Origin of the sequence: Gilliamella sp. Nev3-1, from assembly GCF_001690435.1 — a bacterium.
GTDB lineage: Bacteria > Pseudomonadota > Gammaproteobacteria > Enterobacterales > Orbaceae > Gilliamella > Gilliamella apicola_C.
In genome coordinates, this window is sequence record NZ_LZHN01000063.1 from 115343 (window position 1) to 173002 (window position 57660).

48 protein-coding genes and 1 pseudogene (1 of these 49 running past the window's edge) are annotated in these 57660 nt (G+C 35.0%); 19 read left to right on the forward strand and 30 right to left on the reverse strand.

Features of this window, described 5'->3' with window-relative positions; translation table 11 throughout:
- The 9 genes from lpxK to prfC form a co-directional block, all read right to left on the reverse strand.
- A protein-coding gene (lpxK, locus tag A9G40_RS09850) for a tetraacyldisaccharide 4'-kinase (protein ID WP_065582896.1) crosses the window boundary here: on the reverse strand, nucleotides 1-995 show its 5' portion. Its footprint begins 13 nt before the window's first position; only the first 995 of its 1008 coding nucleotides appear in the window; it begins with the start codon at nucleotides 993-995; the stop codon falls past the left edge of the window.
- A gap of 101 nt (nucleotides 996-1096) precedes the next feature.
- The gene (locus tag A9G40_RS09855) at nucleotides 1097-3376 is read right to left on the reverse strand and encodes a DNA internalization-related competence protein ComEC/Rec2 (protein WP_218058007.1); all 2280 of its coding nucleotides are present in this window, start codon (nucleotides 3374-3376) and stop codon (nucleotides 1097-1099) included.
- Nucleotides 3377-3736: 360 nt separating this feature from the next.
- On the reverse strand, nucleotides 3737-4027 hold the full coding sequence (gene ihfB / locus A9G40_RS09860; protein ID WP_065568085.1) for an integration host factor subunit beta: 291 nt from the start codon (nucleotides 4025-4027) through the stop codon (nucleotides 3737-3739).
- A 97-nt stretch (nucleotides 4028-4124) separates the two neighbouring features.
- The gene (rpsA, locus tag A9G40_RS09865; protein WP_065568086.1) at nucleotides 4125-5807 is read right to left on the reverse strand and encodes a 30S ribosomal protein S1; all 1683 of its coding nucleotides are present in this window, start codon (nucleotides 5805-5807) and stop codon (nucleotides 4125-4127) included.
- A gap of 111 nt (nucleotides 5808-5918) precedes the next feature.
- Nucleotides 5919-6599, reverse strand: a complete 681-nt coding sequence (gene cmk, locus A9G40_RS09870; RefSeq protein ID WP_065568087.1) for a (d)CMP kinase — start codon at nucleotides 6597-6599, stop codon at nucleotides 5919-5921.
- 4 nt (nucleotides 6600-6603) lie between these two features.
- Entirely contained in the window at nucleotides 6604-7881 is a 1278-nt protein-coding gene (gene aroA / locus A9G40_RS09875) for a 3-phosphoshikimate 1-carboxyvinyltransferase (protein WP_176700482.1), read from the reverse strand.
- A 21-nt stretch (nucleotides 7882-7902) separates the two neighbouring features.
- Nucleotides 7903-8775, reverse strand: coding sequence for a helix-turn-helix domain-containing protein (locus A9G40_RS09880; protein WP_065582899.1), 873 nt, complete (start codon nucleotides 8773-8775; stop codon nucleotides 7903-7905).
- A 100-nt stretch (nucleotides 8776-8875) separates the two neighbouring features.
- On the reverse strand, nucleotides 8876-11773 hold the full coding sequence (gene ptrA, locus A9G40_RS09885) for a pitrilysin (RefSeq protein WP_065582900.1): 2898 nt from the start codon (nucleotides 11771-11773) through the stop codon (nucleotides 8876-8878).
- A gap of 113 nt (nucleotides 11774-11886) precedes the next feature.
- Nucleotides 11887-13479, reverse strand: coding sequence for a peptide chain release factor 3 (gene prfC, locus A9G40_RS09890; RefSeq protein WP_065582901.1), 1593 nt, complete (start codon nucleotides 13477-13479; stop codon nucleotides 11887-11889).
- 206 nt (nucleotides 13480-13685) lie between these two features.
- On the opposite strand from prfC, the gene ilvY reads away from it, so the two are divergent.
- Nucleotides 13686-14588 carry an HTH-type transcriptional activator IlvY gene (gene ilvY, locus A9G40_RS09895; protein WP_065568092.1) on the forward strand — a complete coding sequence of 301 codons (903 nt, stop codon included), beginning with the start codon at nucleotides 13686-13688 and terminating at the stop codon, nucleotides 14586-14588.
- Nucleotides 14589-14725: 137 nt separating this feature from the next.
- On the forward strand, nucleotides 14726-16960 hold the full coding sequence (locus A9G40_RS09905; RefSeq protein WP_065580361.1) for a 3-hydroxybutyrate oligomer hydrolase family protein: 2235 nt from the start codon (nucleotides 14726-14728) through the stop codon (nucleotides 16958-16960).
- Between the two features lie 71 nt (nucleotides 16961-17031).
- Here A9G40_RS09905 and A9G40_RS09910 read toward each other — a convergent pair whose 3' ends face one another.
- The 3 genes from A9G40_RS09910 to fsa form a co-directional block, all read right to left on the reverse strand.
- Complete coding sequence (locus A9G40_RS09910) at nucleotides 17032-17613, reverse strand: acyl carrier protein phosphodiesterase (RefSeq protein WP_065582902.1); 582 nt, start codon at nucleotides 17611-17613, stop codon at nucleotides 17032-17034.
- Nucleotides 17614-17630: 17 nt separating this feature from the next.
- On the reverse strand, nucleotides 17631-18437 hold the full coding sequence (locus tag A9G40_RS09915) for a siderophore-interacting protein (RefSeq protein ID WP_065582903.1): 807 nt from the start codon (nucleotides 18435-18437) through the stop codon (nucleotides 17631-17633).
- Nucleotides 18438-18600: 163 nt separating this feature from the next.
- On the reverse strand, nucleotides 18601-19263 hold the full coding sequence (gene fsa / locus A9G40_RS09920) for a fructose-6-phosphate aldolase (RefSeq protein ID WP_065582904.1): 663 nt from the start codon (nucleotides 19261-19263) through the stop codon (nucleotides 18601-18603).
- Between the two features lie 265 nt (nucleotides 19264-19528).
- Here fsa and A9G40_RS09925 point away from each other — a divergent pair, with 265 nt between their 5' ends.
- Entirely contained in the window at nucleotides 19529-20395 is an 867-nt protein-coding gene (locus tag A9G40_RS09925) for a helix-turn-helix domain-containing protein (protein WP_065582905.1), read from the forward strand.
- A 386-nt stretch (nucleotides 20396-20781) separates the two neighbouring features.
- Here the strand turns inward: A9G40_RS09925 and proP are convergent, their stop codons facing one another.
- Both proP and A9G40_RS09935 read right to left on the reverse strand, forming a co-directional pair.
- Nucleotides 20782-22287: a glycine betaine/L-proline transporter ProP gene (gene proP / locus A9G40_RS09930; protein ID WP_065582906.1), complete on the reverse strand. Its 1506-nt coding sequence runs from the start codon at nucleotides 22285-22287 to the stop codon at nucleotides 20782-20784.
- 353 nt (nucleotides 22288-22640) lie between these two features.
- Nucleotides 22641-23522, reverse strand: a complete 882-nt coding sequence (locus A9G40_RS09935) for a DMT family transporter (RefSeq protein WP_065582907.1) — start codon at nucleotides 23520-23522, stop codon at nucleotides 22641-22643.
- Nucleotides 23523-23735: 213 nt separating this feature from the next.
- Here A9G40_RS09935 and ypfJ point away from each other — a divergent pair, with 213 nt between their 5' ends.
- Complete coding sequence (gene ypfJ / locus A9G40_RS09940; RefSeq protein WP_065582908.1) at nucleotides 23736-24590, forward strand: KPN_02809 family neutral zinc metallopeptidase; 855 nt, start codon at nucleotides 23736-23738, stop codon at nucleotides 24588-24590.
- A gap of 64 nt (nucleotides 24591-24654) precedes the next feature.
- On the opposite strand, the gene A9G40_RS09945 is transcribed toward ypfJ, so the two are convergent.
- The 9 genes from A9G40_RS09945 to A9G40_RS09985 form a co-directional block, all read right to left on the reverse strand.
- Entirely contained in the window at nucleotides 24655-25866 is a 1212-nt protein-coding gene (locus A9G40_RS09945) for an MFS transporter (protein WP_065582909.1), read from the reverse strand.
- A 299-nt stretch (nucleotides 25867-26165) separates the two neighbouring features.
- Nucleotides 26166-26549, reverse strand: coding sequence for a hypothetical protein (locus tag A9G40_RS09950; protein ID WP_065582910.1), 384 nt, complete (start codon nucleotides 26547-26549; stop codon nucleotides 26166-26168).
- A 352-nt stretch (nucleotides 26550-26901) separates the two neighbouring features.
- Complete coding sequence (locus A9G40_RS09955; RefSeq protein ID WP_065582911.1) at nucleotides 26902-27183, reverse strand: hypothetical protein; 282 nt, start codon at nucleotides 27181-27183, stop codon at nucleotides 26902-26904.
- Nucleotides 27184-27218: 35 nt separating this feature from the next.
- Nucleotides 27219-27605 (reverse strand): hypothetical protein, encoded by a 387-nt coding sequence (locus A9G40_RS09960; protein WP_065580353.1) that lies wholly within the window; start codon nucleotides 27603-27605, stop codon nucleotides 27219-27221.
- A gap of 273 nt (nucleotides 27606-27878) precedes the next feature.
- Nucleotides 27879-28292 (reverse strand): DUF6985 domain-containing protein, encoded by a 414-nt coding sequence (locus A9G40_RS09965; RefSeq protein WP_065568105.1) that lies wholly within the window; start codon nucleotides 28290-28292, stop codon nucleotides 27879-27881.
- Between the two features lie 64 nt (nucleotides 28293-28356).
- Nucleotides 28357-28839 carry a competence protein ComJ gene (comJ, locus tag A9G40_RS09970; protein WP_065568106.1) on the reverse strand — a complete coding sequence of 161 codons (483 nt, stop codon included), beginning with the start codon at nucleotides 28837-28839 and terminating at the stop codon, nucleotides 28357-28359.
- A 123-nt stretch (nucleotides 28840-28962) separates the two neighbouring features.
- Nucleotides 28963-29400, reverse strand: a complete 438-nt coding sequence (locus A9G40_RS09975; RefSeq protein ID WP_065582912.1) for a hypothetical protein — start codon at nucleotides 29398-29400, stop codon at nucleotides 28963-28965.
- 85 nt (nucleotides 29401-29485) lie between these two features.
- Entirely contained in the window at nucleotides 29486-29983 is a 498-nt protein-coding gene (locus tag A9G40_RS09980; protein ID WP_065582913.1) for a CPCC family cysteine-rich protein, read from the reverse strand.
- Nucleotides 29984-30166: 183 nt separating this feature from the next.
- A complete protein-coding gene (locus tag A9G40_RS09985; RefSeq protein WP_065582914.1) occupies nucleotides 30167-30517 on the reverse strand; it encodes a hypothetical protein in 351 nt (116 codons plus the stop codon).
- Between the two features lie 332 nt (nucleotides 30518-30849).
- Between A9G40_RS09985 and A9G40_RS09990 the strand changes: the two genes are divergently transcribed.
- The gene (locus tag A9G40_RS09990; protein WP_081295788.1) at nucleotides 30850-33150 is read left to right on the forward strand and encodes a zinc/cadmium/mercury/lead-transporting ATPase; all 2301 of its coding nucleotides are present in this window, start codon (nucleotides 30850-30852) and stop codon (nucleotides 33148-33150) included.
- 75 nt (nucleotides 33151-33225) lie between these two features.
- Here A9G40_RS09990 and birA read toward each other — a convergent pair whose 3' ends face one another.
- From birA to murB, 3 genes are read right to left on the reverse strand one after another with little or no spacing between them, the layout of a single operon-like run.
- Nucleotides 33226-34179 carry a bifunctional biotin--[acetyl-CoA-carboxylase] ligase/biotin operon repressor BirA gene (gene birA, locus A9G40_RS09995; RefSeq protein WP_065582916.1) on the reverse strand — a complete coding sequence of 318 codons (954 nt, stop codon included), beginning with the start codon at nucleotides 34177-34179 and terminating at the stop codon, nucleotides 33226-33228.
- Nucleotides 34154-35296 (reverse strand): MFS transporter, encoded by a 1143-nt coding sequence (locus A9G40_RS10000; RefSeq protein ID WP_065582917.1) that lies wholly within the window; start codon nucleotides 35294-35296, stop codon nucleotides 34154-34156. Before A9G40_RS10000 ends, birA begins: the two co-directional genes overlap by 26 nt.
- A gap of 59 nt (nucleotides 35297-35355) precedes the next feature.
- Nucleotides 35356-36366 (reverse strand): UDP-N-acetylmuramate dehydrogenase, encoded by a 1011-nt coding sequence (murB, locus tag A9G40_RS10005; RefSeq protein WP_065582918.1) that lies wholly within the window; start codon nucleotides 36364-36366, stop codon nucleotides 35356-35358.
- Between the two features lie 457 nt (nucleotides 36367-36823).
- On the opposite strand from murB, the gene A9G40_RS10010 reads away from it, so the two are divergent.
- From A9G40_RS10010 to A9G40_RS10055, 10 genes are all read left to right on the forward strand, one after another.
- Nucleotides 36824-38053, forward strand: a complete 1230-nt coding sequence (locus A9G40_RS10010) for a phosphopentomutase (protein ID WP_065582919.1) — start codon at nucleotides 36824-36826, stop codon at nucleotides 38051-38053.
- A 52-nt stretch (nucleotides 38054-38105) separates the two neighbouring features.
- On the forward strand, nucleotides 38106-38822 hold the full coding sequence (gene deoD, locus A9G40_RS10015; RefSeq protein WP_065582920.1) for a purine-nucleoside phosphorylase: 717 nt from the start codon (nucleotides 38106-38108) through the stop codon (nucleotides 38820-38822).
- Between the two features lie 102 nt (nucleotides 38823-38924).
- Nucleotides 38925-40172 carry a nucleoside permease gene (locus A9G40_RS10020; protein WP_065582921.1) on the forward strand — a complete coding sequence of 416 codons (1248 nt, stop codon included), beginning with the start codon at nucleotides 38925-38927 and terminating at the stop codon, nucleotides 40170-40172.
- Between the two features lie 281 nt (nucleotides 40173-40453).
- Nucleotides 40454-41623 (forward strand): adenosine deaminase, encoded by a 1170-nt coding sequence (add, locus tag A9G40_RS10025; protein WP_081295789.1) that lies wholly within the window; start codon nucleotides 40454-40456, stop codon nucleotides 41621-41623.
- Nucleotides 41624-41652: 29 nt separating this feature from the next.
- On the forward strand, nucleotides 41653-43626 hold the full coding sequence (locus A9G40_RS10030; protein WP_065582923.1) for a bifunctional 2',3'-cyclic-nucleotide 2'-phosphodiesterase/3'-nucleotidase: 1974 nt from the start codon (nucleotides 41653-41655) through the stop codon (nucleotides 43624-43626).
- Nucleotides 43627-43649: 23 nt separating this feature from the next.
- The gene (locus A9G40_RS10035) at nucleotides 43650-44054 is read left to right on the forward strand and encodes a cytidine deaminase (protein WP_442902724.1); all 405 of its coding nucleotides are present in this window, start codon (nucleotides 43650-43652) and stop codon (nucleotides 44052-44054) included.
- Between the two features lie 147 nt (nucleotides 44055-44201).
- On the forward strand, nucleotides 44202-45503 hold the full coding sequence (locus A9G40_RS10040) for a pyrimidine-nucleoside phosphorylase (protein ID WP_065582924.1): 1302 nt from the start codon (nucleotides 44202-44204) through the stop codon (nucleotides 45501-45503).
- A 28-nt stretch (nucleotides 45504-45531) separates the two neighbouring features.
- A complete protein-coding gene (ushA, locus tag A9G40_RS10045; protein ID WP_065582925.1) occupies nucleotides 45532-47217 on the forward strand; it encodes a bifunctional UDP-sugar hydrolase/5'-nucleotidase UshA in 1686 nt (561 codons plus the stop codon).
- A gap of 14 nt (nucleotides 47218-47231) precedes the next feature.
- Nucleotides 47232-48779, forward strand: a complete 1548-nt coding sequence (locus A9G40_RS10050) for a YjjI family glycine radical enzyme (protein WP_442902723.1) — start codon at nucleotides 47232-47234, stop codon at nucleotides 48777-48779.
- The gene (locus A9G40_RS10055; RefSeq protein ID WP_065582927.1) at nucleotides 48754-49620 is read left to right on the forward strand and encodes a YjjW family glycine radical enzyme activase; all 867 of its coding nucleotides are present in this window, start codon (nucleotides 48754-48756) and stop codon (nucleotides 49618-49620) included. The genes A9G40_RS10050 and A9G40_RS10055 overlap by 26 nt, the downstream gene beginning before the upstream one ends.
- 143 nt (nucleotides 49621-49763) lie before the next feature.
- On the opposite strand, the gene A9G40_RS10060 is transcribed toward A9G40_RS10055, so the two are convergent.
- From A9G40_RS10060 to A9G40_RS10070, 3 genes are all read right to left on the reverse strand, one after another.
- The gene (locus A9G40_RS10060; RefSeq protein ID WP_065582928.1) at nucleotides 49764-52070 is read right to left on the reverse strand and encodes a Tex family protein; all 2307 of its coding nucleotides are present in this window, start codon (nucleotides 52068-52070) and stop codon (nucleotides 49764-49766) included.
- Between the two features lie 320 nt (nucleotides 52071-52390).
- The gene (locus A9G40_RS10065; RefSeq protein WP_065582929.1) at nucleotides 52391-52750 is read right to left on the reverse strand and encodes a hypothetical protein; all 360 of its coding nucleotides are present in this window, start codon (nucleotides 52748-52750) and stop codon (nucleotides 52391-52393) included.
- On the reverse strand, nucleotides 52732-53397 hold the full coding sequence (locus A9G40_RS10070; RefSeq protein ID WP_075539558.1) for a hypothetical protein: 666 nt from the start codon (nucleotides 53395-53397) through the stop codon (nucleotides 52732-52734). Before A9G40_RS10070 ends, A9G40_RS10065 begins: the two co-directional genes overlap by 19 nt.
- Before the next feature lie 538 nt (nucleotides 53398-53935).
- Between A9G40_RS10070 and greB the strand changes: the two genes are divergently transcribed.
- The 3 genes from greB (at nucleotide 53936) to A9G40_RS15330 (ending at nucleotide 56337) form a co-directional block, all read left to right on the forward strand.
- The gene (greB, locus tag A9G40_RS10075) at nucleotides 53936-54421 is read left to right on the forward strand and encodes a transcription elongation factor GreB (protein WP_065582931.1); all 486 of its coding nucleotides are present in this window, start codon (nucleotides 53936-53938) and stop codon (nucleotides 54419-54421) included.
- Between the two features lie 125 nt (nucleotides 54422-54546).
- Entirely contained in the window at nucleotides 54547-55638 is a 1092-nt protein-coding gene (locus tag A9G40_RS10080; RefSeq protein ID WP_065582932.1) for a YcbX family protein, read from the forward strand.
- A 483-nt stretch (nucleotides 55639-56121) separates the two neighbouring features.
- A complete protein-coding gene (locus A9G40_RS15330; RefSeq protein ID WP_065582933.1) occupies nucleotides 56122-56337 on the forward strand; it encodes a hypothetical protein in 216 nt (71 codons plus the stop codon).
- Nucleotides 56338-56597: 260 nt separating this feature from the next.
- Here A9G40_RS15330 and A9G40_RS10090 read toward each other — a convergent pair whose 3' ends face one another.
- The gene (locus A9G40_RS10090; RefSeq protein WP_065582934.1) at nucleotides 56598-57158 is read right to left on the reverse strand and encodes a cell division protein ZapC; all 561 of its coding nucleotides are present in this window, start codon (nucleotides 57156-57158) and stop codon (nucleotides 56598-56600) included.
- 353 nt (nucleotides 57159-57511) lie between these two features.
- Between A9G40_RS10090 and A9G40_RS14750 the strand changes: the two are divergent.
- Nucleotides 57512-57660, forward strand: a pseudogene (locus A9G40_RS14750) (IS5/IS1182 family transposase); the annotation flags it as partial.

Below are 57660 nucleotides of genomic sequence, written 5' to 3' on the forward strand. Positions count from 1 at the left end.
GATTCTATCTTCGTTAATAGCAAACAGATTTGCTCAATAGCTGGCGCTGGTATCTGTGCATCAATAGGTAAGTACCACCAATTTTGTTGGGCAAACTGCCTGCATTTAACTGCATCTTTTTCTGTCATTAAAAGGGTTTGCTGACAACTTGCCACATCATTTAATAACGACAAAGTAAATTTTTGATGATCAGCAAAAGAAACGGTTTTAGTCACATTAGCTTGCATTTTTTCCAACATATCAAAAAAGCGTTTCGGATGGCTAATACCCGCAATAGCACAAATATTTTGCAAGGATGATAATAGCTTTTTTTCTTGAGTAAGCAAGTTCACAGCATATAATGGCGCTAATTGCATTGTATAGGTTTTATGGGCATATTTCGTTGCTAAATTATTTATGCTATCACCATTTATGATAATTAAATCAACTGATTTTAAACGGCCTTCTCGCTCTCTCATTGGTCCTGCTGGCATCCACCATCCATTACCAAATAAGCGCTTTCCATCAACCACGACGACTTCAATATCGCGCTCTAATGCATAATGTTGCAATCCATCATCTGTTAAAATAACATCTAATTGGTACAGGTTTAATAATGCTTGAACAGCTTGCGAACGATGTGGAGCCACCGCGACAGGCACATTAGTGCGTTGATAAATAAGTACAGGTTCGTCACCCGCTTGCGTCGTTGTGGTGGTATCATTCAATATAAGCGGATAGTTATCAGACTTACCACCATAACCCCGTGAAACAACGCCAACTTGTAATCCTTTTTGTTTTAGTGCTTCAATTAAACCAACAACCAGTGGTGTTTTACCATTGCCACCCACGGATAAATTGCCAACAACGATAATCGGGACTGGAGAGTGCCAAGACTTAAGCACGCCAACTCGATATAAAAAGCGACGAATAAATGCAATCAAACCATATAACAAGGCAAATGGTATGAATAACCAAAATAAACGATTTTTACCATACCATAGTTTTTCAATCATAACTTTAACATCACTCAATTACATTTAGTAAAATTGTTTTATATCTTAATATCGATATAACAATTATTAAAACGGCTATCTATAGCGAAAGATAACCTATTTTACTCATAAATTGGTAAACTACCAAACCAATCATGATACCAACGAGGAGTAATTTCTTTTCGCATGGTTTTTAAGCTCCATTTTTGTTTATCAAAAAACAGGCTTATTTGCCCAGTCCTTGCGGTAATATAATGATTTAGCTTTAGATCTTGATATTTTTTCATTACTTTATGAGATGGCAGTTTCCAAGGATTATAACGGGACGTTGATACCAACGAGACTACGGGTTTAACATGATTTAAAAATGCATAGCTTGATGAAGTGCTACTACCATGATGTGGAATTTGCAAGATGGTAGATGCCAACTGGTTTCGATATGTTGTGACTAATTGATACTCCTGATTTCGTTCTAAATCTCCAGTTAATAATACAGAAAATCGCCCATCAGTAACTTGTACCACACAGGAATCGTCATTTTGTGCATAACCAACCAATTTTTTCGGCCACAGCACATTAAACGTCAAATCATGCCAAATAATACGATTACCCGCTAAGCATGGATAAGTATTATTGTAATCAGAAGATGAGCTCATCAACCATGCCTTTGGATAAACGCGTTGAAGCATAGTCAAACCGCCTGCATGATCATTATGTTGATGACTGATGATAATGCCTTCCACGTTCAAATTATGCCACTGTAGAAAAGGAATAATGACCCTTTCCATAGCCGAACCTTTATCCCATTTTGCACCTGTATCGTATAAAATTGCTGATTTGCCATTATGAATAACCATAGCCAATCCATGCCCAACATCTAACATATCTAGCCGCCAACGATAGTTCTGATCTTTAAAAAATGGCAACAGTAACATCAGCAAAATTACCAGCAAAGTCATGCTAAATCGGCGCCAAACACTGGTGCGTATTATAACTATAATTATCCAGCTGAAAAAACTTAATAAATAAAAGTCGGAAGGAATTTTAATCCATAACCAATTAAGCCAATCTAAACTTAAAAACAACCATTCCAAAGACTTATCAGCAATAAACCAAAACCATAATGCAATATAAAAACAGTCAACTGCACTACATATTAACGCAATTAAAATAATTGGAAATGTAAATAGTGAAATAATGGGAATCGCAATTAAATTAGTTAAGATCGAGACGGCACTCACTCCTTGAAAAACAAAAAATTGAATAGGTAGCAATAATAAGGTTAACCCAAACTGCAAATGCAATAGCCTTATTACATACCAACGTTTTTTATACTTCATTATTTTAGGGAGTGGTAACCAGTCAAACCAAAAAATCAAGCTTATTACCGCATAGCAAGATAACCAAAAACTTTCAGATAAAATCATTAACGGATCAAATAACAATAATAACGCAATAATTCGATTGACTTTTTGCCATGCACTTATTTGTTTTTTTTTATAACGCAAATAAATCCAGATAGATAAAGCAAATATGGCGCGCAAAGCTGGCGGATTTAAGCCTGTTAACCATGCATAAAAAAATGCACATAACCAGCCTGCTATAATCGGAACGAAAAAATGCATAAAACGCTTTGGAATAAAAAACAAGCAAACTTTGATAAAAAAACAACTCATCCCAAAAACTATTAAGATATGCATACCCGATATTGCCATTAAATGGGCAATACCAGTTTGCATCATCACTGTACGATGTGAATTATCTAATTGGGAACGATCGCCAAAAGCAAGAGCAAGTAAAATGCCTTTATAACGAAACAAATTGATATAGGGTAATGCCGAATCAGTAATTGCTTGCTTTACATTAGATTCATCTACCAATAATTCTGCATCAACTAATTTAGCTGATAATAAACTTCGATTGACAATAGAAAAACGTTGGCTATCAAATCCTCCCTCATTTAAATAACCATGTGCTACTTTAACTTTTAATGTTAATTGCCAAATTTGGCCAGATTTAGGAAGTGCTAACTTATCCCAATAAACCGTGATTGGAATATTATTAGGAAGCATATGGTCTGAAACAGAAAAAATAGAAAACGACAAATGATAAGGCTCATTTGTTGTTATTTGGCGTGTATTGATACTTACTGCTTTGGCTTTAACAACTAATATTTTGTCAATATAAGGCGTGATATTGGTTAAGTATTGTTTAGAATAAGCAATAGACCATAAAAAACCTAAACAAAATATAATAAAAATAGATAAAAGCCAACGAAATTTATCTGGGGTCACTAACAACAAAATAACTAAGATAATAGCAATAAAATACCACTGAAAATCAGAGAATAAATGTGGTAAAAATAGTAATGGTAGGCAACCTAATGAAAACATAATAGCCATTAAATCAAGGGAACAACATTGTCTCATTAGTGCCTACTATTGTTAGTCTAAACTAACAACTAGCCTATCACTTACTATCATAAAAAAAATAAATGGTTTTGAAATTTTTGAGAAGTCTTCCAATTTGATCATTAAACCAGATACAATTTACTAAAATTGTTAATGGTCTTTCAAATTTTAAAAATTATAAAAAATTCATAATGATGAAGAGCAAAATATGAGAAGATCTTAGCTAATCAATAGGAGTAAATGAGTTTACTAAACTGATGAGTGTTATTAAATAACAGTAATGGCATTATTTAAAATAAAAAAGCCATTGATTTTACTCAAAGGCTTTTAGTTAAAAATAGAAACCAGATATTATGCTTTTGCAGCGTTGTTTACTCTTTCACGTAACTCTTTACCTGGTTTGAAATGAGGAATGTACTTATGTTTGACTTCAACATTACCACCAGTTCTTGGATTTCTAGCTTTGCGTGGAGCTCGATAATTTAAACTAAAACTACCAAAGCCTCGAATTTCTACACGATCGTTACCTTCCATGGCTAAAGCGATCTGCTCGATGATATCTCTAACCGAATCATCAACTAGTTGCACAGGAAGGTGAGTCCGCCAGTTTACAATTCGTTCTACTAAATCTGATCTGTTCATGATCACTCCTAATTTTTTATGTGGCATGGAATTTATCCATTCTATACCACAAAAGAAAAAGAGGGCAAGCCCTCTTTACTCTTTACATAAACATTTTTTACTCAGTTTTTGACGCAGCTTTGAATGCTTCAGCCATTGCATTAGTAAATGATGCATCTTCTTGAGTTGAAGAATTATTTACAGCCGCAAGTGCTTCTTTTTCGTCAGCTTCATCTTTTGCACGCACTGATAACGAAATTGCACGAGTTTTACGATCGATATTGATAATTTTAGCTTCAACTTCATCACCAACTTTTAATGCAGTTGTTGCATCTTCAATACGCTCACGAGCAATATCTTGTGCTTTTAAATAACCTTCAATACCATCTGCAATTTCAACGGTTGCGCCTTTAGCATCAACTGCAGTCACATTTCCTTTAACAATTGCACCTTTTTTGAAGTTAGAAGCAAAACTGCTAAATGGATCGTCTTCTAGTTGCTTAATACCTAAAGAGATACGCTCACGTTCTGCATCAACTTGTAGTACAACAGCTTCGATATCATCGCCTTTCTTATAAGCTTTAACGGCTTCTTCGCCTGGCATATTCCAAGAAATATCAGAAAGATGAACTAAACCATCAATACCACCTTCTAAGCCGATGAAGATACCAAAATCAGTGATTGATTTGATCTTACCACTAACTTTATCGCCTTTGCTATGCGAATCAGCAAATTGTAACCATGGGTTTGGTTTACATTGTTTAAGGCCAAGAGAAATACGACGACGTTCTTCATCAATTTCAAGTACCACAACTTCAACTTCATCACCAAGGCTAACAACTTTAGAAGGATGAATGTTTTTGTTTGTCCAATCCATTTCAGAAACGTGTACTAAACCTTCAACGCCAGTTTCAATTTCAACAAAGCAACCATAATCAGTTAAGTTGGTTACTTTACCTGTTACTTTAGTACCTTCTGGGTAACGTTTAGCGATTGAAACCCATGGATCTTCGCCTAATTGTTTTAAGCCAAGAGAAACACGTGAGCGGTCTTTATCAAATTTAAGTACTTTAACAAGTAATTCTTGTCCTACTTCAACCACTTCACTTGGGTGTTTAACACGTTTCCAAGCCATATCAGTGATATGAAGTAAACCGTCAACTCCACCAAGATCAACAAATGCACCGTAATCAGTAAGATTTTTGATAATACCTTTAACTTCTGAACCTTCTTGTAGATTTTCAAGAAGTTGTTCTCTTTCTGCGCTATTTTCAGATTCAATAACCGCACGACGTGATACAACAACGTTGTTGCGTTTTTGATCTAACTTAATAACTTTTAATTCAATTTCTCTGTTTTCGATATGAGAAGTATCGCGTAATGGACGAACATCAACAAGTGAACCAGGAAGGAACGCACGTACGCCATTAAGATCAACCGTAAAGCCACCTTTAACTTTACCATTGATAACACCTAAAACTGTTGCAGCATCTTCAACTGCTTTTTCTAATACTAACCACGCTTCATGGCGTTTAGCTTTTTCACGAGATAAGATGGTTTCACCAAAGCCATCTTCAATTGAGTCAAGTACAACGTCAACAACGTCGCCAACTTGAACTTCTAATTCGCCTTGGGCATTTTTAAACTGCTCTACTGGGATTGCTGATTCAGATTTTAATCCAGCATCAACTAAAACAACATCTTTGTCGATTGCAACGACAGTACCACGGATCATATTACCAGAACGAGTGTCTAGCTGATTTAAAGACTCTTCAAAGAGTTGAGCAAAAGATTCAGTCATATTTATATACTTAAATTAATATTAACGTCCACATTACATCATGTCTTGTGGGGTTGTTTACGATACTCCACTCATCCATATAATGGAGCTTAGTTCACGCCGTAAGCTAGCTTACAACGCAAGTTTTTCGTTTATATACGTAATAGATTGATTAAAAACATCTTGAATAGACAGCGATGTGGTATCAATTATTAGCGCATCAACAGCAGGCTTTAACGGTGCAATGGCTCGATTACGATCGCGTTCATCACGCGCAGTTATTTCCTGCAAAATGTTGGCAAATTTAGCATGATTCTGCTTATCTTGCAACTGTTTCATCCTTCTTTCTGCACGAGACTGGGCGCTTGCATCAAGGAAGATTTTGACTGGCGCATCAGCAAAAACAACCGTACCCATATCTCGACCATCAGCAATCAATCCTGGAGCCTGTCTAAAATCACGCTGGCGTTGTAATAACGCAACTCTAACTTGATTAAGCGAAGCCACTTTTGATGCTGCCCCGCCTGTTTGCTCTGTGCGAATATTTTTAGACACATCAATCCCATTTAATCGCACTTTAACTTCAATATCACTTGTGTCAAAAGATAAAGGTAAATTTAATGCTAAGTTAGCTAACTGATTCTCATCATCTAGTGCAATATTTTTTTCCAACGCCGATAATGCCAGTACACGATAAATTGCCCCCGAGTCCAAAAGGTGCCAATTAAAATGATTCGCTAACGCTTGGCAAAGTGTACCCTTTCCTACTCCACTGGGTCCATCAACGGCTATAACTGGGATAGTGTTATTCATACTATTATTCACTTAATCTTTTAAATTGTTCAAAGTAATCTGGAAATGTTTTCATGGTGCATTTAGGATCCAAAATTGTCACAGGTGTATCGGATAGCGAAACAAGTGAAAAACACATGGCAATACGGTGATCATTATAAGTTTCAATTTCAGCGTGGGCTAATTTTGCCGGTGGCTCAATAGTAATATAATCTCGACCCTCTTCAACCATTGCTCCGACCTTACGTAATTCTGTTGCCATAGCGTATAAACGATCAGTTTCTTTAACTCGCCAATTATAAATATTACGAATAGTGGTTTTCCCTTTAGCGAATAAAGCGGTGGTTGCAATCGTCATTGCCGCATCAGGAATATGATTCATATCCATATCAATACCATTTAATTGACCATGCGAACATTCTATATAATCATCAGCCCAAGTCACTTTAGCACCCATTTTTTCTAAAACATGAGCGAATTGTGTATCTCCTTGTAAACTTTCTTTACCTATCCCTGTTACTCTTACAGTACCACCTTTAATGGCGGCTGCGGCTAGAAAATAAGATGCAGAAGAAGCGTCGCCTTCAACCAAGTAATTTTTCGGGGATTGGTAACTTTGATTCGCTTTAATCATGAAAGTTTGGTAGTTTTGATTAACAACTGTAACACCAAATATCGTCATCATTTTTAAAGTAATATCGATATAAGGTTTAGATACCAAATCACCAATAATAGTTATCTCGGTATCTTGTTCAGCTAATGGTGCAGCCATTAATAGTGCTGTTAGAAATTGGCTTGATACAGAACCATCAACTTGAATTTTCCCTCCGATGAAACCACCATGAATATGTAACGGAGGATAACCATCATTTTCAAGATAATCAATTTTAGCCCCTCCTTGACGCAATGCATCCACTAAATGGCCAATTGGGCGCTCTTTCATACGTGGCTCGCCAGTTAATACAATGTTATTGTGGCCAAGGCATAGCGCAGCTGCTAAAGGACGCATTGCTGTGCCTGCATTACCTAAAAATAGTTCTAATGCATGTGAAGAGCATAGTTTGCCACCTGCACCTTTAATATCACAAATAGTACGATCATGGGATAATTGATATTTCACACCGAGAGCCGTCAATGCATCAAGCATGTAACGAACATCGTCACTATCGAGTAAATTTGTTAAGCGAGTATCGCCTTGGCTCAAAGCGGATAGTAATAGTGCTCGATTAGAAACACTTTTTGATCCTGGCAAGTTAATGGTGCCATTAAATCTTTTTATGGGTTGTAATGTTAAGGATAACATAATGACTCTCTTTAATATTCTTTAAAATTTATCTAACGTTGCTTTTAGCAAATCAATGGCTTGTTGCTCTTTAGCGCTATTTTGCCATAGTTTATCAAATAATGAACGATAACGTTTAATTGCGTCAGGCGATGAGGTAATCGATGCAATGCCCGTTGTTACATTTGGTAACTCACCTAATCGAAATGGGCTAATTGCTAGCGAAATTGGAGTCTCGCTTTGATAAAAAATTTGGAAAGCAATCGATGGAATTGCTTGTTGCGTAATTGCAATAGTTGGCACATAAGATTGTTGTTCTAATAGTTCAATTAAATGGTAAATCTCTTTGCGTGCCAACAACATTCTTTCAGATTTTTTACCCGGCGAAATGGTTAAATCGCCGACTAAGCCAAGGTGCAAAAACCGCTCTATATTCCGCAAACTAATCAAATTAATTACTTTAGGAACTGATTGGTAAAACTGTGTTTTACGATATTTTAAAATTGACAAAATGACTGCGTATTTTTTCAGCTCAGCCGATTCACTTGATTCTTCAAGCATCATGGCTAAATGAGATAGATAGTTTGGAGAAGTTAATAAAAAAGAAAATGGATCAAAATGGGAATAGATGTGGGTTGATTGCTCTTCTAGCTGACGCATTCGCTCAAAAAAGCCTTCACCACTAGAGTAATATTCAGTATCTATACCAAGTAAACTAGCTAAAGAAGTATCCAACAATAGGGCTAAACGAGCTAATGTCTCAATTTTAACGATTTCGCCTTTTTCTAAACGATAAACCGCTGCTCTTGATATTTTCAGGCTTTGAGCTACATCTTCAGCTTTAAGCGAAGCAGCGATGCGATAAGCACGTAACCGCTGTCCTATAGCCAAATAATCGACTGTTCCATTCACCATAATTAACTCAAATTATTCGAATTTTGGCAGTGTATCATAAGGTAGTTACATTGCCAATTTTCTATAAAAATATTTCAGGTAATATATACATTTCAGTATATTATTTTAATAAAATATCTTGTAGTGCTGATGCATTTTCAATTTCAGTAAATTCTGAAATTGCATTAGGCTGTTTAATATCATCTGAACGCTTACCAAGCACTTGCGAAGCAAGCACTAAGCCTTTTGGATTGATTATTGAATAACGATAAAAATCGATCAAATCTTGTTTATTGATACTTTTTACCTTCGCTATTTTTTTACTGCGTGAATCAAAGGCAAAACGTGATAAACGATAATCTGGCATATAACGGCTTAATTCTTCATCCAATGTTTGAGGTGGCATTGTCAGCTCCTCAAGTATCGCCTTTTTGTATTGCTCAATATCATTTTCTGATAAAGCTTCTAATTTACTTAACATAATTGGGTAAAATTCTTGATAACGCTTAAGCAAATAAGCTGGATCATACTGATTACTTTGGATAATAAAACTCATCCCCGCAGAATCCCCAACCGTAATTGGCGTTGTAAATACAGCATAACCAAGTTGCTCATTAGTTCGCAACTGATCGAAGAACCATGGCGAGATTATTTTATAAAGTGTATAACTTAACATACTACTTGTAATACGATCATAATTCGTTGGGATATAGCTCATCATCAAGGCGTTATCAGTACTTTTGGCCTGCTGAGTAATTTGTGCCAATAAAGGTGATTTAATTTTGATGCTTTTCATTGGGGTAAATTCAGCTTTGCGTGCAAGCATTTTTTGAATAGCATGATAAAGATCTAATGAATTCTCATTAGATAAATTTCCCAAGCTTAGCATATAAGGTACAGAATTAGTCATTAGATTATCACGATAAGTTAAAATATCATTAATACTCATATCTTCTGTGATTTGACGCCTGACACTTCGCTCATAATAATGAGGAACAGAAGATAATGCACTCACAGGATTAACAGCTAATTGGTAACTATTTGTATGTTCCGCTGCATCAAGTTTTTGCAAATACCATGACTTGGCTAAAGCTAAGCTTTGTTCATCAACCATTACTTGGCGATAACTATTAAGTATCGCTAATATCATTTCAGGTAAATGTTGATTAAAGCCACTAGCCGTAATCATCAAACCATCATCGCTACCCGTAGATAAGGCTATACCAGCAATACTTGCTTGAAATTGTAATTGCGCTAATTGACGGCTAACAATGTAATCGAGTAAATCAAACGCCACTTTGGATTTCGCATCAATAAAAGCTTCATTATTTCGTAACGAAACTACAATTTCAGCTTTCGGTTCTTGACGAAAATACTGACTAACGAAATGGAAATGGTTTCCACGCTTACTGAATTCCACTGGTTGTGATTGATTGCTGTTTTGGCTCAAAATTGTAAAATCATCTGGAATATAAGGGTTGAGTTCAGGCAAGCTAAACGAAAAACTTTTACTTAAATTTAGCCAATTTACTTTTTCTTCATTAGTAATATTATCAATTTTATACGGGGCATCAACAAAATAAGCGGTCTTATTCGTCAATTGATTAGGAGAAATAACCCAAACCCTTGCATTATTAACGGTGAAACTTTTTAAACGATTAACTACCGTTGTTTTGTCAAAATGCGTAGCAACATAATCAGAATTCAACACATTTTTAATAGGGTATAACAGCATTTGATCAGAAAGCCATTCCACATAAGACATATCACGTTCAATATTTTGATATTTAAACTCTAACGCTAGCACTTTTTGCATTTCTTTATAATAAGCATCAAAAAGCCCTTCGTGTTGAATTAATTGTAAATAATTAAAAATAGCTGCAATAACCTTATCTTTTTGGGCAAGGCCATCTTCTGTTAAATTAACGTAAATACTAAATAACCCACTATTGCCATATTTAATTGGATTACTTGAGGCTTGAATGCTCTCAATCAAACCTTGCTTTTGAAGCTGATCAACTAATGTATTATTGCTACGGTTGCCAATTAAATAGCCAATATATTCATCACTCTTGTCAGCAAACTTAGCCACATTATTTTCAATGGGGAATTGCAATAATAACAATTTTTTGGGTTGCGCTGGTACCATCGTAATTTGTTTACCTAATGTCTCAGCGGTTAGTGCTTGCTTATCAATTTTAGGTGCATCAATATTTTTATTAACAATTTGACCAAAAGTGCTTTCTGCTAACTTGGCCAATTTATTAATAGACTGATTACTATAAATTACCCCTACCATAATGTTGGCAGAATAATAGCCTTGATGGAAATTAACTAAAGCATCTTGTAGTTTACTGCTTTCTTTGTCACTCAATGTCTGTAAATTACCGCCCGAAAATTGAGAAGCTGGGTGGTTTTGATTAATAGTTTCTGAATCAATCTGTCCAATACGAAAACCATCATTTGATCTCGCCATGGTCAGTTCCGCATTTACCGCATTACGTTCTTTATCGGCAAATTTAGGATCTAAATTTGGCTGGGCAATAGCATTAGCCAAATGGTCTAATGCTGTTTCAAATGCGCTATTTTCGACCTCAAAATAAAACGCAGTACGATGCGCAGCAGTGCTAGCATTATAACTACCAGCATGACTGCTTAAAAACTGCGAAAAACTCGCTGGTTCGGGGTATTTTTTCGATCCCATTAATACCATATGTTCAGTATAATGCGCTAAACCTTGCTGATCTTTGGGATCTTGCAACGAACCAACCGGTAACGCTAATGACGCCAACGATTTAACCGCTTTAGGATCTGAAACCAATAAAACGCGCATTTTATTCGCCAGTTCAATAACTTCATATTGGCGCTTGTCGCGCTCACTTTGTTGTACCTTTTCTAACAAAACTGGTTTGGCAAGCTTGTTTTCGATGGCAAAAGATGAATATGAAGTGGTAAGTAAAGCCCCAATAAATCCACTAATAATAAAATTAACTAATTTTCTTCTATTCTTATAAATCATAATTTCTGCTCGCTCAACTCAGTTTTAATAGCAATAACAAAAAATAAAAACAACAAATTTATCAATAATACTACAGCATCTTGATAAACTCTGTGATTTGGTAGATGACTAAATTAATGCTCACGAGTTTTCCTAAATTTAACATCAGGATACCGTTCTTGAGTCAAATTCAAATTAACCATGCTTGGCGCAATATAAGAAAGGTTATCTCCGCCATCTAAAGCAAGGTTCTGTTCGCATTTACGTTTAAACTCTTCTAGTTTTTTTACATCACTACACTCTACCCAGCGGGCGGTTGTGACATTAACTGATTCGTAAATTGCCTCAACGTTATATTCTGATTTTAAACGTGCAACAACCACATCAAACTGAAGAATCCCAACAGCGCCCACAATTAAGTCATTATTAGCTAGTGGGCGAAATACTTGTACAGCGCCTTCTTCAGACAATTGCACTAGTCCTTTTAATAACTGTTTTTGTTTAAGCGGATCTTTTAAGCGGATTCGGCGAAACAATTCTGGTGCAAAGTTAGGGATACCTGTGAATTTTAAATCTTCCCCTTGGGTAAAAGTATCACCGATTTGAATAGTACCATGATTGTGTAGTCCAATAATATCGCCAGCATAGGCTTCTTCAACATGTTCACGATCACCAGCCATAAACGTTAAGGCGTCAGAAATATTAACATCTTTAGCAATACGAACATGGCGTAACTTCATGCCTTTTTCATATTTACCTGATACAATACGCATAAATGCAACTCGGTCACGATGCTTAGGATCCATATTGGCTTGAATTTTAAACACAAAACCGCTGAATTTTTCTTCCGAAGATTTGACTTCTCGCTTATCACTTTGCCGTGGTTGTGGCGTTGGTGCCCATGCTGTTAGACCATCAAGCATATGATCAACACCAAAATTGCCTAATGCCGTACCAAAAAAAACGGGCGTTAAATCACCTGATAAAAAGGCCTCTAGATCAAATTCATTTGACGCGCCTTGTACTAATTCAAGTTCTTCACGTAGTTGTTGCGCTAAATCATCGCCAACAGCTAAATCCAAATCAGGGTTAGTTAACCCTTTAATAATTCGAATCTCTTGGATAGTATGGCCTTGACCTGATTGATAAAGGTAAGTCTCGTCTTTCGCTAAATGATAAACTCCTTTAAATAATTTGCCACAACCGATAGGCCAAGTAATGGGTGCGCACATAATATTTAGCTCGTTTTCAACTTCGTCAAGCAGTTCCATAGGATCGCGAATATCACGATCTAATTTATTCATAAACGTTAAAATTGGTGTATTGCGTAGCCTTGTCACTTCCATTAATTTACGTGTGCGATCCTCAACCCCTTTTGCCGCATCAATCACCATCAAACAACTATCAACCGCAGTTAACGTGCGATAAGTATCTTCTGAGAAATCCTCATGTCCAGGAGTATCAAGTAAATTGACTAAACAGTCATTATATGGGAATTGCATGACCGAGGTTGTTATTGAAATACCACGTTGCTTTTCCATCTCCATCCAGTCAGATTTAGCATGTTGAGCATTGGCACCACGACCTTTTACGGTACCCGCAGTTTGTATAGCATGACCAAATAATAGCACCTTTTCGGTAATCGTTGTTTTACCTGCATCAGGATGAGAAATAATCGCAAAAGTGCGACGAGCTTTGACTTCATCTAAATACGCTTGTTCTGTCATAAAATTAACTTTTTAATCCACACAAAATAATCACTTATTTTAGCAGGTATCTATCTATTTTGCCATTGATGTTATTATTGCTGTTATTTGCCTTATTGGCTTATCTATGCATAATATTTGACTTTAATATTGCTAAATGCTGTTTGTCTTTTTGCCAAAAAGTTTCAGGCTAAACCTAACTTTTCAGTATAAAAACGGAACTAGTTATGAATATTCGAGATCTAAAATTGTATTTACATTTGTGTGAAACTTGTCATTTTGGCATGACAGCTAATGCCATGCATGTCAGCCCATCAACGTTATCGAGACAAATTCAACGTTTAGAAGAACACTTTGGCCATGCACTGTTTATTCGTGATAATCGGCAAGTACAAATGACTCATGAAGGGGAAAAAGTAAAGCGTTTTGCCCAGCAAGTGATCAATTTGCACCAACAAGTACGGCAGGATTTAGATCAATCAGAACAACAATTAGTTGGGGAGTTAACTCTATTTTGCTCTGTTACTGCAGCCTACAGCCATTTGCCTGAAATACTTGATCGTTTTAGGATCCACTATCCATTAGTTGAAATCAAACTATCAACGGGCGATGCCGCCGATGCGGTTGGAAAAATACAATCCAATGCTGCCGATTTAGCCATTGCAGGAAAACCTAAACAGCTACCTACGGGCATTGAGTTTTTAAAATTTGGTGAAATTGACATGGTTTTGTTGATTCCCAAACTAAATAGCTCATTTAGCGATAAATTGCATCAAAAAAAACCTGATTGGCACAATATCCCTTTTATATTGCCAGAACATGGCCCAAGCCGTCACCGCATTGATTTATGGTTTAAACAAAAGAAAATAACCAACCCAAAAATTTATGCTACTGTCGCAGGGCATGAAGCGATTGTGTCGATGGTTGCTTTGGGTTGTGGTGTCGCCTTATTGCCAAAAGTCGTGATGGACAACAGTCCAGAAAGAGTCCGAGAACGAATTACAGAATGGTCCACCAATTTAATGGAGCCATTTGATGTAGGGATTTGTGTGCAAAAAAGACGCTTATCTGAAAAAATCATTGCCGCTTTTTGGAAAATTTGTAATTTAAATTTACTCAATAACGAATAACAAAAATTCGTGTATAATTACATAGTAAAAGACTAAAACTATCATAATAGGTATATTAATCAATAAATAACCATCTAATTTTTGCAATAAACCATAATAATTATATCTGCTAAAACGTGATTGCAACGGAATTAAAAATGAAACAGAAAAAAATAAAAACATTAGCCAAATTGGTATTTTTTGCCCTTGTCGCCATGCCATTAATTGCACAAGGAAAACCAACAAAATCAACTTCATTGGGCGAAACCGCAAAAACAAACACAGTTCAAGAAAATACTAGCAAAATCACCAATACTGACAATAAAACAACTCCTGATTCAAGCAATACCGTTGCGAGCATGGAATCAGCAGTAAATGAGAAAGTAGTAAATGAGAATATAGATGCTCAGAGCCATAACACAAAAAAAATTGACAATACAATAGTAAAACCTAAATGGCTAGTTCGCAGTACCTTGGCGTATTATGATGGCGATAGCAACGATCTTGTTACTGCTGGGCTCGGTTTTACGCCATTATCAACCAGTAGTATCACGCCTGACGTTGAAATTCCGACCAAACCACACTTTCAAGAACGCCGTCAAGCCAAGCTAAATCGCTATATTGATACTAAAATTGGGGAAGGATCACTATTTGGTTTTAGGAAGCAAGAATTAACACCTTTATTTGACGGCAAATTTGCAGGCACCGAAATAACAGCCGTACAAAGAAATGATGGCGTAGGTATGTTATTACAAATCCCAATTGATTTTAATAAACATAAGCCCTGCATTGTTGCAGTTCCAGCTAGTGATTCGGACGGGATATTAAATGCCAAAGATGTCCAAATTCGTGGATTATGGGGACTTCGTCACAACTGCGCAGTGGTCTATAATGACAAAGGATTAGGCAACGGTATTTATGATATGGAACACAAAGTTGGCTTTACCGTATGGGGAGAAGTACAAACTGGTAATATCTTATTTTATACTTCAATTGATAATAAAGAAAAATACATAAAAAAATACCCGCATCGCTATGCGGTAAAACAGTTGCACTCAAAACTAAATGCCGAAGCCCGCTGGGGTGAGCATGTATTAAAATCCATAGAATTTGCCTTTTATGAACTCAATAGTATGTTTTCACCTAATGATCAAGCTATCTTTAACAAAGATAACACCCTTGTTTTAGTCTATGGCGCAAGCGATGGTGGTGGAGCAGCATTAAAAGCCGGCGAATTAGATGACCAAAATATGATTGATGGTATTGTTGCGGTCAATCCACAAATTCAACCAAAACTTGATAATACCCCTGTCTCGATCAAGATAGGCGATAGCAAATCACACAAACTACAAGCCAGATCCATTGCCAATTACAGTGCTTATGGCGCATTATATATACCATGTGCAATCCCAGCAATAAAAGCACATAAAAATGATTCTTACGTGCCGTATGCCGATTACTTTCTTTATTCACAAGAACGCTGTAACGCCCTTAAAAAAGCAAAATTACTCACCACAGGCACGCCCAAAGAAGCACTAGAAAAACTACACAAATATGGTTGGACACCAGAAATGGATATCCAGCTACCGTATTTTTACTATACTGAATCTATCGGACTGCCTTACCAATATATTAGCGCATATGGTAAATACGATGTCACCGAAAATATGTGTAACTTTTCAGTGGCAAGCACTCAGCAAAATCCAATTAATTATACAGGTAAGGTTGCACCATTAGAGGAAATATCGTTTCAGCAAATATGGGGAATGGCCAACGGGCATTTACCGCTATGGAATGGACCGAATGCAACTATTTTGGATCTTGTTGAAAACGAGGATCTCAATACACCAAGGCGAGAGTTCTATTCTAGCTCTCAAACGAAGGGGATAGTTGATTATGGTACTAAAGGATCTATTTGTGTTTATAAAAAATCACAAGAGCCACGCGTTGAGCAAGGTATAAAACAAGTTAGCGCTTCTGGCAACTTACATGGCATAAAAACCTTTATTATACATGGACGTAATAATGTTAAACAACTATCAAACTACACATCGCGCCCTTATGTGGCATTAAATAGTTTAGTTGAAGGAAGTCAGTCACAACTGCGATATATTGAAGTTGAAAACGCTAGTTACTTAGATGGTAGGCCACCGTTTGACAATACCTTATTACCGATTGATTATTATGGTGAAGACGCCATTGAATGGTTATGGGCTAACTTAACCAACAAAGCAACATTACCTGTAAGCCAAGTTGTGCGCACAAAGCCTCGCGGTGGTAAAAGTGGCTATGCCCCACAAGTAACAAACAAAAATCTAAAACCGATTAGCCAATTGCCAAATCGTAAGGATGTTATCCAAATAAACGATGGTAAACTAATATTACCTAATTAATCGAAAAATACTCACCGCTATCGGCTTAAGCTACAGTGTATAAAACTTAAACCGATAGCACTAAATCCAACTTAGTTAATGCCTTGTTTTACTGTTAAACAAATTTTAGGATATAACAAAAAAAACAGCGCCTCTAATTGGCCATAATGTTGTTTGATATCAATAATCGTTTCTTCTAGCAAATATAATTTCGGTCGCCGCTGTGCCATACCCGCTAACACGTCGCCAACAAAATCGAGAGATGCATAATTTTCGAGCCACAACCCACGCCACATCGCATTCATAAAGTGCTGATAATCAACTGGATAAGCGCTAATATATGGTTGGATATGCGCTTTGGTTACTTGATTAAATTGAGCTACACTAGGCAACAGCCCATAACTATCCCAATGCTTTGACAAAAAATGATCCCATACAATATCCAATGTAATGGGGGCAACGCGCTGATACGATTGACGGAACAGTAATTTAGCTTGTTTAACTTCAAGCAAGTTATCAGTCAAGCTATCAATTTTTCGGTGCAACATAATGCCATCAGCAATATCAGTATCATAAATTAAATACGGATCACCTTTAACAAAATCGGCCACAGTATTACCAATTAACGAGCTATGTGCTAACGTGGCCAAATGTAAATGAGCAAGAATATTCATAAAAAAGCAACCGCTAATTATTCACGATGTTTAAATTCACCTTCGACAAAACCTTCTCGCCAATAGCTAGTAATATGAAAAGCATCCGGCGGTAAATGTGTATATTTATCCTTAACCGCATGGCGAAGAGCTTGTGCTAGCGAGCGCTCCATTCCTCCCCAAAACAGCAGTTTACCTTGCCTTGATAAATTAGCGTTGATTACCGCATTAATTAATTGATGGGGATTATCTGAATTTTGTACTAGCCAACAAACTTCAATATCTTTATTGTCTGATAATGAAACAATATCATTTTTATGATTTACTTCAATGAAGGCAAAAGCTTTATGCTGTTTAGGTAGATGCCCAATCGTATAACAGATCGCTGGCATGGCTGAAACATCCCCCATTAACACCAAACAATCATCAGTAAACTGCAATTTACTGGCGGCACCAATCAAACCAATTTGATCCCCAACCTTAGCTTTTTGTGACCAAACCGACGCTAAACCAGTCTGATGAATAGCAAAATCGACAAAAAACTCATTATTAGCACATTCAAACTCACGCACACTATAACTACGAACAAGTCGGCGTAATTTATCGTCAACAACGATTTTATTATTATCATCAAACTTGGGAAATTCTATTTTACCAGTTAAAGGATCAGGAAATAACAATTTTAAGTAAGGACAAATCCATAAAGGATTAATATCAACTTGCTTATTACAACTAAATTGGACACGAATAAAACTAGGCGAGATTTTTTCAACATTTAATACTGTGAGTAATGCATTAACAATAGCTTTTTTATTTACTTTGATTTTATTATTTTTTTCATCCATAGCATTGCACCTTATAGTGAGTAATATTAAGAATCATCATACAATAAAAATGTTAGAGTTATGCTATTTTTACAATTGAAAAAGGCAGATCAGCTTGTTCCACGCCAAAGCAGCAAAACAAGCTCAAGTCAAAAAATAGGTAAACAAAAATAGGTAAACAAAGTTAAAACGTTAGTGCACCAAAAGCACTACACCAATCGTCATCAAACTTAGTGATTGCCGCATCGACTGCTGGATCAGAAATAAACAGTTCAGCCACATCTATGGGCAAAGTAATCGATTGGCATCCAGCCAGCATACAATCTAACGCTTGTCTCGGTGTTCTAAAACTGGCGGCTAATACCATCGACTGTGGACAATGCAAATCTAACAATTTTTGCAACTCAAGCACGGTATCTTTGCTATTTCCACCCTGAGCATCGATGCGGTTGACATAAGGTGCAATATATTTAGCTCCTGCTAATGCTGCCAAAAAGCCTTGTCCTGCACCATAAACAGCCGTGCCTAACGTAGGAATACCTTGTTGGGCTAGTGCTTTTATTGCAATCAAGCCTTGCGCATTAACAGGGATTTTAGTCACAATTGACGGCACCGTCTTTCTAAGCTGATGAGCTTCTTTTATCATTTCGTCGGCATTACTTGAAAGCACTTGGGCAAACAGCAATTTATCTGAACCTAGCACCTCTTGTAATTCATCTAATAACGAAAAAATTGGCTTACCTGATTTTGCCACAATGCTCGGATTAGTGGTCACGCCACAAATAGGCAACACTTTAGCTAAACGTTTGATGGCAGCAATATCGGCGGTATCTAAATATAATTCCATGATTAACTCCTAATTCAGAATGAACAATCACTTGTTAACATATAACAACATTTGCATAACAAACATCGTAAAAAAAAATAACTCTACCGCCTAGAAGACGAACTTGCCATTTACTGGACTTTTGTACGCTATATAAAAAAATGAGACTTAGATCACACAATTAAAACTTTAAAATAACTTATTAAATAAAAACGATTTATAACAATTTTCATCTTTTTTTAACTGTATATAATCTAAATAAAACTACACCACTTAATTTATCCTTATGACAAAATCCATCAACAACGCATTAACCAAGTTTGTAATTCGTCAGCAAACAATCAATCATATCTATTTTGTAAATAACAGCAATTGCGCCCTTTTGCATACCCACCCCGTCGACTTTCCGCAAATTGAAATCATATTAGAAGGAACGCAACAAATGCAATGGACGGATAACAATGGAAAAATTATTGAAAAAATATTATCGACTAATGATCTTTTATATATTTCCGCTCAAAGCTGGAACAAACCCATTTGGACAAGCCCAGTTACTTTATTAAACATCTTGTTTGGTAAACAACAAATTAGTATAAGCTTATTGCATTGGGATGGTACACAACTAATTTCACTTGGGCAAATTAACACGCCAAGACGTGGTCCTCGGGTTGGTACATTTATTATTCAAGCACTGAATGAACTCATTTGGCAAAAACAATCATGTAAACAAAATCAAACTGCTTACTACCTGATTCACAGTTTACTTAGCAATACGTTAGATTTGCTCAATACCGAAATCAAAACTTCATCCAAAACAACCAGCCTATATGAAGCTATTCGCCAATATATCGATATACACTTTCGTGAAGATATAACGCGTGACTTTTTGGCAAATATGTTTTACATTTCACCCAATTACTTATCACACCTATTTCAAAGCGAGGGAAAAATAGGGTTAAATGAATATCTAAATCATATTCGCTTAGAATATGCCAAATTGCTATTAAAGGATTATGATCTAAATATAAAAGAAATTGCTCTAGCATCGGGGTTTAAAGATAGTAATTATTTTTGTCGGATTTTTAAAAAAAAGACAGAGCGAACCCCAACTGAGTATCGGCGGCAGTATCATAGTAAACTAATGATGAAGTAAGCTGGCATAAAATAGGTTTTGATATATATAAATTAGTATTGAATAAGCTATTTGTTGTTAACTTCCAAACTTTTGATATTCAGCGATAGTGCCAAAAATGGCACAACACAAAACACCGCAAATAGCTATTTTTAGACTAAATTTATACTCGTTTTCACACTTAAAAAATAGGTTTTAAACTTATAAAAGTCGTTCAGAAAAGCCATTGATTTTATTTAATTTTATATCTTATCTTACGCTTACCCATTTATTTTGTTATCTCTATTTTGTCGTTATCATTGAGTAAAGTGTTAGGTTTGTTATGCTTAAATAATCTCATTATAAAAAATCCGAGTTAGTTATTGAAAATGTCCTAACTCGGATGCACTAAAATTACGCAACAAAAATCAATCTAACTTAGGATGCTGATCGACTAAATTCTGACGCTGTTCTTGCAATGTTTCAATCTGTTCATCAATATCTTCGACCTTATGTTCAATCGAATCAAAATGTTCTGATAAAATTTCTTTTGCTTCTGACCGATCAGATGCAGCAGGCGTACCGCCACGCAATGGTCGATTAGCGGTTTCTTTCATTTTTATGCCAGTAAGTAAACCAACTAATGCCACAGCCATTAGATAATAAGCTGGCATATATAAATTATGACTTTCTGCAACTAACCAAGCGATAACTGTTGGTGTAGCACCAGCCACCAATACCGAAATATTAAAAGATATAGCCAACGCACTGTAACGAATACTGGTTGGAAAGATAGCAGGTAAAATAGAGGCCATAACGCCAGTAAAACAGTTAAGTAATATAGCCAAAATCAACAACCCTAAAAAAATAAGCCCAATAATATCGCTGTTGATCATAACAAATGCAGGATAAGCAAGAATTAATAACCCCAAGCTACCGCCAATAATAAATGGCTTTCGACCGATTTTGTCGCTAATAAAACCAATCAATGGTTGCACAAATAACATACCAATCATGATGGTAATAATAATTAACACGCCATGATCTGTATCATAATTTAAATTGTGAGATAAATAACTAGGCATATAGGTTAACAGCATGTAATAAGTCACATTGGTCACAATCACCAGCCCTACACAAATAAGTAAACTCCGCCAGTATTTTGTAATGATCTGTTTAAATGTCATTTTAGGTTGATTTTCAATATGATTGCGATCATTGTGATCCATTAAATCAGTATGTTGTTGAAATGCAGGCGTTTCATCTAATGCATGACGTAAATAAAGCCCAATCAACCCTAATGGTAGGGCAAATAAAAATGGAATTCGCCATCCCCATTCATGAAACACTTCTTTACCAAGAATACTTGATAACAATACCACTAAACCCGCACCCACTAAAAAACCAGCAATAGAACCAAAATCTAACCAGCTCCCCATAAAACCACGTTTGCGATCTGGCGAATACTCGGCAACAAATATCGCTGCGCCAGAATATTCTCCACCAATTGAAAAGCCTTGCGCAAATTTAGCTAACAGTAATAACACCGGTGCAACAATGCCAATTGAAGCGTAAGAAGGAATTAAGCCAATACAAAAAGTACTTAACGACATAATGATGATAGTGATGGATAGTACTTTTTGGCGTCCAAATTTATCACCAAGCATACCAAAAACCACCCCGCCTAACGGTCTAACCAAAAACGGTACCGAAAATGTGGCTAATGCCGCCACCATTTGAACACTAGGCGATGCATCAGGAAAAAACACTTGCCCTAACACATAAGCTAAAAAGCCATACACACCAAAATCGAACCACTCCATCGCATTACCGAGCGCTGCTGCAGTAATGGCTTTTTTTAACTTGTTATCATCAATTATGGTAATATCGTTAATATTTAATGGTTTGTTTTTGGATTTTTTTGTCTTTTTCATAGAATACCGCCTGTTTACATACAAAGAATAAAAAAAGGAATGATGCAACAAGGTAAACGGTTACCTTTTAATACACAAAGAACGTACTTTTTAGATTACACATTAAGAAATGTGCTTATCAGCTAATTAAAATTGAAGCAAAAATACAGCAAAGATAAAAAATGAGGATAATAAAAAAGCAAAAACCGATGTTTTATTGTCTATCTTGATTTCTACTAAATAGCAACAAAACAATTCCTTTTCGTGAAAATTGAGCACTAATTATAGCAAAATAACACGATATTGTAAATATTCGGCTAATTAGCCAGCCAATACTAAATATTTCACACATTATTTTATGCTGAGTTAGCGATTTATCTTTTTGAGCAAAAATAGATCCCAATTACAATGAATATGATCGAAACAATATGGAAATATGCAACTTGTGTATGTAAAAAGACAATACTGAAAATACCTGCTGACAAAGGAATAATGTGAGTATATATTTGCCCTCGTGTTGCGCCAATAGCCACAATACCTCTATTCCAAAATAAATAAGAAAGCCAAGATGCAAAAACAGCAATATACAATAAGCCAAGCAAAAAACTCGTATCCGTATAATGAGCAAGGTTCTCAATAGGATGAAAATAAAAATAGACTAACGCAATAGGCAACAACATAACCGAGCCTAATACGGCACTCACAGTCACAAAGGCATTACCTGATATCGATTTATCTTTTAACCGTAAAAATGCGCTATAGCAAGCCCAGCTTATTGCTGATGCCATCGCCCATAAATCACCTTTATTAATATTGCTGAGCTCACTTAAATTGGCGACATTTCCTTGCAGAATAAGATAAATAACCCCCATAGTACTGAACAAAACACCTAAAATATTATTTTTTGAAATTGCATCATTAAATAGTAATTTATTCATTACTAAAACCATTCCGGGTGTGGCTGATAAATAAATTGACGCATTGAGCGATGAGGTATATTGAAGCCCAATATATAGCGCTAATGGAAATATAATTTGACCAAAAATAGCCAGCAAACATATTGGCCAGATTGACTTTTTAATTTTGGATAAGTCGCTACGCACTTGGCTATGATAAAGGCACAATAGTAACAGCGCAGTAATAACCCAACGTCCTTCAGATATCACCATGGGATCGGCTTGGGTAACTAAAACTCGCCCCACCACATAATTACCGCCCCAAAAACAAGCCGCTAATGTCAGCAATAAATATGGCATGATAATACCTTTGAATGTTAAACAAAACTGTGATAGTAATATTATATACCTAAAAATAATAAGAAATAACTTTTTTGAGAACAAACGCTTTACTCATTGTAAAGCAGGTTATTTATTATTAAGTTTTTCAAATTGCAACGATAACATCAGTTTAATCTAGAATCCTTGCTTGTTATCATCTAAAATGGATAAAAACTGACAAAGGTAATGACTATGCGTTGGAGAGGCCAAAGAGAAAGCGATAATATTGAAGATCGTCGCTCACAATCGATTGGTGATTCAGGTGCTCGAATCCCTATTGGTGGTAAAGGTAAAGTTGCGTTATTGCTGGTGGTATTAGTTGCTGGCTATTATGGTGTTGATTTAACAGGGATACTAAATTCAGATCTTATTGACACAAATAGCACTGAACAAAGCTCAAACCAATATTCAATTAATGATGAAGATGCTGCCAAATTTACATCAATCATTTTAGCAAGCACTGAAGATTATTGGCATCAAGAATTTCAACATTTAGGTAAAACCTACACTCCTCCTAAATTAGTGCTTTATAATGGCGCAACCCAAACATCTTGCGGTATGGGTAAAGCTTTTATGGGACCATTTTATTGTAGTATTGATAAAACTGTTTACCTTGATACTTCGTTCTATCGAGAGTTAAAGCTACGGCTGGGCGGTGGAGGTGATTTTGCACAGGGTTACGTAATCGCTCACGAAATTGGCCATCATGTGCAAAATTTGCTTGGAACATTTGACCAAGTGGAGCGGTTAAAGCAAGGCCAAGCAAATATCGATAATAAATTATCCGTTAAGTTAGAATTGCAAGCCGATTGCTATGCGGGGATGTGGGGGAATGCCATGCAAAAAGAGAATATTCTTGAAGTTGGCGATATTGAACAAGCGTTAAACACTGCAAAAGCCATTGGCGATGACCGCTTACAACAGCAAAGCGAGGGGCGCATTGTACCCGATAGCTTTACACATGGCACATCTGAACAACGTTACACGTGGTTTAAACGTGGGTTTGATAGTGGTGCAATAAACCAATGCAATACCTTTACGAAATAGATAATAAAAGGCGAATAGGCTATGCGTTAATGATTACTTATTAACTTTGGCTACTCATTCGCCTTTAATTGACTTGGCTAGCAGTGTCTTTTTTAACCAACATGCAAAATAACAACGATATTGCCACCATAATCAATGCAACCCAATAAATAATCTTATGCCCATAAATATCAGATAACACTCCTTGCAACATTCCAGCTATAATGACGCCAAAAATAACACCATTATTAAATAAAGTCGATGCGACCCCCATTCGAGTTGGCAATAGATCCTGAAAGTAAATAATACCAATATTTGCAACAATCCCAATAAATAATGCGTTAAAAAGTTGTAGTATTAATAAAGCATATTTATCAGTGCAAAGAATCAAACCAGTATAAAAAATTAGCCCACAAGTAATCGCAATAAAAAACAGATTTCGTTTACCTAAATAAGGCACTAAATATCCAGCGATGAGCATTACTGGAATTTCAATACCCGCAGCTAGCCCCATTAATACGCCAGGTAAAGAATCAGGCAAATGTAAGACTTCATCAACATAAAGTGGCATATCGATGATATACATCATATTCGCAGCCCACATAAATACAGTAGATAACAGTAAACATAGCACATTTCTGTTCTGCCAAAGTGGTTGATTTGCTACTTTTAGATCTAGGTTGTTATTTATTGATGAGGTAGGATTTTTTTCAACTGAAGGTAAAAATACAGCAACAAATAGCATCGCCACCATAAACATACCCATGGCAGCTAAATACATTGCCGTAAAACCAAAATTAATAGCCAAACCAAATGAGATTGGTGGACCAAATACCCAAGCCAGTGAAAGTTGAGCCCGAATAAGCGAATTAAATGCCACAACATTACGCCCTGTTTTAACAGCATATTCGCGCGCTAATGCAAAAATTTGTGGCATAGCAGCCGACGATAACGCCGCAAATAAAACGCCCAAGGTAATTAATATCAAATAATGGCGCGTAAACGCAAAAGTGATACTGTTAGCTACGCCCATTAAACAGCAGAAGATAACAATATAACGCCTATCGCCTTTTGTGTCGGAATATTTAGCCAATAGAAAACTCCCCACAATACTGGCTAAGGCATTAATCGAGAAAAAAAGCCCAACCAGACGTGAATTAACATTAACATCGAAAGTTAAAAACCGACTTAATGTGGGGGCTTGTAAAGCACCAGCAATTCCAACAACAAATGTAGTGACTAAAAAAGCAACAAAAATAACGCTTTGCTTTTGGCGAAACGAAGAGATATTAGTCATAAAAATACACTGAAGAATTAGATTAAAGGGATTTTGACCAATTATATACTTAAATTTAATATAAACGTAATAAAATTAAAAATAAATAAGGCAACGTATTTTTCCTCACTTTACTAATAAATATGCCTTTAGATTTTGCTACCTTTATTAATATAGGATTTATTATGTTTATATGGTAATGATAACTCTGTTTGCAAAAATGGCGGGCATTAAAAATAAGCCACACCAGATTGTAAAAATTAAAGAAGTAATGATCACCACTTATCGTTATACTAAAATTTAGAAAAAACTTAAATTATTTATATTTCGTATAAATAAAATCCTTCCTCCGTAAGATAAAAAACCTGTTTGTTATTTGGATTAGCTATAATAGGCGTTATTAAAAATGAACGAAGATCATCATGATTAATTGCATATTCGATAAAATCAATAAGTTGAGTTTTTAATGCTTTCACAACATGCCCTTTGCATATAGCTTTTTTACCTTTATAGTAAATTAGGTTATGTGCTATGTAAAAGCTATCACTTTGAAATAGATGAACAAAATTTGAAAAAGATTGCGTAAATAAAGTTAAATTTCCCTTGCATACGATATCTAACATATTAAGAAATATATGCTGTTTTTCTGCTCCTAATATAAATTCTTTTGGGTTTAACTTTTCAAATGCGTAATAATTTTTCATTGGGTTATTTGTGTTTTTTATGATATTAACAATTATAATATATTAAGCCGTTATAATGTTTTTATTCATTGCAATAAAGTACACAAAATAGTCGTAAAATAAGCTTAAATAGTCACATTGAATACTGCATCTTACCATGAAAATAGTGTTCATTGATTTTGTTGCATTACTGTTGGTTTACAAATATTTCCATCGCTAATCCATTCACTAAAAACATTTTAATCTGCCAAGATTCTCTATCAATTTATATTAATCTATAAATGCGTTGAAAAAGAATATAGGTAATAAGTAGTAGCCCCCACTATGGTAAATTCATCAAGCGTTGTTCTTTCATTTATGTGTTTAGGTAATATTATGTAGAACTTGCAATTAACTTCTTTAATCTTCTAATTTCATTAATTAATTTTGGTATATCTTGTCGAGCATGAGCAATAAATTCTTGATCGGCAATAGTTGCACCAATAAGTTCAATATCTTCACCGCGGTTATTTTTATCACCTGTCATAATAAAATTACTGCCACTGTTATGATCGCGACCTTCAAGATAAGAGATCCAAGGACCTGACGTTGCTTTCTCACATCGCATTTGTATCAGTTTTAATTCATCATCAGATAGATTAGTCGTTCGTTGCATAATCAACCTCGCAGGCAAATTGATGATAGTGGATATTATTTTTTAGTTAATTGCATTTTTAGCTTTCTTATTTCAGGAGTTAGCGCAAAACAGTCCGCTAATGGTTCGTCAGATAATGACCAATACTCAATTAGTTCCATATGATAATTATAATCCTGCAATAAAAGTTTTAGGGCTTGATTAATCGTTAAGGTGGATACACTAATACCTGATGAAACTAAATCATTCGTGACATCCAGTATCAAAGTCATTAATATACGTTTTTGTGTTTTTGAATAAGTTGAATGAGTATAAGCACGAATATATCTATCTAACCATTCTTCGGTTCGGTATTGCTCTGGCAATTCATACGCCCAATCTTGAGTGAATTTATCACCACTTGGTAAATGTAAATCATGACATAGTTTTTTTAGTTCATACATCTTGCTTAATTTTAGATTTTAACGGTTATGTTGCTGATAATTAAGTTACTTATAATTAAGTTAATTAGCCAAGATTCAGCGCAATATTTTTTGACTACGACTTCGTTATACTAACTTAATTCTAATTCGGAGCATTAAAGTATATTAATTCAAGTAATTAGCTAAATGATATTATTTTAATAATATTTGAAAGCATTGCAAATTTTTCACATGATCTTTTACAAAGAAAGGATTGCTTTTTGAACACATTCTATTCCTAATAGCAAACTTTCTTTATAAAAATGCGATTTCTGCAGCACCTATTTTTACTATTGACATGTTTTTCATTTTAATACCTATACCATGTTCACTATCCCCTGACCACGCAAACATCAAGCCGTACTCATCTTTTTCATCTAGCAATATGTAAATTTTAGTTAATGAAATTTGTGATAGCGCTTTATTACCATCTTGATTATAAACTTGAGAGATATAAGTCGTCATTTCATTATTGATGATGTTGTATAATTCAATTTGATGGGATGTAATGAAATCAATAGCATCTTTCATTTGCTTGTTATACTCAAATGATTCCAAATAAATAACTGGGATAGGTTGCTGGCCAAAGCGGGGCAAAATAATATCTACTGCGATGCCTTCGTCTTCGACAACATAGCTTATGGTGTTTTGGCTATTTTTCTTTTTCATTTATTGTTCTTTATTCGCTTTGACAACAGGCTATAAATTAGAGCTAATCATAGCAAAGGTGGAATTATAGTACTCCTGATTGAATTATTTTTTGTTTTTTTCCTCCCCATTCGTCATCAATCATATAGTGTGCGACGATTGGGGTTGAGGTAGCTACAAAAGTAAATTTATAAAAAACTTCATCACTTTCACAAATTTCATAATACAGCGAATACAATGGCGCACTTAATGGTAAGTCAATGGTAAACTTTTCTGTAGCAGAGGCAACTTCAACGCTATATTCATGATGGGTGTAAAAAGGAATAGCAATACATCGTAAGGTTTGGGTATCTATTGTAAAACTATCTGCTAATGTTAAAAAAACATTTGCACCGAAAGTATCATCAGGTAACGGATCAAAAATGGCATAATCACGATGAATCACTGCACCTTGCTCAATGTTTTTCTGCCCCCACTGCGACAACGTTTCACAATACGGTTTGGATCTGACTAAAATTTGACTATTTGATATTAACAAATCCACAATTTGTTGGTTATTTTGCCTCATAAATAATACTCGCGTTTACATTTGATAAAATCATCAAATCAAAAATAATATTTATTATAAGTAATATATATTATCAATATTTGGCTTATTGTAGAATGACATTCTATGTTAGGATTGTTATTGCTAATTCTTAGATAAAACAAGGTTAATTGGGTTATTTAATTCGATAGTTATTTTAAAATTAGCGCTGGATTGTACTATAAGGAAATTGTTAGGTAGTTCAATTGCATTAATAAATGGATTTGATGTTTCAAAATAGATCACCCATTTTAAAGCATTTTCTGATGTTAAGTAGGCGATAAAACCTTCAGAGCCATAACTCCCCTCACCTAAATAGCAGTTATTACCATCATTTAGGGCTATTTTTTTGATGATATCAATACTAGTTATATTATCAGGATCTTCGCTCAAAAAAAGATTCAAATTAAATGGCTTCCCCTTTTTTATAAATAATTGGGGATAAAATTGGGTTGAAAAAGAAATTGAATCACCAGTGGCAAAGTAAATGCCATCTTTTATCGGTAGTGTTTGCCTATCCCATAACGCCAATATTTTGGTCATCTAATCATCCTTTAATACTTATAAATAGATATCAAAAAGCATTTTGTTGTATGTACCCTGAAATACTTGTTTTATACAATTGTTATTAATTATCATTACCTGATTTATATGGAATATTAATGAAGTTAACTTTTTGTTTTTCAAATTTTCCTTTATATTGCTTTAAAGTTGAATGATTAACTACACTGTATTTATCTAACTCATGATGCAAAGTGCCATCATCCTCCCAAGAACATAATGGGCAAACATCGTATTGCCCTTGATGTTCTAAGGTTAAATAGCTACAACATGGGCATATATATAAAATATCTTCATCGCCAATAATAGTGATAGGTTCATTATATAAATCACTAATGTATTTTTTTAAATAGTGATTAGAATATCCTTTCAGCTTAATATCAATAAAATAGTCCAATAAAAATATTTGAACGGCACCATCAAAAATACTTGTATATGTTAAAGATTGACCATGCTCATCAAGGTAATCAGCAAAGAGAATATTCTCAATCTCTTTTGTTGGGCATTGTATAATCATATTAATAGCTAATTGTGTTAAAGCAAGTTTACGGCTAAGTGTCTTCATTGCAAATGCCCTATCATTATTATTAACCTATCTATTTCATGATTTTATACAAAATTAAATGTTATTTAATATGTCACAATTAAAGTTACTTTGATTTAGGTTTATCTTATTTAAAACCAATCTTTTGATATCATTAAATATGTTGTAAAACTTCAATGTGATTTTCCTTCATCATAGATAGTATTAAGTTTTATTGTGGCTGAAATTATCTAATTTAAACAAAAGATAGTCATATAATTTTTCTGCAAAAAAATTAGCATGTTCACTTTTTACTATTAAATTAAAAAAATAATATTGATCATACAACTCATCAATCATAAGGTCGGAAAGCATAAAAAACTCAAGGTATGCTAAATATAATTTTTTTATATCATTAGAGATTTCTTCTAAAGAAATATGATAATTTGTTATATCATAAAAAATATTAGTGTATTGATTATTAATCTTACTTAACTCTATAAAAGGAGCTCGCTTTTTCTCACAAAGCGCCCAATGAAGAGCCCTTGCCTTATCATTGCTATAAATAAATTTCATAATTTATAGAAAGTCCCACGTTGTTTATAGTAAGTTGAAAAACGATTAGGGTTGGAATCTACATAATAAAACAAAATTAATATCCTATCATCAATAAGACATAGGATAATTACATCACAAAAATAACGATTATAGATTTAGCTAAATGTTTGGTAAACTAGCCATTTATAATGACTAAAAAAGCTAAACAACTAATCCAACTCAACTACAACATACTCGCTCAACTCATTTTTAATTAATCCTCCTTATTTAGCACATAATGAAAATAAAAATAATTTTCTTTTTTATTTTTTAGCGTACAATCAAAATCATCCACTCACTTAGGTAATGTTATGTTATACAATAACAAATACATACATCATCATAATTGTCATAGTAATTGTCAAAATATAGCACACAATCATGTACAGATGCCTCATGATATAAATTGTCATCAAGAATCCACGCCTTGTTGCGGAGGAGATACTCATACTACCAAATCCCAAAATAACTTTGGCGATCCTCCAGAAGATCCTGATAGGCAAAACCAACATGTTAAATTAACGTGGAAAATAGCCGGTATGGATTGTGCCAGTTGTGCTCAAAAAATTGAAAATGGTTTAAAAACCTTACCTAATATTAGCCAAACAAAGATGATATTTTCTACCGAAAAATTAATGGTTTTTGTTCCCCAAAAGAATCAGGAAATTATTCAATTAATTGAAAATAAAGTTATCGAGTTGGGTTATAAACCTATTTTCGAGCCTTCCAATAAGCATTCGCATCATCACGATCATCATCATTTTGACAAAAAGGCACTAATCCCTTTAGTTGTATTAGGAACTTTAATTGTGATGAGTTATATCCTGTTATTATATAATCAAACTATTGGCGAATATGCATTTATGGCAACCGCAATAATAGGGTTAATTCCTATTTTGAAAGAAGCATTGGTTTTAACGCGCAGTGGTACACCATTTGCGATTGAGTCGTTAATGAGCGTGTCAGCTATTGGTGCTTTATTTATTGGGGCAGCCGAAGAAGCCACCATGGTCATTTTTTTATTTATGATTGGTGAAATGCTAGAAGGTATTGCAACAAGTAAAGCAAAAAAAGGCATTTCCTCGCTCGCTCAGCTCATGCCCGAAGAGGCTGTAATAATCATTGACGGAGCACGAAAAACCGTTGCCAGTCATAGTTTAAAACCCAATGATATTATTGAAATTTCATCAGGAGGGCGGTTGCCTGCTGATGTGATTTTGATGAGCGAACAAGCCAATATTGATGAAAGCGCATTAACTGGCGAATCCATTCCGGTTAATTATCTTTCAGGCGATAAGATTTTGGCTGGTTCGTTGGTGGTTGATAATACAATTCAACTTAAAGTGGTATCAGAAGTCGGACAAAATGCGGTTGATCGTATTTTACAGATGATTGAAGATGCCGAGGAGCGCAAAGCGCCTATTGAACGTTTTATTGATAAATTTAGCCGTTACTATACGCCTACAATTGCTTTATTTGCACTATTGGTAATTGTTGTGCCACCTTTGTTGTTCAATGCTGATTGGTATACTTGTTTTTATCGTGGCTTGACGTTGTTATTAATTGGTTGCCCTTGTGCGCTTGTAATTTCAACCCCTGCGGTGATAACTTCGGCCTTGTCGAATGCGGCAAAGCAAGGTGTGCTAATTAAAGGTGGAGCAGCATTAGAGCATATTGGTTCGGTTAAACTGGTTGCGTTTGATAAGACTGGTACCTTAACTGAAGGTAAACCACAAGTAACCGATGTGATTCCTCAAGATATTTCCAAAGAACAATTATTAACAACGGTTGCCTCGATTGAAAGTGGTTCGCATCATCCTATTGGTAAAGCTATTGTTGATTACGCATTACAAAATCAGTTAAGCATTAATCAGGCCGATAATCGTAAAGCAATTGTGGGAATTGGTATTCAAGGCGAGATTGATAATCAGATTTTTTATATTGTTTCTCCAAACAAAGTTGCGACCGTTTCAACGCCTTTAAATGATGAACACGCTAAAATCATTGCGGAACTTGAAAGTGCAGGTAAAACCGTGGTGGTTGCGGTAACAAATCAACAACTGATGGGCATTATTGCTCTGCAAGATATGTTGCGGTCAGATGCAAAGACTACAATACATGAACTTAATCAGCTTGGTATTAAATCTTTGATGCTAACAGGTGATAATGCACGAGCGGCTAAAGCTATTGCCGATCAGTTAGGTATGGAATACCGCGCTGAACTGTTGCCTGCCGATAAGTTGATTACCATTGAAAAGCTCCACAACACAACGTCAATTGCTATGGTAGGTGATGGTATTAATGATTCGCCAGCCATGAAGGCCGCAACGGTGGGTATTTCCATGGGAAGTGGCACAGATGTTGCGCTAGAAGCTGCCGATGCCGCATTAACTAAAAATAGCTTACTCAGTTTACCTAAGTTAATTCGTTTGACTCGCTTTGCGAGTCGTAATATTAAACAAAATATTACCATTGCATTAGGAATTAAGCTGATCTTTTTGATTACCAGTTTGTTTGGTTTTACTGGACTGTGGCTAGCAGTGTTGGCTGATTCAGGCACGACTGCGATTGTGACTGCTAATGCCCTTCGGGTTTTGACATTTAAAAAATAAAAGTTAAGAATATATTTACTTAATCTATTCCGCTTGTTACAAGCGGAATAGTTATTTTAAATAATTTTAAGTTTATTATTCATCAATTCTTAATGATATTTCGCCACCAATATGGGCATTAATTTTACCGTTTTGTTCTAACAATAAAGCGCCTTGCTCGTTGATGCCTTTTGCAATGCCGCGAATGGTATTATCACCAATTAATAGTTTTACTAGTCGATTGGCAAAGTTATCTAGTCTATTCCAATCATGAATAAATGGTGCTAAACCATGTTTTTCAAATTCGATTAATTGACTTCTTAAGACTTTGGCGACTTGAGCCACAAGTAAATTACGATCAACATTACCTAAATTAGCCCATTTTTGGTTAACTATGTTGGTATCGGGGTTTGTCATGGTTAGATTGACACCAACACCAATCACTACATGGGCACAATCACCAGTTTTACCGGCGAGCTCAACTAAAATACCTGCTAACTTTTGGTCGTTAAGGTAAAGATCATTTGGCCATTTAACTTTGATCTCTTGGCCTGATAATGTGCGTAAGGTATCGGCAAGTACTATCCCTACCACCAAACTTAACCCCATTGCCGCGGCTACGCCTTGATCTAATCGCCAATACATCGAGAAGTATAAATTGCTACCAAAAGGTGAAAACCATTTTCGCCCACGTCTTCCTCTCGCTTTTGATTGAAATTCAGCCACACAGCAATCACCTGATGTTAATTGCCCTATTCGATCAAGCAGATATTGGTTGGTTGAATCAATAATCGGTAATACTTCACACTGACTATTCGACTGGTAATACTGGTCAATTTTAGCTTTATTAAGCAAATTAAGAGGAGAAGCCAAGCAATAGCCTTTACCTTGTACTGACGTTAATACTATCCCCCACTCGCGCAGTTGTTTGATATATTTATTAATACCAGCACGTGTTATGCCGAAAATGGTTGCCAATTCTTCGCCTGAATGGAACTGTCCATCGGCCAATATTTCAATTAATTTAAGTGGATTTTTGTGGCTGCGCATCCGTTCCTCTTTTTTTAACTAATAAGATAACGAAGTATAACGAAATTATAGCAAAACTAACAAATAAATAGGTATTACTCGTTTTATCCATGATGAATGCTATCACCGCAGGAGCAACTAGGCTACCTAAAGTGTTAGTTAATAGCATTGCTTGATTCATAGCCACAATATTTTGCTTTTTAACACATGAGCAAGCCCAAGCCATCGATATGGGATAAATGGTGTAAATGGTTGCACCTAATAAGATAATTGCCAACGCACCAAACCAATTAAATATTAGCATGATACATGCAACCAACATAAGCAGTGATTCAATTAGCAATACAATTTGCCGTCCAAATTTGTCGGCACACCAATTGGCAGGCATTTGTGCTGCCACTCCTGATAAAATAAGTAAAATCATCCAATTAGCAACTTGAATATCGCTATAACCCAAGTGTGAATAATAAACTGGTAACAGTGAATATAACGACCCAATTAACATACCAGCAATAACGCAACCGGTTAACCCAAGCCGAGAGGGTTTATTTAATATCATTGGCATAATGTCAAAGCTGCTTTTTTTTCTTTTTGGTAATTTATAATGTGTACGCAAAATAAATAAAATCGCAAGCCCCATCAGTAACATAATAACCAATCCAAAATACAAGACATCTTGTGGAAAATACTGCAACAAAGCTTGCCCCAAAACCGTGCCTAAATAATAAGTGGTTAAATAAACTGCAAGCATTTTCCCACGTGTATGCACTGGACCGGTGAGTAATATGCAACTTTCAATCACCACCCAAGTGACAGCGCATGCAATGCCAATAAAAAAGCGCCACATTACCCAGCTATAAAAATTCATTGAAAAACTTAAACCAATAGTTGCAATAGCAAAAATAATGCAACTATAGGTATAAGTGTGTCGAGCATTAAATTTACTAATAAACCAATTGGCAAAAACAGTACCAATCAAGTTACCAGTAAAATAGCTTGATCCCACAAGACCAATTTGCCCAAGCGAAAACTCATTACGCACTAGCCACAATGGCACTTGCGTATTGAGAGCTGACAACGAGATAGTCACAAAGAGTAAACTCGTTAATAAAATAGGAAATGAATACGAATGTTTCATAATGTTATCGCATATAATTTATGGGTTATGTTTTGCGGGCAATTATAATTTGATATTAATTATAAATAACTGTCAGCATTAATTTCGCCCGAGTTGCCGATAAATCGGATTTCTGGCGATAAACTCACCAAGAATTTTTGTAATACACATTTTTTTATATAACGAGCTAATTCAACTACATCTTGCGCTGTTGCTTGGTTTTTGTTAACTAATACAAGCGCTTGTTGTTGATGCACGGCAGCTCCGCCTATTTGATAGCCTTTTAGACCACACTGATCGATAAGCCAACCTGCGGCCAATTTTGATTGATGATTGGCTTGTGGATATATTGGCATATTCGGATAAATTTCAAGTAGCTTATCTGCCTCAATTTTATCGACCACGGGATTTTTAAAAAAGCTCCCTCCATTACCAAGAACTTTTGGATCGGGCAATTTACTGCGGCGAATTTCGCACACTTTATCAAAGACCCTTTTTGGGGTGACATTTTTTGGATCAAAGTTTCGTAATTCACCATAAGTTAGTACTGGTTGCCACAGTTTGGGTAATTTGATACCAACATTGATGACCGCATAACCTTGCAAATATGCTTTTTTAAAGATGCTTTCACGGTATCCATATTGACCATCGGTAACTGTGATGATTTTACCTGTAGCAAGCTCAAGCAGTTCTACATAATCAGCAATGTTTTGAAACTCAACACCGTAAGCACCAATGTTTTGAATAGGCGCCGAACCAACACAACCCGGAATTAATGCGAGGTTTTCAAGTCCTGATATATCTTGCGCAATAGTTGTTGATACTAAATCATGCCAAATTTCGCCAGCCCCCACTTTTAAATGCCACGCTTGTTCGGTTTCGGTTATGGTAATACCTTTTAGGCGATTAACAATAACAATACCATCAAAGTCACAGGTAAAAAGAGTATTACTGCCTTCACCAATAATTATAATAGGTAAATTTTGAAAGTTATCTTGCCAAACTCGTTGTAATTGTTCGACTGTAGTGATCGTGACAACTTTTTGTGCAAAAACAGTTAGACCAAATGTATTAGGAATTTTTTGTTTCATTGATAACTACCTTTATTTTTGTGAAAATAGATGTCCAAAAGTCAATCGATTTTATGTGTTATTTTTATAGTTTGGACTCTATTGCATTTGCTGATTATATTACCACATTGGTTAAGCTTATTTGATTAATTATTTAATCGCGAATAATTTTAATTTTTCTTTAAATTTACTATTAATCGTGCACTTCATAAAACTAGTCTATTTACTTTTTTTCGACAAAAGTGTGACTATTATCAAATTCATCACATTATTTATACAAATATTCAACTAAAGTAACGCTTAAATCTTTTTTGTTTTTTGTTATCGTGTATTATAACTAACCAAGCGATGTTTTTTATAAATTATAGTCTGAATTACTTATTGCTAGCGCGAAAAACAACCACTGTTATTTAATTAGCAGTTATTGATTATATTGTTTGTGCGCAAGTTAAGTTTTGCTTATGAGTTAGAGGAAATTATGAAAAGAGTTTTTATTATGATCCTAGATTCCTTTGGAATCGGCGGCGCTGAAGATGCCAAAAAATTTGGAGATGAAGGTGCAGATACATTGGGTCATATCGCTGAGTTTTGTGCATTAGGTAAAGCGGAACAAGGTCGAAGTGGACCATTGAAATTACCTAATCTAGGAAAATTAGGCTTAATAGAAGCCGCCTATGAGTCAACTGGAGCATATCTTAAAGGCATGATGACAGAAGGCGAAATTATTGGTTCATATGGTTATGCCAGTGAAATCTCATCAGGTAAAGATACACCTTCAGGACATTGGGAAATTGCAGGTGTACCAGTCCTTTTTGACTGGGGCTATTTTACTAATACCACTAACAGCTTTCCTCAAGATCTTTTAGATAAGATTATTTCTCGCGCAAAACTTCCCGGTTATCTTGGTAATTGTCACTCATCAGGCACGATTATTCTTGATGAGCTTGGTGAAGAACATATGGCGTCTGGCAAACCTATTTTTTATACTTCTGCTGATTCAGTCTTCCAAATTGCCTGTCATGAAGAGACATTTGGCTTAGATAGACTTTATGAAATTTGCGAAATTGCTCGTGACGAACTGAATAAAGGTAACTACAATATTGGTCGCGTTATTGCTAGACCATTTGTTGGTAAAAAAGCAGGTGAATTTGTGCGTACGGGTAATCGTCACGATCTTGCTGTTGAACCACCAGCGCCAACGATAATTAAAAAGCTGGTTGATGAAAAACACGGTACTGTAGTGTCAATCGGTAAAATCGCCGATATTTATGCACAAGTTGGGATTACTAAAAAAGTGAAAGCGACCGGTATTGAAGCTTTATTTGATGCATCACTTGAAGAAATCAAACAAGCTAAAGATAACACCATTGTATTTACTAATTTTGTCGATTTTGACTCCTCTTATGGTCACCGCCGTGATGTATCGGGTTATGCTGCTGCGTTAGAATATTTTGATCGTCGCCTTCCTGAGATGTTGGCACTTATTAAACCCGGCGATCTGCTTATTATTAGTGCCGATCATGGTTGCGATCCAACTTGGCCTGGTACTGATCATACTCGAGAACATATCCCTGTCATTGTTTATGGAGATAGTGTGCCAGTTGGATCTTTAGGTCATCGTGAAACATTTGCCGATATTGGGCAAAGTGTTGCCGATTATTTTGATTTATCGCCAATGGATTACGGTAAATCATTTATAAAAAAATAAGTAATTTAAGTTCAAATAATATCGATTTAGAAACAAATATCAGGAGAAGTTGATGTCTACCCCGCATATTAATGCCATTGATAATGCTTTTGCAAAAACCGTTTTAATGCCTGGCGATCCGCTACGAGCAAAATTCATTGCAGAAACCTTTTTAGAAAACGCACAAGAAATTACTAATGTAAGAGCCATGTTAGGTTTTACGGGTTATTACAAAGGTCAAAAAGTTTCAATTATGGGGCATGGAATGGGCATTCCATCTTGTTCAATTTACGCAACTGAACTGATTAAATTTTACGGTGTTGAAAACATCATTCGTATTGGTTCGTGTGGTGCAATTAGTCCTAATGTTAACGTGGGTGATGTTATTGTTGGTTTGGGCGCTTGTACCGATTCAAAAGTCAATCGCTTACGTTTTAAAGATCATGATTTTGCCGCTATCGCCGATTTTGATTTAACTTGTAATGCCGTTAATGCCGCAAAAAAATTAGGTGTAAATGTTAAAATTGGTAATCTTTTTTCTGCAGATCTTTTTTATAGTGTTGAACCTGATATGTTTGATGTTATGGAAAAGTACAATATTTTAGGCGTTGAAATGGAGGCTGCCGGCATTTATGGGGTTGCTGCCGAATATGGTGCAAAAGCACTGGCCATTTGCACGGTTTCAGATCATATTCGAAAAGGCGAAGCAATGTCAGCAGAGCAAAGACAATTAGGCTTTAAAGAAATGATCACCGTTGCATTAGAGTCTGTTTTATTAAATCAAAACTAAAAAATGGCAGGAAATCTGCCATTTTTTATTTTGATCAAATAATTATTTTATTAATATTTGGATAATAGGTTATACAAGATCGCGTTTATTAAGGAATCATAAATGAATATTAAGTTTCAACTTAAAGTTATATTTTTCTTGCAATTTTTTATCTGGGGAAGCTGGTTAATCACCCTAGGTTCTTACATGATGCGTAAATTAGCATTTACTGGTATTGAAGTAGGAGCAATATATGGAACAATGGGCATCGCTTCATTATTCATGCCAAGCTTACTTGGTATTGTCGCTGACAGATGGATACCTGCTAATCGTTTGTATATGCTTTGTCATTTAATCGGTGCGATAACGCTATTTATTGCGGCTTCTGTCACATCACCTTTCATGATGATGATAGTGATACTTGTTCATTGCTTAGCTTTCATGCCTACTATCGCCATTTCAAATTCAATCTCTTATTCATGCTTAGAATCACAAGGACTTGATGTCATTACTCAGTTCCCTTGTATCAGAATTTTTGGCACGATCGGTTTTATTGTTGCCATGTGGCTTGTGAGTTTTTTACAGTTAGAACTTAGTAGTATGCAACTTTATATCGCTGCTGCATCTTCTTTGTTACTCAGCCTTTATTCATTTTCATTACCATTAATTCCAACAACAAAAAACACGAATGATGAAAAAAACATCATTAGCTCATTAGGATTAGATGCTTTTGTTTTATTCAAACAACCTAGAATGGCTATTTTCTTTTTATTTGCAATTTTATTAGGTGGCATTTTACAAATCACCAACACCTTTGGTAATCCATTTTTACATGATTTTGAAAAATTTCCTGAATATGCCGATAGCTTAGTGGTTAAGTATCCTTCCGTACTATTATCTATTTCTCAAATTTCAGAAGTGGTATTTATTTTATTTGTACCTTTCTTTATGAAACGTTTAGGTATCAAATACGTTATGCTAATTAGTATGTTTGCTTGGGTTGCACGTTTTGGTTTATTTGCTTATGGTGATCCATCTCCAGTCGGTTTTATACTATTACTTCTTTCAATGATTGTTTATGGTTGTGCCTTCGACTTTTACAATATATCAGGTTCAATGTATGTTGAAAAATCCGTATCGCCAACTATTCGTAATAGTGCTCAAGGACTATTTATGACCATGACCAATGGGCTTGGTGCTTATTTAGGTTCGGTAATTAGTGGCTTTGTAGTCGATCATTACACAACTACAAGTGGCATTGATTGGCAAACAGTCTGGCTTGTTTTTGCAAGTTATGCTTTGGTTCTAGCTATTGTGTTTATGTTGATTTTTAAAAACGAGAATCCTAATCCACAAGCAACCATAAATTAATAATTCATTGAGTGGTTGTTCATTCCCGCCACTTAATCAATATGCAGGCAGCAATATTAGTTGTTGCCTTTTGCTAGCACAAAATTAGCTTAAAAATATGATTTACCAAACAAAAATATAAATAAGTAATGCAAAATGTATGGCGGGAGGATGTCTTATCAAGGTAAAATACCCTAGCTTATAATTAGCAACAATAAATATGCTATTTTTAGCTTTGATAAGTGTTTTAATGTCATTATTACTAAAACCATTTAGCTCATTTTAAATAGATTAAATACCTAATGAACGATCAAATAATACCCAAAGTCATATTACATGAGCACATTGAAGGGAGCATTACTCCTATTATGGCTCAAAAGTTAGCTGATAAAAATCAAATCCCCTTTCCTAGTTCTTTATGTTATAAAAAGGGAGAATATGATGAGCAAGAGTATCAAAATGGACGTTATCGATATGATGAAACAAATTTCATAGAATTTATTCAAACTTATGATACTGTTTCTCATTTTTTAAAAACTCCGGAAGATTATTATTTAATTACATTTGATTTTTTGAGTAGAAATGCCAAACAGGGACTAATCTACTGTGAACTTTTTATCTCTCCTTATCATATCTGTGCAACCGAAATTGATGGCAAAATGACTTGGGATAAAGAACGATTCCAACAAACCTTAACACAAATGGATAAAGCCATTATTGACGTCCGAAAAAATCATAATATTACCGTTAGGTATCATGTTATCGGCGTTCGACATCTTGGTGCTAAAATTGTCCATGAAACATTAAAATTTATTGAAAATAATCATCACCGTTTTATTACTGGATTCAACATTGCAGGCAATGAAAGAGCAGGTCATTTCGATGATTTTCAAGATTCACATCAATTAGCATCTAAATTAGGCTTACAAAAATCTTATCATGCAGGCGAAATTGAGCCAGCAGAAAGCATCATTCAAGCATTAAAACATGGCGCAACAAGAATTGGGCACGGCATTAAAGCCATTGATGATCAAAATCTAATTAATGAACTGATTAAGAACAACATCACCCTAGAAGTTGCACTCACCAGTAATCGTATTTTGGTTAATGAACTACACGGCGATATCTATCAGCACCCAATAAGACGGCTTTATGACCAAGGGGTTCGCATTACTCTCAATACGGATGATGCCGGAATTTTCGGCACCGATATTGAAAAAGAATATAACATTGCCCAATCCATATTTGCATTTTCACGATTAGAATTGCTTGACATAACGCTGTGTGGCGTTCAGGCCGCATTTGCCGAAGAATCGGTTAAGAGTCGTTTGATAGGGCATGTTTTTTCATGTTTTACCTCTAATGATAAACAAGTGATGAAAAAATGCATTAATGATAAGAAATATCATCCAGCAATCATTAAACGATTTTTAGAATATCAAAAGCAGTTACTAGCCATGCCCGTTAACTAATTTAGTTATCAGAATGATAGGAGATTCGCATGAAAAAAAATAAACGCATCCTGACCTTTTTATCCCTATTTATTTCCGGTATTGCTAATGCTGCAACAGTCGATTTAAGAATTATCGAAACGACTGATTTACACGGCAATATGATGAATTATGATTATTTTAAAGATCAAACTATTGATTCATATGGGTTAGTTAAAACTGCCAATTTAATTCATCAAGCAAGAGGTGAAGTAAAAAATAGTGTTCTTGTAGATAATGGTGATTTAATTCAAGGTAGCCCAATGGCTGATTATGCAGTTGATAAAGGCCTTAGTGAGGGCAAGATACACCCAGTATATAAAGCACTCAATACCCTTGATTATGTTGTTGGTAATATTGGTAACCACGAATTTAATTTTGGATTGGAATTTCTGAAAAAAAGCCTTTCTGGAGCTAAATTTCCTTACATTAATGCCAATGTCTATGATGCTAAAACCAATAAGCCATATTTCAAGCAATATATTATTGTAGATACTCCTGTTATTGATAGAGATGATAATAAGCATACTATCAAAATTGGTTATATCGGTTTTGTCCCACCACAAATTATGCAATGGGATAAGCTTAACCTTAATGGCAAAGTTGTTGTCAAAGATATTACTGAAACCGCTAAATTATTAGTACCGGAAATGAAAAAACAAGGCGCTGATGTCATTATTGCAATTCCACACTCTGGCGTGTCGGCTGAACCTTATAAAGCGTTAGCTGAAAATTCAGTTTATTACTTAAGCCAAGTAAAGGAAATTAATGCAATTATGTTTGGTCACTCACATGGCGTCTTCCCAAGTGAAGAATTTGAATCACTTCCTAATACTGATATAAAAACTGGAAATATCAATCATGTTCCCGCGGTCATGCCAGGACAATGGGGAAGCCATTTAGGCGTAGTGGATTTAGTTCTAACGGGAGATAAATCCAATTGGCAAGCTATTTCAGGGAAATCTGAAGCACGGCCCATTTATGACCAAACGAATAAAAAAGCCTTAGTTGAAGCTGATCAAAAACTCGTTGATATTCTAACAACAGACCACCAAGGTACGCGTAAATTTGTAAGTAAACCTATTGGTAAAGTTTCAACCGATATTACTAGCTATTTAGCGCTAGTCGAAGATACATCAGCCTTACAAATTATTAATGATGCACAAACCGATTACGTTAAGCAATTTATTCAAGGCGATCCAGATCTGGATGGCCTGCCAGTTTTATCAGCTATTGCACCATTTAAAGCTGGTGGCAGAAAAAACGATCCAAGCGCTTTTGTTGACGTAAAAAAGGGTGATCTTACCTTTAGAAATGCAGCAGATATCTATCTGTATCCTAATATTTTATCTGTAATTAAAATTACAGGCAAAAATATAAAAGAATGGCTTGAATGTTCTGCGGGTATGTATAACCAAATAGATATTCATACAGCAAATCCGCAATATCTAATTAATTGGGATAAATTTAGAACCTATAATTTTGATACAATTGATGGTGTAAATTATCAAATCGATATCACCAAACCTCCACGTTATGATGCTAATTGCCAGTTAATCAATCCAACATCTGAAAGAATAACTAATTTGACATACAAACAAAAACCACTTGATCCTAATCAAATGTTTTTAATTGCTACAAATAATTATCGAGCTTATAGCGGCATATTCCCAGGTACTGGCGAAAAAAATGTTAAATTTAATTCACCAGATGATTTAAGAGTGATCCTGTCAGCTTATATCACTAAGGTTACTAAACAAGAAGGATCGGTCAATGTTATTGTTGATAACAACTGGCAAATTGCGCCAATATCGAGTGAAACCAAATTAGATATTCGTTTTGAATCATCCCCTACTGATGAAGCTAAAACTTATATTGAAAAACATTCACTATACCCTACTGAATTTATCGAAAAAGATAAATTAGGTTTTGGTGTTTATCGATTAGATTTACAGTCATCAGCTAACGCTCAACCTAAAATTTAATTAATATTATTACGAAACAAAGGATTCTCAATATGAAAATTGAAAAACTCATTGAACTCGCTAAAACTGCTCGCTCTAAAGCTTATGTTCCTTACTCCAAATTTCAGGTTGGTGCAGTATTAATCACTGAAGATGATGAGGCGATTTTAGGTTGCAATGTTGAAAATGCCTCTTATGGCCTAGCCAATTGTGCAGAACGTACCGCTATTTTTAAAGCAGTTTCAGAAGGTAAAAGAAAATTTAAAAAATTAGTGGTAATTGGTGATACTGACGGTCCAATTTCGCCTTGTGGAGCTTGCCGTCAAGTAATCAGTGAGTTTTGCGCTAAAGATATGCCAGTTATTTTAACGAATATGCAAGGTAAAATCCAAGAAACCACTGTTGGTGAATTGTTACCTTGGTCTTTTTCGCCAAGTGATTTAGATTAGTTTTGCTTGTGAGCAATGTAATTTTAGCTATATTGAAAATAAAAAGAAATTGATACTTATTGTTAGCTAGGATTAGCCTTCTCATCAAGCTAAATTATGGATGAGAAGAATATAATCCTAATTTATTGATATTAAGAGAGACGAATAATGAGATTTGTAGATATTATTGAAAAAAAACGTGATGGACATGCATTAACCACTGACGAAATTCAATTTTTTATTACTAACTACACTAATGGTACCATCCCTGATTACCAAGTTAGCGCTTTATTAATGGCAATTTATTATCAAGGTATGACATCAAAAGAATGTGCGGATTTAACCAGTGCCATGATGTATTCAGGTGATACTGTTGACCTATCATCAATAAAAGGAATTAAAGTCGATAAACATTCAACTGGTGGTGTGGGTGACACCACAACATTAGTACTTGCTCCTTTAGTTGCAGCATTAGATGTGCCGGTCGCTAAAATGTCAGGACGTGGGCTTGGGCATACTGGTGGCACAACCGATAAATTTGAGTCGATTGCGGGATTCAAAATTGAATTAAGCAAACAAGATTTTATTAATCAGGTGAATACCAAGGGTTTAGCAGTAATCGGTCAGTCAGGTAATTTAACACCAGCCGATAAAAAGCTCTATTCACTACGTGACGTAACTGGCACCGTTAATTCTATCCCACTTATTGCAAGCTCAATTATGAGTAAAAAATTAGCTGCTGGTGCTGATGCTATTGTGCTTGATGTTAAAACCGGTGATGGCGCACTAATGAAAAATATGGTTGATTCAGAAAAATTAGCTCACGAAATGGTCAATATCGGTAACCAAATTGGCCGCAGAACCATGGCTATTATTTCAGATATGTCACAACCACTTGGTTTTGCAATTGGTAATGCACTTGAAATAAAAGAAGCGATTGATACTTTGAAAGGTAAAGGTCCTGCTGATTTAACTGAGCTAGTTTTAACATTAGGTAGCCAAATGGTTGTGCTTGCCAACAAAGCGAAAACATTAGAAGAAGCCAGAGCTAAACTCCAAGAGGTCATAAAAAATGGTAAAGCAATTGAAAAATTTAAGACCTTAATTGAAGCGCAAGGTGGTGATAGCTCGGTTGTTGATCATCCTGAAAAATTAGCAAGCGCGCCATACCAAATCGCACTACCTGCGCAAAAATCAGGCTACATTACAAAGATTATTGCGGATCAAATTGGCATTGTTGCAATGCAATTAGGCGCGGGGCGAGCAACCAAAGATGATATCATCGATCCAGCGGTTGGAATCGTATTACATAAAAAAGTCGGTGATAAAGTTGATGAGGGTGAAGCTTTATTAATGATTCATGCCAATACTGATAAGCTTGATGCAATCAAACAAAAATTGTATGACAATATTATTGTTAGTGATAGTGCAAGCGAGCCACAATTGATTTATAAAGTGATTACGGAGTAGTCATTATAATAAGGATTTAGGAGGAACCATGTTTCAGCCAAAATTAAATAAAAAAATATCACTACTTGTTGTTTTGAGTCTATTTTCAGCTAATGTTATAGCGACTGTTTCGAACAAAAAACCAACAATACCCACTTGGGAAAAGAACACAATTTATCAATTTACTATTCTACATACTAACGATCACCACGGTCGTTTTTGGCAAAATGATATTGGTGAATATGGACTTGCTGCACAAAAAACAGTCGTTGATAAAATAAGAAAGGAGGTAGCTGCTAAAGGCGGAAAATTGTTGCTTCTATCTGGCGGTGATATTAATACTGGCGTTCCTGAATCCGATGTACTTCAAGCAAAACCTGATTTTTTAGGTATGAATGAAATTGGCTACAATGCGATGGCTGTGGGTAATCATGAATTTGATCACCCTTTAACGATTATTCGTGAACAACAAAAATGGGCAAATTTTCCTTTTCTATCTGCAAATACTTACTTTAAAGGCACCGATAATCGTGTTTTTGATGCCTACGCAACATTTGATTTAAATGGTATTAAAGTGGCAGTATTTGGATTAACCACAGATGATACAACTTTTTTAGCTTCACCTAAAAATACTGATGGCATTGAATTTCATAAAACCTTACCCGAGGCGCAAAAAATTATAGCTCAGATAAAAAAGATGGAACATCCTGATATGATTATTGCTTTAACGCATATGGGACATTATGAAAATGGCGAACATGGTTCAATGGCGCCTGGAGATGTTGAATTAGCCCGCGGGTTAAAAAGTGGTGAATTAGATATGATTGTGGGTGGTCATTCACAAAATCCCGTTTGTATGGCAAGTCCAAATAAGCGCATTACCGAATATGTCCCAGGAACCCCTTGTGCACCCGATCAGCAAAACAGGACTTGGATTGTTCAAGCGCATGAATGGGGTAGATATGTTGGACGTGCAGATTTTACCTTTTTAAACGGCAAAATAACTTTGCAAAATTATCAACTAATCCCTATCAATTTAAAAAAAGAAGTTGATAATGGTGATGGTACAAAACGCCTTGAATATTACAGTGAAGAGATATTACAAGATAAAAAATTACTCGAAAATCTAAAGCCTTATCAAGAACAAGGAAAGCAACACTTACTAATTAAAAGCGGAGAGTTATCCGGCCGACTTGAAGGTGATCGTAATATTGTAAGATATCAACAAAGCAATATGGGACAATTATTGCTTAGCGCTTTTATTGAAAAAACCAGTGCTGATATGGGGATTATGTCAGGTGGTATGATTCGCGATTCATTAATTGAAGGTAATATTACTTATCGCGATATTTTAAAAGTTGAGCCTTTTGGTAATAACGTTGTTTATTTTGATCTGACGGGTAGTGAATTAATTGATTACCTTAAAGTAGCTCTTAACAAAAAACCAGGTTCTGGCGGATATGCGCATATGAAAAATATCACCTTGACACGATCAAACAATAACATTGAAGATATAAAAATTAAAAATGAACCTATCGATTTACAAAAATCATATCGCATAGTTACGCTAGACTTTTTAGCTGCTGGTGGTGATGGTTACCCAATAACCAATACTTCACCAACTTATGTTGATACGGGTTATCGTGATGCTGATGTAGTAAAACAGTATTTTGAGAAATACTCTCCTATTAATGCATCAGATTATGAACCAACACCATTTATTTTTGAAAAATAAGTACTGAGGTAGCTATGAACATGACAGAATTTCAACTAAATTGTTATAATATAGTGACTGATCCTAATCTATCACCTAAACAAAAATCCCATTTACTTGCACTTGCAGCAGAAAATAATTTACCTTATGTAAATCTAGATAGTGAAACCCGACATGCTTTAGATGAACGTGTGATTTGCGATATGTATGAAGGTCATGCGCCCTATAAGCCCCGCTATGTGCTACCTGATTATGCTAAATTTTTAAAGCAAGGTTCAAAATGGCTAGAACTTGAGCCAGCAAAAACATTTGATGATGCATTAAATATGCTTACCATCATTTATCATCACGTTCCTTCGGTAACTGGTATGCCTGTTTATTTGGGGTGTTTAGATGAAGTGTTACTTCCTTATGTTGGCGATTTAACAGAAGAGGATCTTTATCCACGATTAAAACGTTTTTGGATTATGCTTGATCGCAATCTTCCTGATGCATTTATGCATGCCAATATTGGTCCGACCGATAATGTGATCTGCCGCGTTATTTTACGTGTTGATCGCGAGCTTAAACAAGTTGCTCCGAATCTAACGTTTATTTATGATGAAGATATCACGCCAGAATCGTTACTCAATACCGCAATTGAAAATATTTGCGAAACAGCAAAACCTCATATTGCTAATAATATGATGATTAAAAAAGATTTTGATGAAAAAGGCTACGGTGTAGTGAGCTGTTATAACTCACTGCCTATTGCTGGTGGTGGAAGCACATTATCCAGAATTAATTTGAAAGAAGTGGCATTACGTAGTCAAGATATTGATGATTTTTTAAAACATGTTCTTCCACACTACTGCCAATTACAGATGAATTTAATTCAAGCAAGATCAGCATTTCTTTTTGAAAAATCTAACTTTTTTAGCAATAGTTTTTTAGTTAATGAAGGATTAATTGACACAACTCGATTTGCACCAATGTTTGGTATTTATGCGATGGCAGAAGCAGTCAATATTTTACAAGAAAAATCTGGATTAGCAGGACGTTATGGTAAAGATGAAGAAGCCAATGAGCTAGCTTCAACAATTTCTAAACAACTTGCTGAATTTGTTGATAATCATAAGGTTAACTATGCTTGGAAAGGAAAGGCGATGTTACATTCGCAATCGGGCATCAGTTCCGATAGAGATGCCACACCTGGTTTACGCATACCTTATGGACATGAACCTGATCCTGTTACACACATTATGGCATTATTTAAACACCATAAATATTACACCTCTGGCATTAGTGATATTTTAACGATTGATGAAACGATAAAAAATAATCCATTAGCATTAGTACAAATTTGTAAAGCCGCATTTAAATTTGGTTTCCGTGAATTTACTGCTAATATCAGTGGTAATGATCTTGTGCGAGTAACTGGCTATATGGTAAGACTATCGGATATCAAAAAATATAAACAAGAAGGATCGCGGATTAATACGACATTTTTAGGTAGCGAAGCAGCCGAAGCGCCTGACAACAAGAGTTACTTATGCCGCACACCTCGAGTAATCAGCTATGAACAAGCCATGGGCAATCATTAATAAACTGTTACCCTTTTCTTGTGTTGACGGACCAGGAAACCGGTTAGTCATATTTTTACAAGGCTGTAATTTTAAGTGTTTAAATTGCCACAATCCTTATACTATTTCGCCGTGTAAGGATTGTGGTGATTGTGTGGCAACTTGCCCGCATCAAGCGTTAACATTTATCAATAATAAAGTTATCTGGCAATCTTCACAATGTGAGCAATGTGATACATGTATTAATACTTGTCGTCATAGTTCTACTCCAATGACCTATCAATATAGTGTTGAAGATGTTTTACTTGAGATCCGCAAATACTTGCCTTTTTTGAATGGTATTACCATTAGTGGTGGCGAAGCGACATTACAGTTACCTTTTATTGAAAGACTTTTTCATGCTGTTAAACAAGCCGAGGATTTAAAGCACCTTACCTGCTTTATTGATAGCAATGGTTACTTAGTGAAAACAGGTTGGCAAAAAGTAGAAAACGTAATGGATGGTGCGATGATCGACCTTAAAGCTTGGGATGATGATGTACATAAAAAACTGACGGGTAAAGGCAACCTACGAGTGAAAGAAACCATTAAATATCTTTCAGAAGTTAACAAATTATATGAAGTAAGATTTTTAATTATTCCAAAACAAACCGATCTACAAGACAATGCTAAAAACATTGCAGAATTCTTAATGGATTTGGATCCTAATATTCGAATAAGAATTAATGCATTTCATAATCATGGAGTGCACGGTATCGCCAAAACATGGTCTGTAGCCACTAAACAGCAAGTCGAACTTTTTGCAGAACAATTAGAACAAAATGGGTTAAATAAAATTACCTTACCATCTGTATATTTATAATCTATTTTGCTGAAATTGAGTAATAACGGATAAATTAAATATACGTTACAGAGGTGGAGGAGCTTTCCTCCTCTTTATTATTTTGTTTGACTCAACTTATTGTGATATATTACAAGAAATATTTGCCAGCATGTGATAACTTACTATTTGCTTTTTTTAAATGCTGCAGCAAATGCGTTCCCCATCGCGCTGTTGCCTAATAATGGCGTATTATTTTGTTTGTTGGTATGTGAGCGACTTTTAGAAGATCGACTATCTTTCTGTTTAGTTGATGAAGCAGGATCATCAAGACGCATGGTTAAAGCGATACGTTTGCGAGGAATATCTACTTCAATCACTTTCACTTTAACAATATCACCAGCTTTCACAACAGTTCTTGGATCATCAACAAACTTATCTGACAGTGCCGAAATATGCACTAAACCATCTTGGTGAACACCAATATCCACAAAAGCGCCAAAGTTGGTTACATTGGTTACCGCGCCTTCCATAACCATGCCAACTTTTAGATCTGTCATGGTTTCGATATCATCAGCAAATTGAGCAGTTTTAAATTCAGGTCTTGGATCACGGCCTGGCTTGTCGAGCTCTTTAATAATATCTGTGACTGTTGGTACACCAAAATGGTCATCAATATAATCAACTGCGTTAAGTGATTTTAAATAATTTGTGTCACCTAGAATATCTTTTAATGATTTATGATTTTTTTCTAAAATTCGCTCTACTACAGGATAAGCTTCGGGGTGAACTGCTGATGCATCAAGCGGATTTTTACCATCCATAATTCTTAAAAAGCCAGCACATTGTTCAAAGGCTTTAGGACCTAAACGCGAAACTTTTAATAACTGCTTACGATCAGTAAATTGCCCATTTTCATTACGCCAATCAATAATATTTTGGGCAATCACTTTATTAAGTCCGGCAATACGTGCAAGTAGCATCATTGAGGCGGTATTTAAATTGACACCAACCGCATTTACACCATCTTCAACAACCGCATCAAGTTTTTTAGCTAACTGAGTTTGGCTTACATCATGCTGATATTGACCAACACCGATTGATTTAGGATCAATTTTAACAAGCTCTGCCAAGGGATCTTGTAATCGTCTTGCAATTGATACCGCACCACGGATCGATACATCAAGATCGGGGAACTCTTGTGCTGCAAGTTCAGAAGCTGAATACACTGACGCCCCTGCCTCGCTGACAATAACTTTTTGACCTTTAACTTCTGGGTATTTTTTTTGAACGTCGAGATAAAAACGCTCTGTTTCTCTCGATGCCGTACCATTACCAATAGCCACTAATTCGACTTGGTATTTAATACAAAGCGATGCCACTATCATGGCTGCTTTATCGGCTTGACCTGTATGCGGATAAATCGTTTCGGTCGCAACTAATTTACCGGTTGCATCAACAACAGCAATTTTGACGCCTGTACGTAATCCAGGATCCATCCCCATGGTCACTTTCATACCAGCTGGAGCAGCCATTAACATATCATGCAAATTGGCAGCAAATACGTTGATCGCCTCTTCTTCGGCGCGTTCACGTAATGTTGTCATTAATTCGGTTTCCATGTGCATTAGAATTTTGATGCGCCATGTCCAATTAATAACGGCTTTACGCCATTTATCTGCCGGCTGATCATTAAAATGAACATCTAAATATTCAGTGATGATTTGTTCACAATAACTTTCTTTTGGTGTTTCTTCAAATTGTGGATCGGCATTTAACGAGAGTTGTAAAAATCCTTCATTTCGACCACGAAACATCGCTAAAGCTCGATGAGAAGGCACTTTTGAAATAAGTTCACTTTGTGCAAAATAATCTCGAAATTTTGCGCCCTCTTCTTCTTTGCCACTCACCACTTGTGAAACTAAATGCGCATTATTCCAGAGATAATGCCGTACTTTTGCCAGTAATGCTGCATCTTCAGCAAATCGCTCCATTAAGATATAACGTGCACCATCTAATGCAGATTTAGTATCCGCAATACCATTGTCCAAATTGATATACTTTTCCGCTTCAATTTCCGGATCAAGTATTGGGTTTTGCCATAAGTCATTAGCTAATGGTTCAAGACCCGCTTCAATAGCTATTTGACCACGAGTACGACGCTTAGGTTTATAAGGCAAATAAAGATCTTCAAGTTCGGTTTTACTTAACGTTTGTATGATACTTTGGCTTAATTCTGGTGTTAATTTACCTTGTTCTTCAACTGACTTTAAAATCGTTTGTTTGCGATCTTCAAGTTCACGTAAATAGCTCAATCGGCTATCTAAAGTGCGTAATTGAGTATCGTCAAGACCTCCTGTCACCTCTTTCCGATAACGGGCAATAAATGGAACGGTACTACCTTCATCCAATAATTGGATTGCAGCTAAAACTTGCTCTGGTTTTACCGTCAGCTCACCAGCTATAATATGGCTAATTTGTTTATTAATCATGGTTATTTTATCTATTTTTTAACATGCGGTAATTATATACCTATCTTCGTTTTTGTTGCAATTCAACGAATTTGATCAGTTATCTAAAAATAGCTCTACTTATCATTAATTTTTATTGAGTAAATGAATATTAAATAAAACTCATAATTAAACTCACCATTTTATTTAGCAACACATATCCCATAATAATCATAACCAGTTCCCCAAGTCGTTACATTATTATCATACAATGCTTCTATTCATATTTACATAAATAGCATTGCCATTACTTGGTGAAATTCCACTGATCCAACCATAGGTTTGATTATAAAAATTAGCTCCTAAAAATACGCCATTGCCCCCCATTCAGTAAGTAATCCATGGTGAACAGCTCTTTTATAATTATGATGAGGATGAAAATTATCACTTAAACTATTTAACCTAGCATTACTCAAATCCCTAACATTTGCTTGTCGATAATTGCCTAATCCTTCACACCACTCTTTTTGCTGAGCAGGCCAAGCAACAAAATCCCCTCGATTAATAAACCACTGCGTTATTCTAAATTTATCAATGAGCTTCAAACCCTGTTTTGTTGTGCCAATTAATTCAATATCAACAGGTAAGTTGGCTGTTGGTGCTGTAGCTTTATCTTCAACTTTGCTTGATGAGTCAGGGCATTTTAACGTGACAAGCACCATATTCTTGTTATCATAAACTTTGAACCCTTTTGAGCTTGGGCTTCTGTTTTTTGTATACTTGCGGTAATTGCATTAAGCGAACTATCATCAACATTTGATGTTTTTACCATCCATGTTGTTGTATCTAATGTATTATCTATTCCATTGATCACTAAATAAAAATAAAGCCCATTTGCACCTGTAGATGGGAAATTATCTAAATAATCAGATTGTGGTATATGACCATTGTTAGTTGCTGGGTCAAAAATGCTTTTATCACCATAGGTATAGCCTCCACCAGCATAAGACATATTTGGGCTGGCATATTTAATTGCTTCGCCACCTATTTTGACATGAAATCTTCGATAAGGAGTCTTAGTTATGGCTATCTTATTATCTGGGTAATTCTGAGAGTTTGGTACACCATACTTTGTATTCAAAGAAACAGAGCCACTTGCTTTAATATATGGGTAAACGCCATTTTTCAATAATGTACTAAATGTCGTTGTTGTCTGAGCTGCTGTTAATTTAACCTCATTGTCATCTGAATCTTCATAATACCATGCTAGAGAAAGAGGATGGGCTGTATCTTCTGATAAAGAAATAGCACCATAAACATCTATTACATCTGTATTTTGAGGTTGTTTGATTGCAGAGGATAATTTCAAACTCACTGGAGTTTTAGTCGCAATATTAATACCTAGTGCAGAATCTAAATCGTTTGTATTAAAATAAGTTTTTCCATCATAGGTAACACCAAAATAATCAAATTCAGCATTCGATTCAATGCTATTTTCAATCGAAGTAATAAAGCGAGGACTGTGCCCTTCAATAACATTAGTGGTAACAGCCGATAATGCTAAAGATTCTGTTGAGAAAAAACTTACAAAAAAACTAAGTTAAAAGCTAATTGGTACCGTGTAGCCATATTAATACCTAATAATAATTTCAAGTTATATAAAATCTGTTATTGAATTTCAATGATTGTTGAATTAAACCTATTTATATAGTGCACATAACTTAATATAATTATTAGGTAAATCATTTATCATTAACAGAAAGAAAAAAACGAAAAATCATAGCAAAACCTTGTTTTTATCTTTGTAACACAATTTAAATCAAAAACAACAAAAACACGTGTAACGCATATTAAATACTCAGTCAAACACCAAAACACATAAAATGAAATGAAAAGGACGTTAAATTATGCGAATAGCAAATTACATAACAAGAGAAGGGTATTTAGCACTTGAGCACGAATTAAAATATTTGTGGAAAAAAGAAAGACCTAAAGTTACCCAAGTAGTATCTGAGGCAGCCGCCCTTGGCGATCGCAGTGAGAACGCCGAATATATCTATGGCAAACGAAGGTTGAGAGAAATCGATAGGCGGGTTCGTTTTCTAACTAAACGATTAGAATCACTGACAATTGTCGATCCTAATCCAAGGCAAGAAGGCAGGGTATTTTTTGGTGCATGGGTAAAATTAGAAGATGAAAAAGAAAATCTACATATTTATCGTATTGTGGGAGCGGATGAGTTTGATCCTAGAAAAAATTGGATATCGATTAACAGCCCTGTAGCAAGAGCGCTAATAGGGCATAAAATTGATGATGAAATCACTGTTATGACACCAAATGGCAAAGCATTTTATTACATTGTAACGATTAGTTATACCGAATTGGTCTCTTAAATAGCGTGCTTTAAATAAAAAACAATTCGTTTTTTATAATCTATAACTCGATAGTCTATTGTCTGTAATGTATAAGCAATAAAGTATATAATCATAACAATATTTATAATATTATCTAAGGCATTATGATATCCATCAATCAATTATATATCTATCCAATCAAATCAATTCAAGGTATAAAACTTACTAAAGTAAATACTGCTGAAGGTGGCTTTGAGCATGATCGTATTTTGATGATTAGCGAACCTGATGGAACCTTTATTACTGCAAGAGAATATCCACAACTGCTAAAAACAAGTGCCATTATCATAGGGAACGAAGTACATATTTCTCATCCATCAATGACAACTATCAGACTTAACCTAGATGAATTTTCAAACTCTCAGGAAAAGACAGAAGTTTGGGATAATCATTTCACTTCGCACATTGCCCCTATAAGGGTGAATCAATTTTTCAGCCAAATTCTTCAAAAAGACGTCCAATTACGTTGGCTTGGGCATCAATTATCACGTCGAACAAAACGTTACCCTCAAGTACCTGTTAGTTTTGCTGATAGATATCCTTACTTGTTATTAAATAAAGCTTCATTTGATTATTTACAACAGCAATGTCCAGAAAAATTAGATATTAGGCAATTTCGCAGTAATATTATCATTCAAGGCGCGCTACCTTTCGCAGAAGATGGTTGGAAAACAATCAAAATTGGCAAAGTGATTTTTGATATTGTAAAACCTTGTGCTCGCTGTGCGTTAACAACTATTGATATCAATTGTGCAAACCCATTAAACAATGGTGAACCACTTAAAACATTACGTTATTTTAGATCTGATGAACAAGGCCAAATCGATTTTGGAATGAATATGATTGCTCGTAATCACGGAACCATCTCTGTTCACGATAAAGTCGAAGTATTAGAGCGACAACTTGCCAAAAATTACATTAAAACCTTTCCATCAGAAATAAAAAGTGAAATACAACCTTGTACCATCACTTTGGGAAATAAAACTATTCAAGCGAATGATAAGCAAACTATTTTAGAACAGTTAGAACAAAATGGAATAGCTCTACCTTATTCTTGCCGTACTGGCATATGTGGGCGTTGCTTAGTGTTTTTGAAAAAAGGGAAAGTCAAATCACTGACTCAGTCAGCGATAAAACGGAATAATCGAATTTTAGCCTGTAGTTGTGTGCCAATGGGTGATATCGTAATCGAGTAAAAAGTTAGTATTAATGATTCAAAAAATAAGTGTGTTTGTTTTGGTGCTTATATTTTTATCTACTGTATTTTCAACTAATGATTTTAGTATCGTGACGAATTTTTTAAAAAAAATAAAAATAAAAATAAACAAAATAATATAGAATCAAATTCAGATCAGAATAATTTAACTAGTATTAGAAAATTAGAACAACTTATGTTAAGTTGGCCAATAGACTTTCATCTAAAAACTGCAACAAGTTAAAAAAATTTACGGTCTTGCCATAACGAAAGAAAAAGATTTTACTTTATATTATGATCCTCAATCAGGTTATGGCGAAGAAACCGATCCAGAGAGTAATTATAACAAATTTGGTTGAAAAACTTTAATTTCTAATGATGTTTTAGCTACATTACAACTTAACTTTTATTATGCTGATGATGACAGATTCAATAAAGCAATGGAGTATTTTGAACTTGCTTGTGCCATAAAATCATCTGGTGCATGCAATTTGTATCAACAACAGTTAAAACAGCCAAAAAAATAATGTATATTCATTATTTTATCAATTTGACAGAACTAATCCTAATGTTAAAGGTCACCACAGACATTGCAAAATGGTATGAAGATTCAGATAAGCTATTTAAAGCAATCAATTACTATTCATATTGTATCGATAAAGATCCCGAGTTATTACTTAATAATAGCCGCATTATTTAAAAAGTTAGATATAAATTACGACTTAAAAAAATACTTATTAAAATTTACGGAACGAAACTTGTTGATCTATAGAGATTAGAGAAGATAGGACTACATTATCTTAAATTGGATGCAGATCAAGGCCACGAAGAAGCCGCAATTCTTTACATCATAAGTAAAAATTGCCCTAGAATACCTTATTTTTCATGCTAGATTATTTAAATCCTCGTCTTGAACGACGAGGATTTACGGCTTAATGATAAAAAGCAGTTTTAATTTTATTAAATAGCTTCTAATTTCAAATATTCTGGATGTTGTGCCGTATCGTGTTGTATAGGCTTTAATCTATCATTCATCACTTTAATCGCTTCTGAAAAATAGAAAGTTTTGTTCATAGCGAAAAACGTTGGTTGAGCAATAATGCAAAGAGATGCATTTTCGCTGGCTTCAACGACCAATAAATAGACTTTTTGGCTTGTTTCTTGTAAGTTCACCTCTACAATATCAGCAACTTTCGGTTTATAAAACATAGGTTGTTGAGAAAAATACCAACTTTTGGGCATCTGCGGTTTTAAAAAATTAGCCGCCACAATAGCATTAATTGATAATTCAATTTTTTGCGAATCAGTCAAATTAAGCAACTGACACCTATCATGAAATTGATAATAAAATGTTGCATCACTAACTGAAAATGGAAACTCACAAAAAACATCAGGAATTAATATCTTACTTGGATAACAAGAACGGAATAGCATTTCAGATGAAACTTCAAGCATCAAACTATCATATCCACTATCAAAATACCATCGCCAACAATCAGTTGGTCGAAAAGCCAATTTCATTAATATGTTATCCTCTTATAATTGAATTAAATTTACTCAAAAAGATAACATAACTTTAAAAAAAAATAAATAAAAAGCTAAAAGAAAAATTATTTAATTATATAATTTTTAAAAACTTTAAATACCTATTTAAATCGTCAAAATAAAAATGATCTAATTTTGAGCATTTTAATTTATTTATTCTATTACTCAGATCCACTATTTCCTGAATATTTTTTTATAATAAACTTTAAAGCATAAATTTTAAATAAAAAGGTGCTTTTGAGCACCTTTCAGATTGATGACAAAGAACTCGCTTTTTGGCGAGTTCTTTGATCTAATAGAGAGGAGTCCACTATAAGAGAAGTTCTTCTATGCTAAAAAAACCAACTCCAGCGACACCAGAAAAAATAGAGCAAATCTCACTAGATGCGCTTGTCCCCCAAAATCATCTTGTTCGTAAAATAGCTAAAGTCATTGATTTTGAATTTATTCGAGAAGCGGTAGCACCACTTTATTGCCC

Coding starts and splice junctions, on each gene's coding strand:
- murB (WP_065582918.1), bottom strand. CDS start 36,366: ATGAAACAAAAAATTCCTAATACATTTGGTCTAACTGTTTTTGCACAA.
- A9G40_RS09925 (WP_065582905.1), top strand. CDS start 19,529: ATGACAAAATCCATCAACAACGCATTAACCAAGTTTGTAATTCGTCAG.
- A9G40_RS09955 (WP_065582911.1), bottom strand. CDS start 27,183: ATGCAACGAACGACTAATCTATCTGATGATGAATTAAAACTGATACAA.
- A9G40_RS09975 (WP_065582912.1), bottom strand. CDS start 29,400: ATGACCAAAATATTGGCGTTATGGGATAGGCAAACACTACCGATAAAA.
- A9G40_RS10020 (WP_065582921.1), top strand. CDS start 38,925: ATGAATATTAAGTTTCAACTTAAAGTTATATTTTTCTTGCAATTTTTT.
- rpsA (WP_065568086.1), bottom strand. CDS start 5,807: ATGACTGAATCTTTTGCTCAACTCTTTGAAGAGTCTTTAAATCAGCTA.
- deoD (WP_065582920.1), top strand. CDS start 38,106: ATGTCTACCCCGCATATTAATGCCATTGATAATGCTTTTGCAAAAACC.
- A9G40_RS10050 (WP_442902723.1), top strand. CDS start 47,232: ATGAACATGACAGAATTTCAACTAAATTGTTATAATATAGTGACTGAT.
- comJ (WP_065568106.1), bottom strand. CDS start 28,839: ATGAGGCAAAATAACCAACAAATTGTGGATTTGTTAATATCAAATAGT.
- A9G40_RS09855 (WP_218058007.1), bottom strand. CDS start 3,376: ATGGCTATTATGTTTTCATTAGGTTGCCTACCATTACTATTTTTACCA.
- aroA (WP_176700482.1), bottom strand. CDS start 7,881: ATGTTATCCTTAACATTACAACCCATAAAAAGATTTAATGGCACCATT.
- A9G40_RS15330 (WP_065582933.1), top strand. CDS start 56,122: ATGCAATTTGTATCAACAACAGTTAAAACAGCCAAAAAAATAATGTAT.
- ushA (WP_065582925.1), top strand. CDS start 45,532: ATGTTTCAGCCAAAATTAAATAAAAAAATATCACTACTTGTTGTTTTG.
- birA (WP_065582916.1), bottom strand. CDS start 34,179: ATGCGCAGCCACAAAAATCCACTTAAATTAATTGAAATATTGGCCGAT.
- A9G40_RS09985 (WP_065582914.1), bottom strand. CDS start 30,517: ATGAAATTTATTTATAGCAATGATAAGGCAAGGGCTCTTCATTGGGCG.
- prfC (WP_065582901.1), bottom strand. CDS start 13,479: ATGACAGAACAAGCGTATTTAGATGAAGTCAAAGCTCGTCGCACTTTT.
- A9G40_RS10000 (WP_065582917.1), bottom strand. CDS start 35,296: ATGAAACATTCGTATTCATTTCCTATTTTATTAACGAGTTTACTCTTT.
- A9G40_RS09990 (WP_081295788.1), top strand. CDS start 30,850: ATGTTATACAATAACAAATACATACATCATCATAATTGTCATAGTAAT.
- A9G40_RS09910 (WP_065582902.1), bottom strand. CDS start 17,613: ATGAATATTCTTGCTCATTTACATTTGGCCACGTTAGCACATAGCTCG.
- A9G40_RS09880 (WP_065582899.1), bottom strand. CDS start 8,775: ATGGTGAATGGAACAGTCGATTATTTGGCTATAGGACAGCGGTTACGT.
- A9G40_RS10080 (WP_065582932.1), top strand. CDS start 54,547: ATGATATCCATCAATCAATTATATATCTATCCAATCAAATCAATTCAA.
- greB (WP_065582931.1), top strand. CDS start 53,936: ATGCGAATAGCAAATTACATAACAAGAGAAGGGTATTTAGCACTTGAG.
- A9G40_RS10060 (WP_065582928.1), bottom strand. CDS start 52,070: ATGATTAATAAACAAATTAGCCATATTATAGCTGGTGAGCTGACGGTA.
- proP (WP_065582906.1), bottom strand. CDS start 22,287: ATGAAAAAGACAAAAAAATCCAAAAACAAACCATTAAATATTAACGAT.
- add (WP_081295789.1), top strand. CDS start 40,454: ATGAACGATCAAATAATACCCAAAGTCATATTACATGAGCACATTGAA.
- cmk (WP_065568087.1), bottom strand. CDS start 6,599: ATGAATAACACTATCCCAGTTATAGCCGTTGATGGACCCAGTGGAGTA.
- A9G40_RS09905 (WP_065580361.1), top strand. CDS start 14,726: ATGAAACAGAAAAAAATAAAAACATTAGCCAAATTGGTATTTTTTGCC.
- A9G40_RS09965 (WP_065568105.1), bottom strand. CDS start 28,292: ATGAAAAAGAAAAATAGCCAAAACACCATAAGCTATGTTGTCGAAGAC.
- A9G40_RS09945 (WP_065582909.1), bottom strand. CDS start 25,866: ATGACTAATATCTCTTCGTTTCGCCAAAAGCAAAGCGTTATTTTTGTT.
- A9G40_RS10010 (WP_065582919.1), top strand. CDS start 36,824: ATGAAAAGAGTTTTTATTATGATCCTAGATTCCTTTGGAATCGGCGGC.
- A9G40_RS10030 (WP_065582923.1), top strand. CDS start 41,653: ATGAAAAAAAATAAACGCATCCTGACCTTTTTATCCCTATTTATTTCC.
- A9G40_RS09960 (WP_065580353.1), bottom strand. CDS start 27,605: ATGTATGAACTAAAAAAACTATGTCATGATTTACATTTACCAAGTGGT.
- A9G40_RS10040 (WP_065582924.1), top strand. CDS start 44,202: ATGAGATTTGTAGATATTATTGAAAAAAAACGTGATGGACATGCATTA.
- A9G40_RS09935 (WP_065582907.1), bottom strand. CDS start 23,522: ATGCCATATTTATTGCTGACATTAGCGGCTTGTTTTTGGGGCGGTAAT.
- A9G40_RS09980 (WP_065582913.1), bottom strand. CDS start 29,983: ATGAAGACACTTAGCCGTAAACTTGCTTTAACACAATTAGCTATTAAT.
- A9G40_RS09950 (WP_065582910.1), bottom strand. CDS start 26,549: ATGAAAAATTATTACGCATTTGAAAAGTTAAACCCAAAAGAATTTATA.
- A9G40_RS10065 (WP_065582929.1), bottom strand. CDS start 52,750: ATGGTGCTTGTCACGTTAAAATGCCCTGACTCATCAAGCAAAGTTGAA.
- A9G40_RS09915 (WP_065582903.1), bottom strand. CDS start 18,437: ATGGATGAAAAAAATAATAAAATCAAAGTAAATAAAAAAGCTATTGTT.
- A9G40_RS10055 (WP_065582927.1), top strand. CDS start 48,754: ATGAACAAGCCATGGGCAATCATTAATAAACTGTTACCCTTTTCTTGT.
- A9G40_RS10090 (WP_065582934.1), bottom strand. CDS start 57,158: ATGAAATTGGCTTTTCGACCAACTGATTGTTGGCGATGGTATTTTGAT.
- ypfJ (WP_065582908.1), top strand. CDS start 23,736: ATGCGTTGGAGAGGCCAAAGAGAAAGCGATAATATTGAAGATCGTCGC.
- ptrA (WP_065582900.1), bottom strand. CDS start 11,773: ATGATTTATAAGAATAGAAGAAAATTAGTTAATTTTATTATTAGTGGA.
- fsa (WP_065582904.1), bottom strand. CDS start 19,263: ATGGAATTATATTTAGATACCGCCGATATTGCTGCCATCAAACGTTTA.
- ilvY (WP_065568092.1), top strand. CDS start 13,686: ATGAATATTCGAGATCTAAAATTGTATTTACATTTGTGTGAAACTTGT.
- ihfB (WP_065568085.1), bottom strand. CDS start 4,027: ATGAACAGATCAGATTTAGTAGAACGAATTGTAAACTGGCGGACTCAC.